Genomic DNA, 56565 nt, shown 5'->3' with positions numbered 1-56565 from the left:
CTACATCCACCGGCAGTGGGACGGGCTGCAGACCTTCCTTCACGACGGCCGCGTCGAGATCGACTCCAATGCTGTCGAGAACCTGATCCGCCCTATCGCCTTGACGAGAAAGAACGCGCTATTCGCTGGCCATGATGAAGGCGGCCGAGCCTGGGGCCGCATCGCTTCGCTCATTGCCACAGCTAAGATCAATGGCGTCGAGCCCTTCGCCTACCTCAAGGCCACCCTCGAAGCCATCGCTGCAGGTCACCCTGCCAGCCGGCTCGACGAACTACTCCCCTGGAACTTCCAGCCGTCAAGCTGAAAGCCCGGTGCCCTCCAGGTGCCGCTTACCCTGCTGATCGGGTTGGGTTTCTTCTTTTCGCAGCCAATAGGCCACGGCTGGCGGTCTGCCGCCAAGTGCGGAATGGGGGTGTTTGCGGTTGTAGAAGTCGGGTCATGATGAGCTCCTCTGTCCGATGGAATGGGCTTACAACAGCCGTCCCATTTTCGCGCAGATGTGGCTCCCATTGAATACATGACATCTCTGCAGCTCCGCCGTGGCGGAGCGGGTTAGCCCAACTCAATTTATCATCAGGTGGCCATAATGCGGAGGAAAGTGCGCAGACCTGCTGCTTACCGGCGTTTTCGCCCCACATTCCTCCGCACTATTTCAGAGCGTGTCGAGCCAGGCGAGCAGGCTCGCATCCCGTTTCCATGACGTAGGATGAACTGCCGTTGCCGGAAGACTGACCTGTTCCAGTGCCTTTCGCTTCGTTTCCAGGTTCGCCTTCGCGCAATGGTTGGTGGTGGCGTGGCTCACGTGGCCAAGCCTGCTGCGGATGACCGTGACGTCGACACCAGCCGAGACAAGATGCACCGTGGTGGCGTGGCGGAAGCTGTGCGGCGTCACATGTTTGGCGTGCAGCGATGGCTTGGTTCCGGCCGCCGCTTTCACATAGCCCGCAAGCTTGAACCGGACGCCCGAGGCGCTGAGCGGCTGGCCATAGCGGTTCACGAACAGCCGCTGGTCTGGTGCTCGCGGTTTTCGCTCCAACAGCTTTTTCAAAAGCAGCACGGTTTCCGGCCAAAGCGGACAAATGCGTTCCTTGCGTCCCTTGCCTATCAGCCGCACGCAACTTGGGCTATCAAACCGGATCATATTGGGGCACAGGTCGAGTGGACCTGTCACGTTTTTTTCCTCAGACGACCGAAGTAGCAGTCGTTGCCGTTCTATTCTTGCAGTTCATCATCCGGCATCGACGCTGCAACTCCGACGGGCAGCACATGACCCTTGCAACCGCCTTCCTGCCGAACATCTTCATACTGACCGCCAGTATAAACCGGTAACACCGTGTGATCCGCGGGCAAATGCAATCGGAAACACGGTCTTATATTTCATTTCAAAGGATCAGAACAAATGGCCAGTGGTTGGGCACCAGACAGCGCTGTTCAAGACCAGACCGACGCGACGATCTCGGATCCCGTTTCGGCAGTACGCTCCGGATTGCCTTCAGGGGAGGTAGAGGCCGAATGCGATTTTTGCGGAGAAGGGATCCCCAATGCCGCTAGAAAGGTAGGTGGCCTCATTCTCTATGGCAGCATAGCCTGCGACGCGCTAGCATCCATATGAAACTGGGAGAAACTGACATGTCGTCCGGCGTATTTATTCTGCATTCACGTAACACCCCGGCTGGTGATCAACCCGAGGCCATCGCTAGACTTGTCTCGGGCATCGAAACCGGTGCAACGCACCAGACACTCAAGGGCATCACGGGATCTGGCAAGACCTTCACCATGGCGAACATCATCCATCGCTTGAATCGCCCCACGCTGATCCTTGCACCAAACAAAACGCTGACAGCTCAACTTTATGATGAGATGAAACAGTTCTTTCCGGAAAATGCCGTCGAGTTTTTCGTTTCCTATTACGATTATTTTCAGCCGGAAATGTACCTGCCCGGCAGCGACCGCTTCATTCCGAAAGACTCCTCTATCAACGATCACCTGGAAAGATTGCGTCTTTCGACCACCAAATCCCTTATCGAACGCCGCGATACAATCGTAATCGCGTCGGTGTCTTCGATATATGGGCTTGGAGATCCGAACGATTATCGGGCTCTCCAGATTCCGCTCGCTCATGGTATAAAACTAGAAAAAGATGATCTTCTGCAACGGCTGGACCGCTTGCAATATAGCCAAACCGAGGGCAGCCTGAAACGGGGCACCTACAGAATCAACGATAATGTCATCGACATATTTCCTGCCGATTCCGAGCACGACGCCGTACAAGTCGTTTTGGCTTCTGGGAAGATCGGTTCGTTGCAGCTGATCGACTCCGCGACCGGCAATCATCATGGCGGCATCAGAGAATATTTGGTGTCGCCGAAGACACTCTTTGCACCATCGGACAATCAAGCAGAAGTCGCCGCTGACCAGATCATGAGAGAATTGGATGAACGCGTTGCCGAACTGAACCTTCAAAATCGACTTGTCGAGGCTGATCGCCTCTATGAGCGCGTCACCCATGACGTCGATATGCTACGAAGTGTCGGCTACTGCTCAGGGATGGAAAACTACGCTAGCTACTTCAGTGGGCGTGCCCCCGAGTTGCCCCCGACGACACTCCTTGATTATCTGCCAAAAGACGGACTCCTGTTCGTCGATGAATCGCACATCATGATCCCGCAAATATCGGCCATGTTCCGAGGCGATCAGTCCCGGAAGGACACGTTGATCGACTACGGGTTTCGACTACCCTCATCGAAGTATAACCACCCACTTAGCTTTGCCGAGTTCGAAGCAATCAAACCGCAGACGATCTTCGTGTCCGCTACACCTGGCAACTACGAATTGAAGGTCTCTGATGGCCGGGTTGTCGATCAGGTCGTGAGGCCCACGGGCTTACTGGACCCAATCGTCGAGGTGCGGCCGTCGGCCGGTTCCATGGTCGATCTTCTCGGCGAGATTCAGACCTGCGTGGACGCAAACAATCGTGTTCTGATTACCACACTCACGAAGGCAGCAGCCGAAAAGCTTCACGAATTCATCGCAGGCAAGGGCCTACGAGTGCGCTATCTGCACTCTGACATAAAGACCAACGACCGAATCGAAATACTAGATGGGTTGCGCGCAGGAGAATTCGATATTCTGATTGGCATCAGCCTGTTGCGGGAAGGACTGGACATTCCCGAAGCAGCATTAATCGCCGTTCTTGATGCGGATCATGCAGGGTTTCTTCGCTCTGCGAACGCGCTAACTCAGATGATCGGTCGCGTGGCCCGAAATGTCAACGGGAAGGCGATCATGTATGCGAACCGGATCACACCCGCGATGCAACATGCAATTGACGAAACCAGCAGCCGCAGACAGCGCCAGATCACCCATAATGCGGAGCATCACGTCACGCCGAAATCTTCTGCCCGCAAATTGAACTCAGAGGCGAAAAATGAAAATGAAGCGTTTGTGCATTCAAGTGATTTCTGCACAAACCTTGTCGAGCTATGCAATCGCATCACCGAAGAGGAGCATCTACTTCTGGCGGCTGCGGATGCCAACGACGAAAAACGCGTCGAGGAAATTCGCGAAAGGTTGGACGGCATGTACCGGCAGTTCATATACCTTTGATACTTAGATCATTCGCCTGCATCGTCGGGCTTGCTATCTCAGGTTTTCGTTTCGCGTTCAGGCCGCGTAAGGCTTGGACGGGCAATGCCAACTTGTTTGCCGAGCGGCGAATAGTTTAGGCGTCGGGTATGACTATTTTTTCCGCCATGCCGCGCTTGAAAAGGCTACCGTTTTCCTCGTGAGGTCGTCGTATATGCGGTCTGGGTCTACCACCGCTTCGCGTCCAGCACGGCAGACGTCGAGGAACTTCTCGCCGCTCGGGGTGTCACGGTCAGCCGGGAAACGATCCGGAAATAGGTGAACCGTTTTGGGGTCCACTTCGCCGATTGCATCAGGCTCGACAAACCGGTCGCGGTCGACAAATGGCACATGGATGAGGTCGTTATTCCGATCAACGGCAAGACATACTGGCTCTGGCGGGCGGTCGATGCGAGCGGCGACGTTCTGGACATTCTCGTTCAGCCACAGCGGAACGCCAAAGCTGCAAGGCGTTTTCTGGGAAGGCTGATCAACTTTTTCGGTGAAACTCGCGTCGCGATCACGGAAAATTACGCAGCTATTTCAAGCCGATCCGGGACCTTGCACCGCACGCAGATCATCGCGCGCATGAGGGCTTGAACAACAGGACCGAAGGTCGCACAGGCCAACACGACAGCGCGAGAATGTGATGGCGCGGTTCAAATGTAAGACCGCATGTCTTGGGAGCGACGTCACCTGTGGGCATTACCATTAACTTGATCGCAAGGCGGCACATGTCGCCTTTTGCGATGGAGAATTGGCGTGACTCACGAACTTTCGGTGACATACGTCGGTATCGACGTTTCCAAGGACAAGCTTGCAGTAGCGGTTGCAGATTGGGCCCCAGGCGGCGAGGTCGTGTCCTGGAGCACCTTTGAGAATGCACTGGTGTCCGTTCACATCCTGCTGAGAAAGATCGCCAAACGCGCGGCAACCGTGGCTGTTTGCTATGAAGCCGGGCCGACAGGGTACGGGCTCTATCGGCAGGTTCGGGCTTTCGGTTTCGAGTGCTCGGTGGTTGCGTACTCGCTGTTTCCAATGCGCGCCGACCCGCATGGCAAATGGCAGCCGAAGATCTCGCCGGTTGCCTTCCTCCAGCCCTTCCTGCCTAACTTAGAATGTGATCGCAGACGAGACCGCGATCGCTTGTACGGATGCCGGCCGCGTCTCCGCTTCGCCCTGCCCCGGTATTTTCCATTCGATTGGCGTGCCTGCCATCCGGCCGGCTGTCTGAACACGGGTTTCGGTGCCGTTACGCGTCAGCCTCCACGGAGAAACCCGCCCCGCCGCTGAACTCAACGGAACCGGACCTAAGTTTAACAGAGGTAACGTTCAACACGGACGCAGTGTGGCTCGAAGAACAACAACGAACCAATATCTACCATTGACACGTATTTAATATTCGTGTCACACATCGAATACGGGATGCCATGGCTTCTCGTCAAACAATCATCTTGCTAGGAAGTCGTCGCCAACAGGGGACGACACATGCCGATAGAACGTTACAAATCCTTGGTCACGATCGCTGGCGTTTGCAGCTGGAAGAAAGCGGGACAGGTTTTTCAAGTTCGGTATGACCTGGTAAAACCAGGGGTGAACAGCGGTGCTCCGGCGTACAATTGTATTTACATTGTGGACGGCCAGGAGCACGTTCTGGTCCCGTCCAATGCCAGACCGAGCGGCTTTGTCGAGGAACGTCAGATCAACCTCTGGCCCGGTATCCTCAAAAAGCACCACCTGGAATACGGCGACGGTTCAATGCTGGTCTTCAACCCGGAGGATCAAACCATTTCTACCTGGATGGTCGGCCCTGACGGCAAGGCTGAACTCAGCACAACCGGCGGAAACAGAACAGCGGCGGAAAGCTAGCCACGGCGCGGCGCGGCCGCTGCGTCCTGCATCTGACGCTGAAAAAAAGCACCAAATTAGCGCCGTAACCTCCCCGCCGGAAAAGTCTGCGCGGCGCATGGGCGTGTGCATGTCCAGGCATGCGCCGGGTTTCCCAAGTATCACGAACATTCTGAATTTCACCCGCAATGGGCGGGATCCCGCGGTGCCGGGACCGCGGGTATTTGCCGTGCATCTGAGACTATGAAAGGAACGAGCGATTTGACCCTGCGCAAAGCCGGGAACTGGCGCTGGCCAAAGGATTGGAGACCGCTGACTGCCGGAAATACTGCATCGGCCAGACGCACGCATAGCGGCGGAATTCAGGTCAGGCAGGCAGACTTTTTTAGCGTAAGCGGGCTGTTGGAAAACGACGAAACACTCAAAAGAACAGAAAGGAAGGCGGCATGAACACCATCTGCCAATGGTTCTATCTGGCTGGATACGGCGGATGGATCATGCCCCGCTGCCTGCGCAGGCTGACTGCGCGTTCTGAGTTTCATCGGGCGTGGGCGGCCGGCCGTCTTGGTTTCTTCGAGGAAGACGGCGTGAGGTTCAGTCCAGCCAGCCCCTACTATCCGCCCAGCTGACTACAGCGATTTTCTCAGTGAATGAAAACAGCGCGGCCCAGGAGACATCCGGGCCGCGGCACCCCGGCTATTGCCGTTCGAAAACAACAACTAGCGAAGTGCCGCGGGTGTCCCGAGCTGTTGTCGGACTGCTCGCGTTGCAAAAGGAACGAGGGATTCGTCATGGGCAACAAAGGACATACCCAGCTTGTCAGAGGCGGCCAGACGACACAACACTGGACCCGCATGGCAACTCAGGTGTTCAAGTACAGCACCTCGGTAGCTGCTGCGGCGTTCACCATCACGTTTCTGGTCCTGGTCGCTCAGAATTACGAAATGGATAAGGTGCGCCTCACCGGTATCTACTGGATCGCGGAATTCAACGTTGAACAGCGGGGCACCGAACTCCGCGAACTCAACTATATGGATCTCGACGGCAGGCGTGTGAAGCGTACCGCTGGACAGATCTATGCAGACCGCGGCATGCGCGCGACCTATAACCACTACACTGCCAATGCCTGGCGCTACCTCTATTTCTCCCTGCTGCCAGCCGCCGCAGCGTTCGCTTTCACCTTCGCGGTCTTCGCCATGGTTGGCCGGTCGCTGAAAGAGGAAGAACATATCCGGGGTGCGCGCCTGGTCACAGCCAAGGAACTGAAAGCCTGGTCAAAGCAGAAGTGGCGCGAATACGAGAAGCGCTTTGGTAAGGACACCAAGAAAGGCCCCCGCTACACGCTGGCCGGGATCGAGTTTCCGCCCAATGCCGTAGAGGCGCAGATCGGCATCACCGGCACCGTCGGCACCGGTAAGTCGAACCTCATGCACGAGCTGCTGAACACCATCCGGGCCGCTGACGGCAGGGCCATCATCTATGACAAGATGGGCGGCTTGCTGCGCGACCACTACGACCCGGTAAAAGACATCATCCTCAACCCCTTCGATGAACGCTCCGTGGGCTGGTCGCCTTTCAATGAGGTGGCTTCACTGGAAGGCTTCGCGCAGATCGCGGAGGTGATGATCCCGGATCAGCAAGGCTCCATGGACAGTTTCTGGACCCAATCCGCCCGGCTGGTCTTCCAGTACACCGCCCGCGAGCTCGCAAAGGCCGGAAAGACCACCAACGCAGATCTGCGCAAGGCTATCATGAACATCCCTTCCGAGGAGCTGGGCAAGCTGGTGGCCTCGACACCGGGTGCTCATTTCTTCGGGGAGCATGTTGCGAAAACCTCCGGCTCGATCCGCGCCAACATGATCACCGAGCTGCGGTTCCTGGAATACCTGCGCGATGATGCCGAACCTTTCTCGATCCGCGATTGGGTTGTGAATGACCGGCCCGGCTTCGTGTTCCTGACCGGAGACGCGGAAAAGTCGGCCGCGACGCGCAACATCATCTCGACTGTCTTTGAGGTGGCGGCCAACGCGCTAATGACAACCGAGGAAAGCCGCGACCCCAAGGTCTGGTTCTTCCTCGATGAGGTGCCAACCCTCAACAAGATGCCCTTCCTTCCCAAAAGCCTTGCGGAGATCCGGCAGTTCGGCGGCGCCTTTGTCGTCGCCTACCAGGTGTTTTCCCAGTTGGAAGACATCTACGGCGGCAAGGCCGCAGAGACGATTTCCGGCGTTTTGAACAACCGGGTTGTCTTCAACACGCCCGATTACAATACCGCGCAGCGCTCCTCCCGGTCTCTTGGCGAAGAGGACGTGATCGAGCAGCAGGAAAACATCACGCTGGGCGCGCATGACACCCGCGACGGCGTGGGCATTGTCGGCCGCCGCACTCAGCGCGCCATCGTCACCCCGGCGGAAATCCAGTCATTGCCGCAGTTCGTGGCCTACTTTCGCCCGGCCTATGACGCCCCGACCGCCAGGGTGCGTTTTGAGCCTGTGCCGACCACGGCCACTGCGGAGAAGTTCGTCCCATACAAGGGTAATGGCTTCGATGCGGGCGGAATGCAGGTTGCCGCCTTGAATGTGGAAATCGAGGAGGGCGAGACTACTGAAGAGGGGTTCGCGGCCCTGAAACCCGAAGAACAGAAAGCTGAGTTTTTTCGGTTCTTGGACCGCGTGCGCCCCGAAGGCGCGGTGGGAATTGAGGAACCCGCCAAAATCTCGGAACGGGACTGGTACTGGCAGCATTTCGCCACGGCCCGGGTACGCGGCCACGATGTGAAAGAGATTGCTCCGCCAGACCCCTATGCAGGCTTCGCAGGCAACGGCACTGCCAAGGCCCGCGAAACTGCCGCACTCCCCTACCCCGGCACCACGCCGGCACAGGCTGACCAGGAGACTGCAGCCGCCGCGCCAGCGAAAGAGCCTGCGCCTGAGGATCCGGCTCAAGTAGCAGAAAAGCCTGCGGACGGAGACGCGGCGGCCGAAATTGTCAGCCCTGCCCTGCCCCTCTCTGTTCGTGCCCATCCCGCCGTCGGCCGCGCCCAGCCGGACAGGAAATCACCCAACCGGCCGGAACACCCGCAGGAGCCTCCAGCCAAAAAATCCGCCGCTAGCGCACTGCTGGCGATGGAAACCACCATCCGGGGAGTGAAGTGACATGATGTCGATCTCAAACGTCTCGGCCGGGGCGGCTGCCAGCGGCTATTACAAGGAAGAAGGCTATTACAAAGCGGGTACAGAGGAGGGCGAACGGGCGGCCACCTGGTTCGGCAAGGCCGCGGACGAAAACGGCCTGAGCGGCTTTGTCGATGACAGGCACTTTGCACAGCTGCTCGATGGTGAAGCACCGGACGGCAAGCTGATGGGCCGCTATGTGGACGGCGAACGCCAGCACCGCCCTGGCCTCGACCTTACCTTTTCTGCGTCCAAATCGGCTTCAGTGGCCGCCCTGGTGATTGGCGACAAACGCATAATTGAAGCCCATGACGCCGCAGTGCGCGCGGCTATGACAGTGGTGGAAGAGCGGTTTATTAAAACGCGCTTCCAGCAAGACGGGGAAATCGTCACGAAAAACGGGGAAGGAATTATTGCCGGAATTTACCGACACGACACCTCCCGCGCGCTTGATCCGAATTTGCACAGCCACGCCGTCATCGCCAATATGGTGAAAAACGAAAATGGCGACTATTCAGCAATTCGGAATGAAGCCATATACAAAAACCAAAAACTAATTACAGAAATCTACCGCTCCGATTTTGAGAACCGGATGGCAGACCTAGGCATTGCCACGGAACGCGGGAAATTCGGAGAAGTGAATATTTCCGGTATTTCTCAGGAAGTGACCGAAACCTTTTCCAAGCGTCGGCAGGAAATTCTCAATGCCCTCGACAATAAGGGAATGGATGTTTCGCCGGCAACAGCGAGCAAAGCGGCATTAGCCACCCGCGCGGCCAAGCACAAAAATCTGGACCGGGACGCGCTGCGGGAAACCTGGCGCGCAGACGCACTCGCAGCCGGTCTTGGCCGGGATCAACTGGACCTTGGCCGGGTGGGTCACGCAGCCCCGCAGCCTGTGGTGCCACTCGATCAGCAGCGCCCGATCGACCCCCTTCGGGAAACCGGCCAGCCGTCCGGAATGTTCGAGAAGGCCAAGGCCATGCTGTTCAGCGCTGCAGCCGTGACACGCGTGGAGACTGACCCCAGGCAGGCCGTAAACCGCGCCGTCGAGCACATAAGCGAACGGGAGTCCGCCTACAGCAGGGCAGATCTCACGGTGGCGGCAATGCACTTCGCTTACCGTTCAGACTTCAAGGCGGTGGACGCAGAGATCAACCGGCAAATCAAAGCTGGCCGTCTCTTCGAAAGCGGCGAGGATGGACAGATCCTGACAGACAAGGCGTCTGTGGAACTGGAACGCTCCATCCTGGCTTCCTGGCGAAAATCAGAGAAATCTGAGGGGTTGGAGCTGCAAGGCACTTCCCGCAGGACTGGGGAAAGCACACTCACCAAAAAGCTGACTGAAACTAATTCTCTGACCGCCGGTCAGCGCGCTTCCATTGAAACCTCACTGACCGGTTCAGGCAGGTATGTCGGGATCCAGGGCTACGCAGGTTCAGGAAAAACCTTCATGATGGAGCGGATGGCTCACTACGCCGGACAAAGCGGTTACGAGGTCAAGGGCTTTGCTCCAAGCCACCAGGCCGTGCAGGAACTAGCCAGCGTCCTTGGCGGTGCGGAAACCCTTGCCAAGGTCACTACCGCTGAGCGGCATCATCCGCAGGACGTGGACAACAGCAGGACCATCCTTGTGGTCGATGAAGCCTCAATGGTGTCCGCCCAGGACATGCGCAGCTTCATGGATTACGCGGAGCGCACCGGCGCACCGAGGGTCGTCTTCGTGGGCGACACGCAGCAGCTCGATGCGGTTGCCGCCGGTCAGCCATTCGCCCAAATGCAGAAAGCCGGGATGCGAACGGCGGTCATGGATGAGATCCGCCGCCAACGGGACGATGATCTAAAAGCTGCGGTTTATCACTCCATCCGGGGCGAAATCACGGCAGCCTTCAACCGAATGGAAGACAACGTTCTGAAGGTCGATGACCCCCGGCAAGAGGCCGCAGAAAGGTTCCTTGCTCTCAACCCGGCGGTGCGGCAGGGAACCCGGATCCTCGCCCTCACCAATGCAGCACGCGCAGAAATCAATGAGGCTGTGCGCGATGGTCTCCGGCAGGAAGGCGGCATTGCCTCCGATGAGGTCAAGGTGAACGGACTGCTGAACCGCCAGCTCACCGAGGCAATGCTTGCCGACGCCCGCAGCTACGCCCCAGGAGATGTCGTCATGTCAGTGGCGACAAGCAAAGAGTACGGCCTCAAGAAGAACGGTCTCTATGTGGTTCGGGAAGCTGATCACAGGGGCAATAAGTTGACCGTTGAGCATGAGGAAACCGGTGTCCGGACCACCCTGCCCTTGGCTGCGAAGTTCAATCAACGGGAGCTTGGAAAGGCGCTGGTAGCCTATGAGCGCGAGGCCAGAGGCTATGCTGAAGGCGACCAGGTGCGGTTTCGGATCACAGACCCGGAAAGCGGCATCAAAAACGGTTTGCGGGCTGAAATCAAATCAACAAAGGAGGAAGTAATTGAGGCCGAAACGCAGGAAGGATCGCGCATCATAATTCCGGCCGACAGCCTCGCCGCCCGCGGCCTGGAACACGACTACGCAGCCACCGCTCATGCCGTTCAGGGCGAGTCCGTTGACAGGGTGATTGTAGCGATGCGCTCCACCGAACGGCTGGCGACCCAAAAGAGTTTCTACGTGGAGATCAGCCGGGCGCGGGATGAGGCGATGCTGCTGACCGAAGATCCGGACCGGCTGTCCAAGACCATCGAGAATGAAACCGGGATCCGCCAGACCGCGCTCGATGCCTGGCTGGACGGCCGCCTCGCTGGCGCCCGCGCCCGCCAGCCGGAAGAAGAACAAACCCGCGAGGAACCACCGGAGAAGCCTGAGGCGGTGAAGGAAAAAGAGGCCAAAGAGATCGAGCCGGACACCCCTGCCCTGCCCGGCCTCTTCGATGAGAAACTTAAAGAAGTTGAAAAGCAGGCTGAAATCGTCCTGCAGCGGGACAAGGACATTGAACGATGAGCGAGACACCTCAGAACGTCCGTATCGTGCTCGGCCCTGTGGCCCGGCAGCTGATCGACGGCGCAGGAGAGAACCGTCCCAAGGCATTGGATGATGCGATTACTGCCCTTCTGGAAGGGCAGAAAAGCGGGCAGGCAGAAGCCCCTGAACAGGCACCGCTGGACGCCCGTTTGGCGTCCCTGGAGGCTGCGATGGAGCGCCAGACCGAAGCGCTCCGGAACCTCTCCTATACCGCGACACTGGAGCTGAAAATGACCCGCATCCTGATTGCCTCGCTGATGAGTGAGGGCAATGAGGATCAGCAGACACTCCTTGCTTTGGCCTCCCAGGCCACCGGCGAGGTTCAATCAAAACTGCAGTTGCTTGAAGACTCCGAGATCGAGAAACTGCGGGAAAACGAGGCAACGGTTCAATCGGCGATCCTGCGCGACCTGGAGCGTGGCGGCATGGAAAACGAGCCGGCAGCAGAGGCGGAGATTGAGCGATGATGAACTTCCTGAAGCGGGCCGTACCCGGCCAGTACCGCGCTGCCATGCCGTGCCATTCGCGTGGCATGGCATGGCACAGCCGTGCCACAACCCCTGCCACGGGCCATTTTGGGGCCTCTGGATCCCTTAAAAATATGGCTTCACAAGGTTCCGACACACTTGAATTGACAAAATGCCAATTTTGGCAATTAAATCAGCGCCTTGCGCTGATTGCAGCTTTGCTGCGTGAGGTGTGGAACAAATCTGAGGCCCTCGGGCCGAAACCGGCGTTCCAAGGCACCCGGTAAGCCATTCAACTGACTGGCTTTCCCGCCTGCGGAACGGGCCGCGTCGGCGGTTTTCCTTCCTGAATTATGCTGCTTCCCCGCTTTTCCTGGCCGCTTCCCGGGAAACTGCGTGGAATTTTTCCTGAAGCAGAGAAGGAAGACAGCCATGCGTAAATCCGCTCTGAATCCCGCCAATACCCGTCCCGCTTCCCAACGGTCAGAGACCGTTCATTGTGACACTGAGGTCCCCAAGCTGGGCCTCCGGCAGCGCGGCACCAATAGCTCTTGGATCGTGCAGTGGCGTGCCGATGGCAGGACCCGGAAGCAGACACTCGGGCGGTCCGATGCGATCCCCCTGCCCCAGGCCCGCGAGCTGGCCCGCACGCTGCTCGACGGCGTAGCAAAAGGGGCAGCTCCGGACGCCGCCCCGACGGTGGCCGCCTTCAGCCGCCGCTACCTCAAGGATCTCGCCCCAAGCTGGAAACCGGCCACGCATCGCGCCCATGCACACGACGTCGAACACCTCATTATCCCCTATCTGGGCAGCAAACGGCTCAATCAGGTGACCCGGGCAGATTTGGTTTCCTGGAAAGACGGTCTGCCCGGCAGTGCCGCCAGCGGGAACCGCGCACTTGCCGTTCTGTCCGGCATGATGCGGCACGCGGAACTGCTTGGCCTGCAGCCGCCCGGCAGCAATCCCTGCAAGGGGTTGAGGCGCCGCAAGACAAGCTTCAAGGCTACCTATCTCTCCGAGGCACAATGGGCGCGTCTGGGAGCTGCATTGCGGCGGCTAGAGCAAACCCACCCTCGTGAGGCAGGCTGCTTCCGCTTTCTCGCCCTCACCGGCTGCCGCAAGGGGGAAGCGCTTGCGTTGCGGTGGGACATGATCGACGGCCCGCGCTGTGCTCTGCCCGATGCCAAGTCCGGACCGCGCGCGATCTGGCTCGGGCGTCCCGCAAAACGGGTCCTGGCCTCCTTTCCGCGCAGCAACCTGTACGTGTTCGGCGAGGGCAAGGACCCAATGCCAGACCACCGGATTGACAGGGTCTGGCGCAAACTCCGGCAAAGCGCAAAACTCAGCGGGGTCCGCCTGCATGATCTGCGCCACAGCTTTGCCTCAGTTGGCATCAATTCCGGGCTGGATCTGCGCGTGATCGGCGGGCTGCTGGGCCATTCCGATCTCGCAACAACCGAAGGTTACGCCCATCTCGAAGACCGCACCATCAAGGCCGCGAGCCAGCGCGTTGGCACCCATCTGGAAAAGATCGTCAAGGCTCCGGCCTCGGGCCGCGGAGCCAGCCGCTCTCTTTACCAGCGCTTCTGCAGATCGTCCCTCTCCATCGACGCCTTCTGTGCTGAAAACGGGATCGACCCTGCCACCTTCCGGAACGGGCTGGTCGCATGGAGGCGCACGAGCCAGAACCGGGGGGCGGGCGCATGAAGACCGTCACCCTTCTCACCCCGCTGATCCTGTCGTCCCTTAAGCCGCGCAAGAAGGAATACGTGCTGCATGACGCGCAATGCGAAGGCCTGGCCCTGCGTGTCCAGCCGGGCGGCGCCAAGTCCTGGGTCTGCTGGAAACGGGACGCCGGCAAGACCCGGCGCGTCACCCTAGGCCGTTTTGAGGACATGGATCTCGATGCGGTACGCGAAGCCTTCCACGGGCACATGGGTAACAGCCAACGCGCCCCGGCCCCGCTCCAGCGCAACACGCTCGCCTTTGGGACGCTCTGCACTGCCTTCCTGGATGCCAAGCGCGGGGTTTATGCCGCCTCCACGCTTTCCTCGCTGAGGTACTATCTGGATACACAGCTTCTGCCCGCTTTTGGCCGGAGTAAAATTGCGCGGATCACAACGCCCGAGATCGCCGATTGGTTCTATGCCTATTCCCATTCGCGGCCAGGCGGTGCCAACCAGGCGCTTGGGCACTTCACGACAATTCTGAATTGGGGCCAAGAAGCAGGCCATCTTCCGGCGGACTTGCCCAATCCGGCAGCGCCATTGCGTTTCAACCGGCGCTTGGCGTGCGGGCGCATGCTGAGCAGCGACCAGCTCCGGCGGCTGGCGGCCGTGCTGGACTCCGCAACCTCCAGACAGCGGGACGCTGCAGACGCAATTTGGCTGATGTTGCTGACGGGCTGCCGCTCCGGTGAGATCCTGCGGCTGAGGTGGGATGAGGTCCGGAAAGACAAGCTCGCCCTCCGGCGTACCAAGACAGGCCCGCGCGAGGTCAATCTGAGCGATGCTGCAATCCAGTACCTTGACCGGCTGCGCGAACAGCGCCGGTCCAGTTACGTGTTCCCCGCGCAGCGTACCAAAAAGCCGCATCGCACATCCATCGACCACGCCTGGCAAACCTTTAAACACTTGGCAGGTTTGCCCGACGGAATCCGGTTGCACGATCTCCGCCACACCTACGCCTCCCACGCCATTATGTCAGGGGAAACCCTGCACATGACCGGCAAGCTGCTCGGCCACAGGTCGCCGGCCAGCACCGAGCGTTACGCGCACCTCGATGCAAGTCACCTGGCCAAGGCTGCAGACAAAGTGGCCAGTAAAGTCGACGGGTTGTTAAGCGGTTAGAGGTTTAAAACAGTGTCGCACAGGCGTGTTGAGAAACGAACGCCTAGATTACATACTTCGCGGGTGCGGTATACGGGTCCAGCCCAATTCCAACACCGCGTTTGCCCGCTTGCGCGCTTCTCTGACACTAGGCAATGCAGCGCATCATTCAAACGTCGCGAGTGGCGTCTGAGAAACCTGCAGCATCAGCGACTTCCTATTAATTGGCGGTCCAGATATATCCGGTGACAAGTGATCTATTACAGGGAGATGCCGAGATGGGGCTTCCACGCACTTTCGTCGGGTTCAGCAGTACTGATATCCGCTATTATCGCTTGATGCTTGCATGGAAGCAACACGAGCGCATCGACTTCAATTTCGCGAACTGCCAACTTGCACAAGAGATTAATTCGGAGAACGAGGCGTATATTAAGCGCAAGTGCCGTGAGCGGATCGATTTGGCCGGTACGTTCGCTGTCCTGATTGGACAGGACACCAGATCCAAGCACAAGTACGTCCGCTGGGAGATGGAGGTCGCTCTGGAGAAGCGGTGCCGCATCATTGGCATCAATCTAAATGGATCGCGCGACATGGAAGAGGCTACATGCCCGCCTATTATCAAGGGTATTGGAGCTATCTTTGTTCCGTTCTCTCCGAAAATTGTGGCACATGCTCTCGCCAACTGGAAGATGGAGACCAAGGACAATTGGTACTATAAGGAACAGGTGTATCAACGGCTCGGTTACAAGTGACAGGGGGGTGCGTTCAAATGCACATAGCTGGAGGACTTTATCGAGAGATTTGCCTTCACCCGGCGTGGAACACCTTGCTCGGCTCAGGTGGACGCGCAGCCCAGGCGCTAGCCGCTCTTGGTGACCAAATAACCCTTCACAGTTATTTCGAAGATGGTCAGTCGAACGCCTTAGAGCCGTATCGGGACAGCGGAATCGCGTTGGAACTCAGGCTTCGGCAATCGCCGATAGCGTTCGCTTACTTCCACCCCCTCTCCCTCCCTCACCTAGAACCACGCGACATAGTGCAAGAATCCGTGCTCCATGTAGATGCGGAGACGGTATTAAGGTTTGGCTTGGTCGAGGGGGATGCCGTGGTGCGCGCAAGGCGTGCAATCTTTGATCCCCAAGGCAGGCGCGGCCCTATCCACTTTAGGGAGAATGGCTCAAATGCAGACGAGATCGCGCTCGTCCTAAATGCCCAGGAGCTCATCAGCGGAACTGGCATAACCAACATTGATGATGCCGCACACGGCCTAGTCAACTCAGGCCATGCCTCAGTCGTCATAGTCAAGCAAGGGGTGCGTGGAGCGATTGTCGTCGAAAGCGGCAAGCAGACATCGTTCGTGCCAGCGTTTCGCTCTTCAAGTGTGTTCAAAATCGGCACCGGTGATTTGTTTTCTGCGATCTTCGCGCATTACTGGGGGCTTGCAGGCGAGGATGCGACGACAGCGGCGCAACAGGCCTCGCTTGCAGTAGCAAACTATGTGCAGCATCGCGAATTTCCGACAGAGCGGCTCAATCCAATATCAGAACCGGTTGGAGGTAAGCCGCAAGGCCCCGTCGCAGTTTTGGCAGCGTCCGATACATTAGGACATAAATACGTGCTTGAAGAGGCGCTTCACCGCCTGAAGGAGTTGGGCATCGATGCCACGCATGTCCGTACGCCTCCCAATGAAAAACGACATGTCGCATTGTTGGTGCTGGCCGATGGCCTTTCCCGCGATTGCATCGCTGAAGTTGAAGCACATTCTATTTCTGGTCAGTCAGTTATCATGCTCGATGAAGCGCAATCTGTAGAGCTTGAAAGCCTACATCAGAAGGTCACTGTGACTAGTGATTTCACAAGTGCTCTTTACCAAGTGGCCTGGGCTGCCTTGAGACCAAAAACAATCTAAGGTTAAGCTTGCACCCATCCTTTGTCTGACGTTTTACTGACAGCGGATAGGTACGGAGATTAGTTTGGCGGATATTTATATAATTTACGGGCGCCACGACGAAGGCCGCACCGAAGATTTGGTCAAGTTATTGTCTCAATGCTGGGTTGTGTGGTGGGATAGGCTCGTTAAACAACGCTTTGTGGATGATATTCACAAAGAACTTTCAATCACAAGATGTGCTCTTGTGCTTTGGTCGGAAACATCACGAACAAAAGATACTGTGATTGACGAAGTTCGGCTCGCCCAGGAATATAAAGTGCCGATCATTTGTGTGAGTCTCGACGGAAGTAAGCCAGCATACGGATTTGGTGGGTACGCTACGACTGATCTCTCCTCTTGGGACGGGCAGAAGAATCACGCCGCCTTTTCTCGGCTATTTGACCGCTTGACGGCAAATTTGCCGCCTACCAAACGCGCGAAGCGACCTGTTGATATTGCAAACGGACGTCTTCCACTTCCCAGTGTGTTCCTTTCGGTCTCGTCGTTTGAAACACAGCTCGTTCCTCATGGTGCCGTCAAGGCGCTAGCGCTAGCGCGAGCACCGACAATACTTGTCTCTGCTTGGGACTTGGTCAAGCGGCGCAAACCAGATGCGCTTATCAATGCACTCTATGAGTATAGAGACACCGGAGGGTTCATACTGCTGGATTCTGGGAATTATGAGGCGAGCAGGCTTACAGCAAAGCGCTGGACAAGGAGTGATTTCGAAGAGGTTCTTGGTGCCGTCCCGTTCGACTGGGCGTTCTGCTTCGACAAAACTAAAACTAAACTCCCGAGTAGACCTTCGCGCTTGGCCGAGAACATCATCGAAAACACCAGGCGCGATCAAGCGCTGACGGATGCTTCGGTGTTGCCGGTCATCCACGTGCCACGCTTGAAATCCGGGGGGTACAAAACTGAGATGATACCAACGGTTACACGACTAGTGGCCGAAGCGCTCAATCCACCCATGATCGGAATTCCAGAGCGCGAACTTGGCGCCGGTATCAGCCAGCGTGTCGCCACAATGCGGGAAGTACGCCGTGAACTCAACCAGCTATCCGTCTATCAACCAATTCACTTACTCGGCACCGGCAATCCATGGACAGTGGGAGTATTGGCATCTGCTGGCGCTGACTGCTTTGATGGTCTCGAGTGGTGTCGCACCGTTGTTGACCATGAAACGGACAGATTGAACCACTTCCAACATTTTGACCTATTCACCGACCAGACGCGTTTCGCGGACTTGGCGATTGCGAGCCAAGCGCTTGACGACCCAGACGTCGATTTCGCTGGAAAAGTCGCCTTCCACAACATCGACTATTTCATGCGCTTCAATGTGAGGTTACGGGAAATGGCGAGAGAAGATCGAATAGAGAGCTTCGTGACTAGTCGGCTAGGCAAGGCAGCTACCGAGATGCTTCTTCGTCTGAACCCGGAGGTATTTAAGGCATGAGCGATGAAGGCCGACAATTGCAGTCCGCAGTGGCGAGCATCTGTCCCGATATCGAAAACCGAGTCTCACAACTTAGGAATACTGCAGACGAACGTGCGTTGTGGTGGGAATTGTCGGCCTGTGTGTTAAGTAGTCAGGTGCCTTATGCTTTAGCGACCGCCGCAGCAGACGCGATCGATAAATCAGGTATACTGTATCGCAGTCATCACTGTGGTGATGTCGGAAACACGGTCCACAACATACTGCGTACGCCCTTGAAGGTAGATGGCCGCGAACGGCTCTACCGTTTTCCATTTGTCAGAGCTGTCCAACTCGAGCGTATTCATTCCAGTGTATTGAACAACGCGGATAGTCTCTCGACGCTACTTACAGGGTTCGCAACAGCTAACCAGGCGCGTAGATGGCTCGTGGACAACGCACACGGCATTGGCCCAAAACAAGCAAGCATGTTCTTGCGCAATGTCGCGCTCACCTATGACCTGGCGATAATCGATCGGCACGTTCTCGATTATATGTCGCTGACCGGCCTTCATTCAAAGGGAGGCAGCGCAGTAAGTTCACTCAAGCACTATCTACCGCTTGAGGACACCCTGCGCGTTCACGCGGAAGACCTGAAATGTCCGGTGGGTATACTCGATTGGGCAATCTGGATTGTAATGCGCATCGCCAAGCAACAAAAGAGGTACGTGCAATGAGCATCGTCACACTGGTATCAGGAGGCCTGGATTCCACGCTAGTTGCCGTACTTGCCCGAGAGGAAGGTCTGGAACAATACCCATTATTCGTCGACTATGGACAACGATCAAAGGAGAAGGAGCTTGCCGCTTGTCGTGCAGTTCTCGCCCGACTGGGATTGCCAGATCCAAAGGTGGCTGAACTTGGTGGTTTTGGGAGCTTGGTCCGCTCAGGTTTGACCGATCCATCTTTGCGGGTGTTAGAGGATGCTTTCACCCCTGGGCGCAACCTATTATTTCTTCTGTTGGCGTCCTCTTACGCAATACAGCGTGGAGCTGATGCCGTTTCCATTGGCTTACTGCACGAAGATGCCAGCCTCTTTCCCGACCAGACCAGCGCCTTCCTAGTCGAAGCAGAAGCATTGCTTTCTGGAAGCATGGGGAGACAGATTCGCGTGATCGCTCCACTTGCAAAGTTCCATAAAATTGACGTCGTTGCACTGGCGCAGGAGAAAGGTATCGTCGGAACTTATTCCTGTCACCTTGGCAATGACGAGGCATGCGGCGCATGTATCGCTTGCAATGAATTTAACTTTCGGGAGGCGTAACATGGGCGGTAGCGGAGGCGGTGGCTGGAACCAATTGGGTAACATTAGCGCCTTGGAGCAAAAGGCGCGCGAAGCTCTTACCAGCGGGAAGCGGAACGTCTTTATAAGTTTTGCAACGGAAGACATTAACGAGGTCAATCTGTTGCGCGCCCAGGCAAAAAACGAGAACAGCGACATTGAGTTCAATGACCACTCGGTGCGTGCCCCCTATAACAGCGAACGCGCCGAGTACATTCGCCAGAAGATTACCGAACGGATCAATCGCTCATCGGTGACGGTTGTTTATGTCTCAGATAAAACCGCAGAAAGTCGTTGGGTAGGTTGGGAAGTATCAAAGAGCCTCGAGTTGGGGAAAAAGGTGGTCGCCGTTCACGCAGGCAACCGCTTTACCGGGCGCCAGCCGAGCTGGCTGAAGAAGAACGGAATAAAGATGGTACCTTGGTCGAAGCTGGCACCGGAGATTAAATGACTATGACAGCGATTGCCTGTCTCGCCGGCCGCCGGATCGACACTGCCGGTCGTGAAACACCGAGTTTTCCGCTACACCGTGCATCTGCGGTAGGAGAGGCGATTGCGGCAGTGTTGACGGAGCGAAAAATTGCCCGACTTGTGTGTGCAGCCGCCTGTGGCTCCGATATTTTGGCACTCGAGGCTTGCGAAACGCTAGGCATACCCGCCACAATCATTCTGCCGTTTCCGGTGGCCGTATTTCGTGAAGTTTCAGTCACCGACCGTCCAGGCGACTGGGGGTCACGTTTCGACAAAGTGATCGCTCGCGCTCGCGCACAGTCAGATCTCGTCGAGCTTGGTTATGAAAGAACAGACGAGAACGCATTCCTAGAAGCCAATCATGAGATCGTATCACGCGTAGCTGGGGCAAAAGCCCGAGAGAAATTCGCCATTGTAGTTTGGAATGGCACTGCGCGTGGAAAAGACGACTTTACTGCTGATCTGGCTGAACATGCCGGGGCCGAAGGGCTCAAAGTCATCGAGGTTCTTACCGTGGACCACCCCCGATGATAAGGCTGAGGCGACTGCTGAGCAGGTTCTCGCAAAAAGGTAACTCGATACCCAATCCGAGTATACTGGAGCTGCGCAACAATAGCAGCCGAACGGCCCTAATCTTCTTGCACGGTTTTTCGGGCACGGCCAACGGAACGTGGACAGACTTCTCCAGATTGTTCCTAGATGACCCTGATTTTTCTGATTGGGATGTGTTCAGCATTGGATATCCGTCACGGCTGTCGCTAGACTTTCCGTTGTGGGAAGCAGATCCTGGCGTCCGGCTATGCGCTCGCAGCCTTGCGACCAAACTGAGTTCGCGGGAACTAGCAGGATATGATTGCATTGCACTAGTTGCCCACAGCATGGGTGGCCTTGTCGCACAGCGCGCAGTACTAGATTCAGCGCGTTTTGACAGTCGCCTGTCACACCTTGTCCTCTTTGGGACACCGAGCGCGGGTCTAGTTAAGGCAGGCCTCGCACGACTTCTCAAATTTCAGCTTCGCGACATGGATAGCGGGGGAGAGTTTATCTCCCAGCTTCGCTCTGATTGGACACGGGAATTCGGAGACAAAAGTCCGTTTGCGTTTACTACAGTTGCTGGCGAGGTTGATGCCTTCGTTCCTTCGACCTCGTCACTCGATCCGTTCCCAATCAGCCAGCAGGCAGCGATCCCAGGGAACCACCTCGAGATTGTCCGCCCGGCCACGCGTGATGATTTGGCTTACGATATTCTGAGACGGTTACTACGCGGCGATGCACCTCCGCATGCAGTAACCGATACAGCACGACTTGCCGTCGAGCGCCGGGATTTCCAACACGCTATCGACCTACTTGAGCCCAGAGTTGCTGAACTTGACGACAATGCCGTCGTCACCTTGTCTCTCGCTCTCGAAAGCCTCGGTCGATCACAAACAGCCCTCAAGGTTATCGAGACTTGGGCTGACGGCCGGGATCAACTTGATCCGCGTGGGGTTCTCGCTGGGCGGCTGAAGCGGCGATGGCTGCTCGAGCGTCGTCAGGCGGATTTTGATCGGGCACTGCTACTTTACACTGAAAGCCGTGCAGCAGCCATTGCGTCCGGGAATTTCGCCCAAGCATATTATCAGGGTATTAACGTCGCATTTTTGCACCTAGCATCAAGCGCGGACCATGAACCAATCCCACAGGCAGCGCTTGATGCAGCACGCCTTGCACTTGAGCATGTAGAGTTGGCTCCACCCAGCCCTTGGGGAGTAGCTACACGCGGCGAGGCCTTGCTTGTACTGGGCCAGTTTAAAGATGCGATAGAGGCCTATCGAGACGCAAGTGCTGCTGCCACTTCGGTACGTGCCCAAAATTCGATGTATGTCCAAGCAGCAGCGGTGACTGTGCGCATCTACGGCATAGATGCGCGCGATCATATCGATCGGGCATTTGGCATCCAGCCATCAGAACAGCACGTGAAGACAAACGACACAGGCCCAATTAAATGAAAATGTCTGACGACCGTAAAGTTTGTTTTGTTGTCATGGGATTTGGGAAGAAGACTGACTACGAAAGCGGTCGTACGCTCGACCTAGATGCGACATATGAGGCAATCATACGCCCAGCAGTGGAAGACGCTGGTCTCCGCTGCATACGGGCCGACGAAGTTACCCATTCGGGGGTCATCGACCTCGAAATGTATGAAATGCTACTGCGATCAGACCTTGTAGTAGCGGACATCTCAACCGGAAACCCCAATGCCATTTACGAACTCGGCGTCCGACACGCGCTTTGCCCGAATTCAACTATTGTTATGAAAGAGGATGCCGGCCGCCTCTATTTTGACCTCGACCACATAAGCACTTTCCAGTACCGCCACCTTGGAGAAGATATTGGTTCGCGAGAAGCTGGCCGTGCCGCTCGTGAGCTTCGGATACTCATCGAAGCAGCGCTAGCCTCAGGTAAACCCGACAGCCCCGTTTACACTTTTCTTCCGCGATTGCGTCGCCCAATGCTAACTGAAGAAGAATTTGACGAGTTGGTCGACGAGATGGAAGCTGACCAAAAGCGACTAGCGGATCTGATCCACCAAGCCGAGAAGCTAACGGAGGAAAGCGATCACGTAGGAGCTGCAGCGGCTTTCCATGCAGCAAATAAGCTCAAGCCTAACGATCCCTTCATCGTGCAGCAACTGGCGTTAGCTACCTACAAGGCAGCGCGACCAGATAACATCTCCGCACTATTCAAGGGCATCGAGATAATTTCTGCGCTCGATCCCGAGCATTCTAATGATCCAGAAACACGCGGAATCACAGGTGCAATGTTTAAGCGGCTTTGGCTTGCGACCAAACAACCCGAACAGCTGGATATGGCGATCCGTCATTATCGTCGAGGGTTTGAAGTACGAGGCGATTATTATAACGGTGAAAACCTAGCTACCTGCTACGATATGCGAGGAGAGCTGCAATCTGATCCAGACGAAGCGCTATTCGACCGGATGAGCGCATGCAAGACACGCGAAAATGTCGTTGCCAACCTTGAGCGCATCTTAGTAGACCCTGCCTCTGCTGAGCGCAGTGATATGAAATGGATCCACGCCACGCTGGCCAACTGCCTTTTCGCTCTAGGCGACAACGATGCGGCCTCCGTTCACGAAGAGCGTTTTCGTTCACTCGATCCTGCGCTTTGGGAGATCGCCACCTTTGAGGAGGGGCGAAAACATGCGTTGGCTACTGGTGTTGCGCACAAAAGTAAAAAAGAAACGAATAGTCGGCGAACGTCATAGTGCATTCGACTAGCATTGAACATCCATCGGCACCGATGAAATAGCAGCGTTAGAGCGATGCCACACTACTTCAGCTAGAAAGGCAACGCTATGAGCCCAACAGACTGGCGCGCGTCAAAAACGTGACAAAGGCGGCTTGGTGCCAAAACCAACTGAGGGTCAAATCTGACACATCAGCCTATATGCGCGCTGTAGACAACAGCTGTGTCCGACTTCACTCGATCAGCTTACGGATTTCAGCTGCAAGCGGGTCTTTGCTGCCAGAAAAGCTTTCTATCATGGCTTCCATCCAAGCCTTGGGGTCCAGCTTGTCCTGGTCCAGCGTGAATCCCACATTCTCAGTCAAAATCACAAGAAGGGCTAACTGGCATCGGCCATTTCCTTCGCGAAAGGGATGCACCGCGTTTATCTCTGCGATGTAGTGCGCCGCCCGGTCCGCAAAGGCATCCGGATCGACAAAATCTCCAAGGTGCCCCTCCTGTGCCAATTGACTAAGGAGCTGGTTCATTTGGGCTTCAATGTTCTCGGGATAGCAAAACGGGCTGTTTCCCTTCGAGGTTCGTATTTGTCTAGTCTCTCCGGCCCAGTCGTACACGTCTTGAAAAAAATGGCGATGTATTGCCCTATAATGAGCATAGTCAAGCTCCCCCAGCGGAAGGTCTTCTTGGGCACGGATCTCAAACATCGCTTCCTCGAACTCCTCCAGTGCCTCAGCATCCTGATAGCCGCCTTTGTTCCTCAGAACCTGAGTACCGGGATAGCAGAGAGGATCTTCAACGGCATTGTACCGTTTAATCATGCTTTTTTCTTGAAATGTTCGCTGTTGAGGGCGTCGCGAAGGGCGTCACCGTTCAGACCCTGAGACCGGAAGCGCTCAATTGCGCGAGAAGTCTTCTCGCTTAGAACTATGCCTTCAACTAGTGCAAATTTCTTCGCTTTGGCGAGTCCGATGGGTCTGCCGCCAAACTGTCCCGTCTTTGCCTTCCGCACCGCGTTGGTCCCGCCCGAACTTAAGGAGCGAGTGCTACATACCGAACCGGAGGCTGACTGTTTGATGGTGCTGTTCTTTTTCATGAAACAATTCTATCAAATTTAGGGCCGAGGGAAAATGACTTTGCGGGTTTCTAGTGCCGCCAATTGTCCCGGCTGTACTTCCGACCGTTGACGCTCAGGCGGTCACGGCCGTCTATCGGCACATCCTCGTGAACTAGCCTACCGTCCCGAGCGATCCTGTAAATGCTGCCAGTCACGTCATCGAGCCGAAGCCATAGATAACGAATTCCCAAGCCCTCCTGCCCTGCTCCCGGACCTGGTTGTGCCCAGAAGAATCGGCAGCCGGTGGCTGTCCAAGCAACTTTGCAAAGCCCGCTTCCTGCGCAGTGCGACTGCCCAAGGTCGTTCTTGCTGCACGTGCAGCGAACGGCAGGAAATGCAGACCGCGACGCAGAATTTTGAAGGCAGTTTGCGTGGGCGCCAATGACCAAGGCTGACTTCTGTCATGGGCAAGACCTGTCGAGCGCCTTTCTAACCGCCCCTGCACGGCGCGGTGAAGAGCTAAAAACCGATGTTTTGTATTACCCCCGCTGGCTAAACAGGCGGGAGAATTTAGGAGAAAGTGTGGACAGCCGCAGGGGCTGGCATATTGCCCCTGTCTACGCTAGAAATTTTCCTGAGGTCAGCGACTTCAGGAAAAACCAGCCGCTCGGCTATCCACATTTCGGAGCTGTTTTCATAGGAATACTGGGTCATGTGACCGGACATATGAAAACGCGCTCCGGCAGCTTGCTGCGTGCCGAGTGGACCTTCCATGAGGTCCAAGGGGCCGAATTGGGCGTTGCGGGCCCGATCCCTTCGAGAGGGCTGAGCCAAGAGCCCGGCTGTGGAGCGGTGCTTAGCGCCTCAATTTCCCGCCGCGGCCAGAGGGCGAGGGCTGCCCTTACGGTCTTTCTGGTCGCGCTTCTGGCTCCTGTGGCGGCACCCGCGGGCGACTGGTCCAGCTCCGGCAGCTTCGACCTGAAAGAGACCACCGAAATCCGCGAAAGCCTGGCCTCGGCTCCGGCTTCATACCCCGGCGGCTGGAACTTCGCCGCGCGGAAAAGTGAGTGGGTTGCCCTCGATGCCTTTGAGCGCTCGCGGCCGGGGAAGCAGCCCCCTGCCCCGGCCTCCTTCCGTCTGCCTTCCGGCTCCAGTGTCGAAAAGCTGTTTGCCCTCATCGCCTTTGCTGAAGCTCCCGGCGGCCGCTATGACGCAATCCACCACGGCGCCAAGGTGAGGCCAGGCAAGAAACCCTCGCAGATGACCCTTGCGGAAATCTATACCTGGATCGACCGCACGCCGGGCCAGCCCCATGCCATCGGAAACTTCCAGATCATACCTTCAACCTTGCTTAATCTGCAGAAGCGTCTCGGCTTGCCTGACGGAGCCCGCTTCAGCCGTGCGACACAAAACCGGATGGCAGCTCTCCTGATCTCTGACGCCGGGTATCAGAAATTTGCGGCTGGCCGGATTTCACGAGCCGCGTTCATGGACAACCTGGCGCGCATCTGGGCTGGCCTGCCGCTGGCATCGGGCAAGTCTGCTTATCATGGATATGCCGGGAACCGCGCGACAATTACTCGGACTTTCTACGGTGACCAGATGAAAAGGATATTTGACTCCGGAACAGCGCGGATCACTGAAGACTCTCTGGCGGCTCAGGCACCACCTATGAGCACAGACTGGACACAGCTGGGGCAATGATCCGGACCGCCGCCTACCCACCCGTGATTAGTGCACGGGCATCGCGGAAGCGGGGTTCAGATATTCCAGTTCAATGTCGGCTGGAGACAGGCAAATGGGAAGCCTTCATGGCGCAAAAGGCAGCTATCCGAGCTTCTGAAGGATGGCGCTGAATGCGACATACAGGCGGCCTGTCTAGTACCCGCCCCCGGCGATGAACAATTAGAGCGGCGGTTTCTGAACTTGTTAGCCTCGCCTCCAGACTGAGAGCTGATCAAGACTTCGGAAAAAACCGCCCGATCTTACGCCGCACAAAAAGAGGAAATAAACGGCCGCAAAAAGCCCTGAACAGACCCCGAAGATTGAGGCCCAGGATACGGTCAGAAAAAAGAGTGCGCCATGTACAGTCAAGTGCCCCTCCAAACCTTGGGATGCCCTGGACACATGCCGGGGTGGCTCTGACTGTAACAGGCTTCCGGTTAACAAATCCGGCCGGGACTGCAGCCGCCTGCGATCCTCCCGGTTGAGGCTCTGGCGCCGGGAACTGCTGTTTCCAGTTGCCCTCATTTTGGAGCAGATATCAAAGCTGCGGGGATACTCCCCGCCCTACCGCGTTTTGGCGATGATACCATCTTTGCCAACAGCTGCGATGCTATCGGAAGTGCGGCGTGCCAGATCCACTCCGTCGGCAGAGATGCTGGCTTCCGCGAACTCTGTTTTCTTCAGCACAGATCCGTCGGCCTCCACCCAGGTGGTCTCGCTGCTGCTTTCGCGGGTGATAGATCCATCATGGCTGATCCGGATCGAAATGCCCGCCACCGCGACTGTTACTGACTCTTCCGTCACAAGAACCCCGTTCCAGGCATCCGGGAAATCGCGGCGCAGGACAATCTTGTCTTGGCGCAGCTTGATTTGCACGTCCTGGTCCGTGTCTCCTTCCGCGCTTCTGACCACCACAAAGGCTTCCTGCTCGCTTGGATCGTTGTGAATACTCGCACTGGCATTCTTCGGCGACCACACTTTCGGGGCTGCGCGCCGCGCGCCTTTCTGGTCCCGGTGGAAACCAATATACAGCTGAGCAGAGCGCCAGGTTTGGCGCAGAGAATTCACAAGTTCAGACATTGGGCTTAATCCTCAACAGAATGTGCGCGCACCGGACCAATTCGGGTCCTCCTGGCGCCGCCAGTATTTCTTAAATTCATTGCTGCGGGCGTGCCGACTGGCCTAAACCAGTCGGCACGCCCCAAAGTTCATAGGGTATTGGCAGCACGGTAAGGACGGGCCCTTACCCCATGCAAGCCAAGGTTCGGTCTACGCCTGGATGGCACCGTGAAGACGTGCCTCCCGTGCGCAGTCCACAAGCGGTTTTGACGGTGTCCAGTATAGGTCGCGTTCGATCCTCAAGCCAAAGGGACCGCGGACTGCCACCAGTTCCGGAATGTAAATACTGCCCAGTTCCGGGCAGCCCATACCCAGATCACACAGGCCGAAGGCGAGATTCCTGTCTTCAGGATCAATCTCGCTGATTAACCACGTTGCGGCGCCCCAGGGCGTGAATAGCTTGACCACTGGCTGCCGCGACATGTCCTCAGCAATCTCTCCTGTCCTCTCCCGTGCAGCAATTGCCCCATTCTGCAGCAGTTTCTCAAATTGGTCTTTTGTAAACAGGTTCATACCCAACGTCTCCTTTGTGTGATGGCCATCGGGAGGTCCCCTTTGGCTCTGGTTTTGAGCAGAGCCCTGCAAGGGCGCCGTCTCTAAAACCTGACCCGCTGGCGAAGCGTGGGGGGTAGCAACTGCAATTGGAAACCGATGGGAGTGGTGCGGCCCGCAGGCGCAGCCGAGGACACGGTCCCGTCGGTTTCCGGTTGCGGGCGCGTGGGGGCAAAGCCCCCTCAATGCCTCTTGTCAGAGTATTTGCGCATGGCAATGCGCACCGCTCTTTTTTCGGTGGTTCGGCCACCTTTGGATTGGGCATTGGCAGTTCGGGGAAAGAACCGCTACCCCGACAGTCATTCAGCCCTCAAAGCGCGGATTTCCCCACGCCTGCACCGGACATCCCGGATCTTCTGGACACAGACGAGGCTGGAGTACAGGTTCCAGATGCCGCGCGCACATTACGGAAATACGACGGTCCTGCAATTACCCTGCCATCAGGACACCGCCAAACCTCTTGCTCACAGAATGTCACGCCAATAAGTGCTCTACCGGTCGGCCATGAAGTCAGGTCCCGGGCGTCCGCAGACTTGGTTCCAGCTCCAGATTGCACATCGCAAGCCGGTTTTCCTCTTGGCAGCCGAACCAGTTTTCATGAAGCATACCCGGTTTCTCTGCTAGTGATACCAAATCAAAATTCACCACCGCACGACGCAATAATTATGCTAAGATGCAGGTAACGATAATCGAAGATTCCCCTGATCTCGGTTAACACTTTTCCGCGACTGAAGCCTACCAGGCCGAAATAAATAGCTGTTCACAACGGTTATGGCTCTTTTCATTTATGCCCGGCTACATCCAAGCACTTGCCTCTGAACGCGATATCTGCTTTGACCGGGTGCAATAAAGAACACAGGTGAAACATGACAATAGATATAAACGGCCTGAATGCAGCTGAACTGGATGCGCTCGCTAAAGAAATTGAATCCCGCAAAGTGGAGGTGGAGAAAGAGGCCAAGCAAAACGCCTATTCCGAAATGCTGGCCATCGCAGACAAACACGGTGTGTCCTTCGAAGATGTGATTGCACTTCATGGCGCCAAGGGCCGAAAGTCCGGCACAAAGGCACCCGCCAAATACGCCAATCCAAATGACGCATCCCAGACATGGACTGGCCGCGGGCGTAAACCGGCTTGGGTTCACGAAGCGTTGAAAGCTGGCAAGTCTATTGAGGACCTTGAGATCTGAAGATCCTTATCCTTGGGTGCGCCGCCCATCAATACCATAAAGTTCCTGAAAAGGAACGTGCGGTGGCGGCGTTCAGCCACCGCGCAACATATTGGCCACGCAAGGGAAACCAGCCCTGAGTTACCTTTCAGTGATAAGCCGACTTGCTGCGGCGCAGCCCGTCACTCCGGCATTCGCTGCAGGTGTGATGCCTAAAGGGTGGTGTGACCACCCCGTGTGGACATAATGGAATAACAGCGCGGTCTATGGCAGCATCCCGGCATGATCAAATTCCGCACTATTCCCGATAACCATCCCGACCTTGCGCATTCTCCCTTGCTTCAGGGCGCTCTGCTGACCCTGCAATATACGCAGGAACACGGATCAATCGGTCTGACCAAAACGAAGGCGTTCAAGCGCGCCTTCGTCCATTGGGCCGTCGAGCATTTCGACTGGCCCGGGAAGAATGCAGAGGAGATGCTTCGCTACAACAAGGTGATCAATGAATATGATTTTCCACCGCTCGAGATTCTTCATTTCCTTCTTATTTCCCTGCGCCTGGGGCGTCACTTCAAGGGTGAGTTTCGACTGACCAAGCGTGGAACAGATCTCGCTCAAGCCCCTGGCCGCTTGTTTGCCGAACTGATTCCATACTTTGTGCTCCAGGTCGATCACGCTTCATATGCACGCTTCCACGACCGCCCTTTTGGAAAATGGGACGTCTGGTTAAACGTGATAAACGTGGAGGCCGATCATGGCACTACCGAGGCTGCCCTGTTCAAAACCTTCTACGGTGAGTCACAAGACTGGCACACCGCGGGCTGGCGAGAAATGGCCGCGTTCTCTTCTTGTGTGCTACGGCCGCTCGGATGGTCGGGATTACTGAACGAGATCCGCGAAGACGGCCCCGGCACGAAAGCATGTCACGTGTTCAAGACCAGGCTCTGGCGCAGCGTGCTTAGCCTTGACACCGACGACATACTGCGACCGATGCCGATTCAATGAAGGTGTTTTTCAGTGCTATCAAACGGGGCGCTTACGCAAGATCGGCCCTAGGACGAAGCCGCTCACGCGGCAATGGCGCCCGTGGCAGGCGTTCCGGACTGATCGCCATCCTGTGCATTTGGGAATGTGGGCAGCTGCCTGACGATTGAGGCCTCTCAATCGACAGACAGGAGGTTCCCATGACCGACGAGAGGATTTCACCGCTGCGGGCGCGGATGATCGAAGACATGCGCATCCGGGGGATGGGCGAGAAGGCGCAGAAGTCCCACATCCGTGCCATCAAGGATTTCGCCCGGTTCCTTGGGCATTCGCCGGATACCGCCACCCCGGAGGAGTTGCGCGCCTACCAGCTGCACATGACCGACGCCGGGGTCACGGCCAGCACGTTCAACGTGCGGATCGTGGCGCTGCGGTTCTTCTTCGGGATGACCTGCGGGCGCGAGGACATGAAGCGCTACATGCAGTTCCGCACGCAGCCGCGGAAGTTGCCCGTGGTGTTCAGCGTCGAGGAGGTGTCCGACATCCTGATGGCGGCACCCGGGCCCGGCCTGAAGTATCGCGCGGCGCTCAGCATCTCTTACGGTGCGGGGCTCCGGGCCGCCGAGGTCTGCAATCTCAAGATCGGCGACATTGACAGCGACCGGATGCTGATCCATGTCGAGCAGGGCAAGGGACGGAAGGACCGCAAGGTGATGCTGTCCCCCGGCTTATTAAACTTGCTGCGTGCTTGGTGGCATGAGGCTCGGCCCGAGGGCTGGCTGTTCCCGGGCAAGCCGAAGATCAATCCGATCTCGCCTCGGCAGTTGAACCGAGCGTTCACCTCGGCCAAGCACATGGCCGGGATCAGCAAACCGGCGACGCTGCACACGCTCAGGCACAGCTTTGCGACCCATCTGCTGGAGGCCAATACGGATGTGCGGGTGATCCAGGTCCTTCTCGGCCATGCCAAGCTCACGACGACAGCGCAATACACCCATGTCGCCACAAAGACGATCCGCGACACGGTCAGCCCCTACGAGATGCTGGCCAAGCTGCAGGATCAGACGGTGAAGCGAAGTCTGGAGTAACCAGGCGCCGGGGTGCCCCGGCCAAAGCTGGAGATCGCCGACATCTTTCGTGCCCATGCCCCTGCGTGGCGGCAGGCGAATGCCGGGCATGTCAGCCTGACCCAGCTCAAGGTGATGTCAGCGATAGAAGCCTGCCGAACAGAGGCGCTCGGCGGGCATGTGGCGGGATGCGCCAAGTGTGGCCACCACCACATCGCCTACAATTCCTGCAAGAACCGACACTGCCCGAAGTGTCAGGGGCCGGCGGCGCGGGACTGGATGGCCACCCGCGCCGAGGACCTTCTGCCCGTGGAGTATTTCCACGTGGTCTTCACCCTGCCAGCCGAGATCGCGCAGATCGCCTTCTGGAACAAAAGGGCGATCTATGGCCTGCTGTTCAGGGCGTCCGCGGAAACGGTGATGACCATCGCGGCCGATCCCAAGCGGCTCGGGGCACGGATCGGGATGACCAGTGTGCTGCACACCTGGGGGTCGGCGCTGACGCATCACCCTCACATCCACATGATCGTGCCGGGCGGAGGGCTCTCTTCGGACGGCACCCGGTGGGTCGCCTGCAAACCGGGGTTCTTCCTGCACGTGCGGGTGTTGTCGCGCCTCTTCCGGCGCTTGTTCCTCGACGGGCTGCTCGCCCTGCATCGCGCCGGGGAACTGGCCTTCTACGGCGATCTCGAACGGCTGGTACATGCGGATGCCTTTGCCGCCTGGCTCAAGCCATTCCGCAAATCCGAATGGGTCGTCTACGCCAAACCGCCCTTTGGCGGCCCCGAGGCGGTGTTGGCCTACCTGAGCCGATATACCCACCGCGTCGCGATCTCGAACCATCGCCTGATCAGCGCCGACGCCGAGACCGTCGCGTTCCGCTGGAAGGACTACCGCATAAAGTCCGGCGACAGACAGAAGGTCATGCGCCTGGCCACGACGGAGTTCATCCGCCGCTTCCTGATGCACGTCCTCCCCGACGGCTTCCACCGCATCCGGCACTACGGCCTGCTGGCTGGCGCGACACGCAAGGCCACCATCACCCGTATCCGCGACCTGCTCGGTCAGGAGCCGACCGAACTGGAAGCACATGAACCAGCCGAGCCGGCCCCGCTCACCCTGCGCGAGCCGTGCCCATGCTGCGGTGGCCCAATGCGCATCGTCGAGATCTTCCGCCGCGGCCAGAAACCGATGTCGCGCGCCCCACCACGGGAGCAGGCCGCATGACGAAACGCCCGTCACTGCAACAAACACCACTCCGGTTCTCACGCCCGTTCCGGACTGGCTCAGCCTTGCCTTACGCGGTGCCTCGACCGCGAGCAGCCGATGAAATGCGCCACCCGAGACCGAACATCATCACTTTGGCAGATCAAGACGCCTTTGGAGGCCGGCGAAATCCTTCGAGCCGTCGGCCACGCCCCGCCGTCGCTGGAAAACTCAGCCCACTTTCCCCATAGACAGCGCCTGACCACCGCGGCTTCCACCTTGGGAGGATTTCCAACGCGGGCCGACGAAGCACCACAAGAAAACGTTGCACTACGGCCCGCATCGAAAATCCTTCACCTATGCAGACTTTGGACAGAAACGTCGAGTGCTGCAGCTGCAAACCCCATTGCTGATATTCGCCGCAAACGCGAAATTTAAAAGCTCCAAGGACTGAAGCCCGTTCGTGTTCAGCCCACGGCGCCTTACTTATTGCCGAACAGGATGTCACCTGATTGGGTAAGGATACCAGCGTCTTCCGAGAAGTTCAGAATTCTATTGAGGGGCACATAAGGAGTTCGGGAGCTCGGGGTTATAAGATGCCAATCAGTATCACCTTCAACATCGGCTATCCCGAGATCAGAGTAGAACTCATCCAGCGTAAGGTCCTTATCCCTGTCCACAAAAATGTAGCGCAGACCATATTCATCGAAAAACTCAAACCATTGGTCGTCGTCGGACACAAACTCAGTCAACTCGTATTCGACCAATTCGACTGATAATGCGGCCCCGCCAGAACGGAGTGCAGTGATGAACTCATCAGCCGTACCGGCGAAGAACTGGATAGACCTAGAGAGACTTGTATTAGTTTCATCTAGTGCTGGAGCAGACTTACTATTCTCAAGATCAAAGGAAACTGTTGACTCGGCATCGATAGATTGAACTGCCGATAACACTTCCGTGTCGATTTCCACTAATAGAACACCAGTTTCGTCCGGGATCCCGTCAGCAGTGACCGTGAATTCAATTGGAAACTTTCCAAGCTCACCCAGCTTAGAGCTTGTGAAGTCGATCCAGAGTGGCTTGATTACCGGCACGTTGTCTTCCAGCATTGGCACTCCAACGCGCTCTCGTAAACGAAATTCAAGTTCCAAATTCTGGTCGAGCCAGTCATATGATTGGGAAGCGGAAATGCGATCGATTTCTAAGGATCGAACTTGCTCGTAACCTGTTACATCCAAGAGGGCTGAAACATGGACTGGGGCGGCAACCTCACCGCTATTGTTGGTAATCGATAGGCTCGGGCCAAAAACTAGGTTAACCCTAACGTTATCGGCTGGCAGTTCACCTATGTTTCTAATGACTAAAGGAAGCTGTAGTGCTTCTGAAAATCCGCTGTATCCAAAGTCACTCCATCGAGGAAAAATCTGTAGCGTAGTCTCTGCGGCCGCTTCGCCGGCAAACCTTACTTCAAGTTTGGGTGGATGCTTGGGAAACAAATAGTTAGTTATTTTATCGATGTTGCCCAATGCAGTAGCGATAACGGCCAAAGCCGCAATCAAAAAGGCGCCAGCCGCCGACAGCCAGGAAAATCGACCTTTGGGTTTTTCTTCCTTCTGTTCTTCCATGCTCATACCAAGCTATTTTTTTGTCAGCAGGTCAGTCCACACGGGCGGGTTGTTTGACATCGTCACTCATCCTTTTGTTTGTACTCTCTAATCAGTCGGAATAGCTCTGCCTGATATCTCGCGTCGGCCAAGGCGGTATGATCCCCGGAGAGAGTCGGTTTCAAACGAGATGCCATTGCGCTGGACTTCGTTGCGTCCCAACTCCCACCAAATTTCCCGTAATAGAAAGCCTTAATATCAAGTGCCGTGAAGCCAAACGGATTCTCGCCAACATATCTGTGAAAATAATAGTTGATGAACGACCAGTCGAACGGAGCGTTCAGACCAACAAAAACAGGATCGCCATTCAGGTGCGATATCCAATCGGCGAAACGAGACATTGCATCTGGTGGTTCAAGCCCAGTCTTTGACAGGCTTTCCAGCGACATGCCGGTCACAGCCATCGCCTCTGGTATACAGTTCGTATTGAGTGGTCTTAACTCGCACTCGAACCCATTTTCGGGATTGAATATATCACAGGCTCCAATCGACAAGAGACTATACTCGCCCGGAATTGGTCCAGCCGTTTCAACGTCAACGGACACGAAACATTCTTTTTGGTTGGTCACGAGATAAGCGGCTCCGTGGGGACAAGTGGGGGACGATTCCGGATCGCGTTATAGTGGTCACGAAAGGCCTGTTTTTTGTCCTTTAGTGTCCCTTCAGTTTTCCACGACAGTCCGCCGAGCGTCGTGATGTCGAAGGGGCGCCCGCTGTCACCCTCCCGTGAAGTCACCATTGTAGGCAGGCTCCGCCCGAGTGCATAACCAAGTTCAAGGAAGCAGTTCGGCCTGGTGCCGGTGATATCTGCAATCACCAAGCTGCTTCGATGCAGCTTGGCAAATATCTCCTGATCAATACGGGCATGCTCAAACGCCTGCTGGCCATCGACGACAGTAAACCGGTACCCCATCTCATCTTCGACAATGGGTCGAACGATCGTCTCGAAGAAATCATCAACAGCAGCGAATTCAGGGTGCTCCGGATTGAGCAGGCGCACTGCAAACGCTTTGGGCGGTTCAAGATCCTCCAGAAGGTCAATGAGCGTTGAAGCTCGTTCATCCACAGATGTGCGGTTTGAGAAGTTGATTTGATTGATCCAGTGATGCGGCGTCCTTGTTTCCGTTCGGAGCAATTGACCGGCTCGATTGCTGGATAGCCCTATGTCGAACAACTTTCTGGCCCCTTGGCCGGACGGAGTGAGAGCAGCCTTCAAAGGGATCACGTGCTTTCCCGCATCGTGATAAAGATTGGCTAGGTAAGTGACACCTTCAGCGCCGCCAATGGCGACAAGAATGTCGCCCCACTTTGCCTGCAGTTCCATTCGCTTGCCGTTCATGTTCCAATGCGAAGCATTCTCAATCTCAACGAGATCGGTCCCACGCAACTCATCCCAAAGTTGGTGCATTTCCGGCGGAATCTGATCTTCAGACTTGTGATGCTGAACGGCGATCGCAAGCGGGTTCGGAGCTCCGGTGGGACGTTTCGCAATATGGTCTTTGATCGTCTGCCAAACCAGCCAGTCAAAACAAAAGGGGCGATCATCTTGATCCCGTTTCTTTTCTGCATCAACGGGGATTACAAATGTAGCACCTGCTCTCACCAACTTCTCGACCAGATTCACGATAAGCTGCCTTGACGCATCAACCTCGTCTGTTGAAGCGATAGTCAAATCCGCTGAAATGCTTCCGCTGATGTGAATTCTGCGTCCAAACAATGGTGACTTGGCCATTATACATCCTCGAGAACAGGTGAGGGACGCATTGAGTTAGCGGTTTCAAACAGGTCGTCAAGAGTCATGGCGCGCTCAGGAAATGCGAGGGAAAGCGCCGATGGATATAGGCGCGTTCGGATGTCAGAGTATGTCCATGAGGGTTGCCCGTCCCTGGCGCCTGTCATTGAAGCGAGGCGCTTCAACTCTTCTGGACGAAGTTGTAGCGCGGCCAGGTCCATCGAAAGCAATTCGATACGCTCTGCCTCGCTTGGCCGAAGAAATTCCTCGATGATGGCCGCTCGCCTAACCAACGCTGGATCTAGAGTGCTCAAGCGATTGGTGCACAAGATCGTTACAACCCTGCCACCAAGTTTGCGGAGTTCGTCGATCGACTGAATCAGCGTGTTGACCGCAACCTTGTCCTCGTGATGGCTATGCGCCTGTGACCGTGCCGCGGCGAGAGAATCTCCTTCATCAATGATCAAAATTGCGCGACGGTTTTTTCCCGCTGACTGCGTCACTCTCTCAAACGCCTCAATCATCAACGTGCCCATTTCGCCGACCTTGCCGCCTCCGCGGACGCGATTACTCATTTTGAACAGGATCGAGTCTTCCGTTCGCGACTCAGCGACAAGCTTGTTGGCTATGCATTCTGCCATTGCCGTCTTACCAGTTCCCACGTCTCCGTGAAAGATGACGAGCGGGTACTGATCAGCCACAAGACTGCCAAGAACCAGTTTCCCGCCATGGTATTTCCGGTTCCATACTTCGATCTGATCCATATGCAAGAGCAAACGAAGTTGGTTTTTGACCCGCTGATATCGCGGCTCAAATCCAAGCAGTGTGCCAGCTCGTTCATCAAGTAGAGCGTCTGGCAGAATTGTCTCGCTATCAAAAATGCTCGCGTTACTCATGCCGCAAAATCCTTTCGCTGCATGCCCCAACCGTTCTTGGCGTAGTCCCTGCTTCCGCTGCTCTTAAGCGATGAATGACTGGTATCTTCGTTCGTGGGCGTCCAATTTATCTTCAGTTTCTTCTTCATCGACTCTTTTTCGGAAGAACCATAGTCGCTCGTGTAACTCAGGATGATCCGCAGATATGGATCACTGACTTGCGGCCACCTGACACCGCCAGGTCTGTTCATCGTGAGATCTCCAGACGAACTATTGACCGTGTACTGGGTTGCGCGGACTTCGCTACCCCCCGTGAACAATGTCAGGTCGACCTTTTTCAAATACCCATTCTTGGCCAACTCTTCGACATCGTGAGCATACTCCCGCGCTTTCTTCTCGGTTATCGCGCCAGAGCTTTGAGCGATCATCACAATGTCGGCCGTAAAGCGACGTATCACTGTTGCAATATCTGTCGTAGTGTAGGTCTCGGAAGCCGAGTAGGTCGATGTTGTAGTCACTATGCGTCCTCCACTTTGAACCGTGGCCCAAAGATTTCTTTCCAGATTTCAGTGTCATCCTCGGCCGAGGCGAAATTTGCGGTTTCCCAAGCGTCGTCTGCAGCCTTAACAATTTCCTGCCGTTCTGCTTCGCTAATTCTTGAAACGGTGTTGTTGGTGCTGCAAACGGGATCGATGATCACGACGGGGTCGCTGAAGCTGGCCAGAGGCAAAGTGTTTTCCGGAAAAGAAATAGTATCCTTCAGCTCAGACTGGGCAATGTAGAGCAGGAACTTGCGAAAGCGTTGCTCTATCGAGCCCTCAAAGCCTTCCTGATCAAGAATAAAGGCCAAGATAAGCTCGATATGGAAAGACTTGAGATGCGTAAGCTCAGCGTAGTTTCTCCAACGCTTGGCCATCCGCACCAAAGTACGAAAATCACTATCCTTGTCCTTGCGGTCTCTGACGAACTTGATCTGGCAAGGCGCACAGGTTTCTGTTTTAGAACCATCTTGTAGATCGTATTGCCAACCGTAGCCATCGCGATTGTCATCGGCGATGACGGGGACGATATCCACATCCAGTCCGGTACCAAGGAATGAAACTTTTGCAGCCTTTCGCTGAATCTCGAAGTCCTCAACAGACTTGGTTGGGTAGACATCAATCAGCAGTTCATAGATCTTGTCGTTCAGGGTTTGGAGCGTCTCTCCGTCCACCGAACCGGCATCGATGTAGAAGACTACATCTACGTCAACAGGATCTGATGCTGTTTTCCGTAAAATTGTGAACTTTGCGAAGGAACCCGCCTTAACCACTTTCTTGATCTTGATTTCAGTTTTCTCGCGAATGCTTTTGCTCAGCTCTGAGATCAAGCGATCGACCTGCTTGTGGTACTCTGTGCGCTTGTCGTCTGGCAGTCTGAGGACATTGCTGTCGTAGTATTTCAGTTGTGTGTTCGTAAGCGGCATCAACAGCCTCCTCGCTGACTTGGCCGCCGCCAAGCCGGTTTACAATTTTTCCTCCCAAACACGCTTTAACACACTAGTTACTTAAAAATCCGAGGAAATCAAGCGTCCCAGTTTACATCTTTTGATTTTTGCAGATTGCTGTAAACTAAAACCTCTGGAGGGAACAACATGATCGGTCACAGGCTTAAGATTGCTCGTGCGGCGGCAGGGTTTTCGCTACGTGATTTGGCAGCCGAGATAGATGGCTTGGTAACGGCTCAGGCAATCGGGAAGTACGAGCGTGACGAAGATATGCCTCGTTCAAGCGTACTGCTTGCCTTGTCTGATGCGTTGCGTGTCTCTGAGGAATATCTGCTCAGCGACGATGATTTGGCTCTTGAGGGCGTGGAATTTCGCAAAAAGCCAAACACATCGGCCCGTGAAGAAGCGGCCATCGAAGCCAACTCCATCCATCTATTGGAGCGGTATCTTGCGATAGAAGACATGCTTCAATTGAAAAGCGTTGACTGGGAGAAGCCACGAAGTGCGCCTCACCCTGTCTTGGATATCAGAGATGCGGAGGATGCTGCACGGTCTGTTCGCGAAGACTGGGGATTAGGCAACGACCCAATTCCCCAGCTGGCTGAACTTCTCGAAGAGCGCGGCATAAAGGTGCTGTCGCTGGCACTGGAGAACATCGACGGGCTCGCAGCAAAGGTTCGGCGTAAGGATCACATGGCCGCACGGGTGGTGGTTGTGAAGTGTGATGCCTGGTCTGAGCGCAAGCGGTTCACACTGGCGCATGAGCTTGGTCATATGGTGATGGAGCCATCAGCCAATCTGAGTGAACAGGATGTAGAGAAAGCAGCACACAGGTTTGCTGGCGCATTCCTTATACCAGCCGATACGTTGAGAGCAGAAATGGGTTCGAATCGCTCCTCGGTATCGCTTGGAGAATTGGTTGCTCTAAAGGTTCGGTTCGGGGTGAGCATTCAGGCCATTGCGTATCGATGTAAGGACTTGGGAATTCTCAATCAGAGCGCATTCGTCAAGCTTTTCAAACTATTCAATCAACGGGGATGGCGAAAACCGCCCTACGCTGAACCGCGTGCGATACCCTCAACTTGGGAGGAACCGAAACGGTTCGAGCGTCTTTGCTACAGAGCTCTTGCCGAAAACCTCATCGGCGAACCAAGGGCGGCGGAATTGCTCGGGATATCCGTCCGGGAGTTGGATGCACGGCTCGACAATCCGGCCAACTAACATTGCCAGTTCTTGTCTCAGACACTTCAGTCCTCATTGACTTAGATCGTGGAAACTTGCTGGAATACCTGTTCCGGCTTCCTTATGACTTCTGCGTGCCTGACCTTCTGTTCAAGCGCGAACTAGCTGGCGACCTCGGTGATCGACTTCGCGAGCTTGGGTTAGGCGTCGTGGAACTGTCTTCTGAGGAGCTTGCTCGAGCAACCTCGGTGCGAAGGGCAGTGAAAGTTCTGTCGACACCGGATACGTTTGCCTTTTCCATTGCGGAGTCACGGAGATGGACTCTGCTCACAGGCGACCTCGCGCTTCGAAGGCTTGCAGAACAACACGGTGTGAAGATGCATGGGGTCTTGTGGGTTATTGACGAACTAGACCGCGAAAGTGTGCTGGACGCTGCAGGTCTGCATCGGGCGTTGAGCACGATACATTCGCACCCGCGATGCCGGTTGCCAGCCGTCGAGGTCCGGCGCATCTTGGCGAGGCTGCTAGCATGAATAGCTTTCCCCAAGAAACAGTCAAAAGGAGGACACTAATGACCAATTTGCGTAAGTTCACTCTGACGAAGGACAAGCAAATGGATGACTGGGTACTGTCTGAAGAAGGTTCAGATCGTGCTCGAAAGCGTTTCAAAACCAAAGCAGAGGCGACGAAGGGCGGAACTCTCGAAAAGGCTCTCGGGGCACAAGGTGGATCGGTCCGTATTCGAAAGGAGGACGGCAAGATACAAGAGGAGCGAACCTTTCCTCGCAGTCGCGACCCCAAAAACACACCGGGATAACTAGGGTTGTTTAGTTCCTCCGCTTCCGGTTTTCTTAGCTATGTGGACATCTGGCTACTCAAAAGAATCTGCGACTGAACGTCGGCTTTATGATTCGCTTCACTTGATTGATGAAACTGCAGCGAAGGGCTGCTTTCCTGAAGGTTTTTCGATGCGGGCCGCTGCGTGACAGCGAGGCGTCTGCGGGCGTCGGCCCGCGTTGACAAACCTCGGAAGGAGGAAGCCGCGGGACCCGGGCGCTGTCTATGGGGAAAGCGTGCTGCGGGTGATTGCGAGGGTGGGGTCTGGCCACCGACCGGACATGGCGTGCCTATCGCTGGAGGTCGCTCGGACGGCTGGGGGCGTGAGTTTCGGATGCCGGCGGAACAGTTGATTGCATTTTCCTGAGCAAAGCGCGGTAAAGGGCAGGCCAGGAGCGGTCCAGCCTGCGGGCGGCAGCTGGTGAGTTTCGCGCGTTTGAGGCGGGTGTTGCGTCATGCGGCCTGCTCCCGGGGCGGTGCTCGAGATGGCGGCTTCTGACCGCGGCGGAAGATCTCGATGATGCGCATCGCCCCGCCACAGCAGGGGCACGGTTCGCGCAGTGTGAGTGGGATGACCTCAGCACTCTCCTGCGGGTCCGGGTCCTGCGGCGCCTCGCCGAGCAATCTGCGGATGCGGGCGATGGTGGCCTTGCGAGCCGCGCTGGCCAGCAGCCCGTAGTGCCGGATGCGGTGGAATCCATCGGGCAGGACGTGGATCAGGAACCGGCGGATGAACTCGCCGGTCTCGAGGCGCATCACCTTTTGCCGGTCGCCGTGCTTGATGCGGTAGTCCTTCCAGCGGAACGCCACGGCCGCAGCATCGGCGCTGTTCAGGCGGTGGTTCGAGATCGCCACGCGGTGCGTGTATCGGCTGAGATAGGCGAGCACGGCCTCGGGGCCGCCGAAGGGCGGTTTGGCGTAGATGACCCACTCGGTCTTGCGTAGCGGGGCGAGGTAGGTGGCAAAAGCGCCGGTCTGAGCCAGGTTTTTGAGGTCGCCGAAGAACTGAAGCGCGCCCACCTTGTGCAGGACCGCCAGTCCTTCGAGGAAGAGTTGCCGGAACAACCGGGAGAGGACGCGCACCGGCAGGAAGAACCCGGGGCGGCAGGCGATCCATTTTATGCCGTCCGGCGACAGGCCGCCGCCAGGCACGATCATGTGGACATGCGGATGGTGGGTCAGCGCCGAGCCCCAGGTGTGGAGCACGCTGGTCATGCCGACCCGGGCGCCGAGATGCCGGGGATCCGCGGCGATGGTCGTCACGGTCTCAGCCGAGGCGCGGAACAGCAGGCTGTAGACTGCCTTCTTGTTCCAGTAAGCGATTTGCGCGATCTCGGCCGGCAGGGTGAAGACCACGTGGAAGTACTCGACCGGCAGCAAGTCCTCGGACCGTGCGGCCAGCCAGTCACGTGCGGCTGGTCCCTGGCACTTCGGGCAGTGCCGGTTCTTGCAGGAATTGTAGGCGATGTGCCGGTGGCCGCATTTTCCGCACGCAGCGACATGCCCGCCGAGCACCTCGGTCCGGCAGGCCTCGATCGCCGACATCACCTTGAGCTGGGTTAGGCTGACATGCCCGGCATTGGCCCGCCGCCACGCGGGTCCGTGTCTTCGGAAGATGTCAGCAAGCTCCAGTCCCGGCCGCCCGGGCACCCCTGGCGTCCGGTCACTCCAGTCCGCGCCGGAGAGTGTGGTCCTGCAGCTCCTTCAGACGTTCGTACGGGCTGACGGTGGAGCGGATCGTCTTGGTGGCCACATGCGCGTAGCGGGCGGTGGTGCTGAGCTTGGCGTGGCCCAGCAAAACCTGGATGATCCGCACATCCGTCCCCGCCTCCAGCAGATGCGTCGCGAAGCTATGGCGGAGCGTGTGCAGGGTTGCGGGCTTGTTGATCCCTGCCATGTGTTTTGCGGACGTGAACGCCCGGTTCAGTTGCCGCGGTGACAGCGGGTTGATCTCCGGCTTGCCCGGGAACAGCCAGCCCTCCGGCCGCGCCTCGCGCCAATAGTCGCGCAAAAGCTCCAGCAGCCCCGGCGACAGCATCGCCTTGCGGTTCCGGCTGCCCTTGCCGTCCTCGACGTGGATCAGCATCCGGTCACTGTCGATATCCGTGACCTTGAGATTGCAGACCTCGGAGGCCCGCAGACCTGCACCGTAGCTGATACCCAGGGCCGCACGGTACTTCAGCCCGGGTCCGGGCACCGCGGCCATCAGGTCGCCCACTTCTTCGACGCTGAGGACGATCGGCAACTTCCGGGGTTTGCTTCGGAACTGCATGTACCGCTTCATCTCCTCGCGGCCGCATGTGATGCTGAAGAAGAACCGCAGCGATGAGATCCGCACGTTGAACGTCGAGGCCGAGACGCCGGTATCGGTCATGTGCAGCTGGTAGGCCCGAAGCTCTTCCGGCGTTGCTGTATCGGGCGCATGCCCGAGGTATCCCGCGAAATCCTTGATCGCCCGAATATGGGCTTTCTGGGCGCTCTCGCCCATGCCACGGATGCGCATGTCCTCGATCATCCGCGCGCGCAGCGGCGTGGTTCTATGATCCTTCATGGGACCCTCCTGTCTGTGGATTGAGAAGGCCCCAATCATCAGACAGATCCGGTCATTCCCAAATGCACAGGGGGGTCAGATCAGCGTGGTGCGCCCGCCACAGCCGCCCCTGCCGCGCGAGCGGCTTCGTCCTCCCGCCCTTCGCCCAGACGGCAGGGCCCGTGCTTCGGCTGACGTGAGCGATGGCTGCAAGCAATTGTTGCATCGGGAAGCGCATTTCAAAGCTCTCCCTCGTTTCGTTAGATTCGACACTTTGAGACGCTGAAAGTCACGCCTGATCAGAGCGCGGCTACCCCTGTGCTGCCAAAAAGTCAGACACAAGACCCAGCCCCTGCTTCAGGACTTCCGGCCCATTGGCATAGCCGATGCGCACATAGCCCTCCATGCCCAGGGCCGACCCCGGCGTGAACATCACCCCTGTCTCCTTCAGCAGCGCCACGCAGAACTCCCGCGAGCTCATCGGCAAATCGTATTTCAGTAGCGCCGTGGTGCCGGATCGCGGCTTCACCCAGGAGATCCGCGGTTCCTGTTCCACCCAGTCGGACAGGATCGCCAAATTGCCGCGGGTGATCCGCTGGCTGCGCGCCAGCACCGCTGCGCGGTTCTCCAGTGCCAGCGCCGCAAAATGGTCGTCGATCATGCCCACCGAGATGGTATCGTAATCGCGGTGAATGGCCACTGCCTCGATCACCTCCCTTGGCCCGGAGATCCAGCCCAGCCGCAACCCGGCCAAGGAATAGGCCTTGGACATGCCGGCGGTGGAGATGCCCTTTTCATAGATATTCGCGATCGAGGCGGTCATGCCGCCCCCCTCTTGATCGGTGCCGCGGTAAACCTCGTCGCACAGGATCCAGGCGCCTGCTCCTCGGGCAATGGCGGCGATCTCCTCCAGCATCGCCCGGTCCATCAGCGCGCCGGTCGGGTTGTTGGGGTTGTTGATGGCAATCAGCTTCGTCTCCGGCGTCACCAGCGCCCGCAGCTCGTCCAGATCCGGCAGGAAACCGTTCTCCTCGCGCAAGCGCAGCTGATACACATCCGCACCGATGCTGGCCGGGATCGAGTAATGCTGCTGGTAAGTCGGCACCACCGCCACCACGCGGTCACCGCGCTCGACCAGCGCTTTATGCACCAGCATGTTGGCTCCGATGGTGCCATGGGTGACGATCACATTCTCCGGGCTTTGCCCCCTGTAGAGAGCCGCAATGGTATGCCGCAGTCGGTCCGAGCCCTCGATCGCGCCATAGGTCATCTTCATCGCAAGAAGCTCTGACAGATCAGCAGAGTTTTTTCCCGCCAGCTGCAGCAGCTCCTCAATGGTCAGGCTTTCAACACAGGTCTCGGCGAGGTTCCATTCACATTTGGTCTCCCACTCGTTCATCCAGATTTCGACACCGAAAGGTTCGATATGCATGTGGGCTCTCCTTTTCCTCAGGCGGTTGCAGCGCGGTAGATGGCATTGGCGACGGCGATATCCTCCAGCCCCAGCCCGATGGAGCGAAAGAACACCACCCGCCCGGTTTCAGGCCCTTCGCAGGTCCCGGCAGAAAGCTCCGCCAGATCACCCCGGAGCTGATCCGCGCTCCAGCCATGATCCCGCGCGGCCAGCACCATTTCCCCGGCGCTTGCCGGCGTGGTCTCGCGGTAGTCGCAATAGACCTGCGCCGAGGCCAGGAAGGCAGGCGTAATCTCATACGCCTCAGCCGCATTGGTGCTGATCGAGGTGACCAGAGCCCCCGGCGCAACCGCCGCCGCATCCAGAACCGGTGTCCCCGAAGAAGTGCAGAGCATCACCACATCCGCGCCCCGCGCGGCCTCTTCCGCACTGGCGGCAAACTCTGCCTCCGGGCAGATCCCGCGCCATGCGGCCTGCTTGCCCGCATCCGCACCCAAGCCGGGCGAATAGACCCGCACCTCCTGCCAATCGCGCAGACCCTGGACATGCCGCCAATGTGCCTGCGCCACGGCGCCGGAGCCGATCACGGACACCCGCGCAGCCCCCTCACCCGCCAGCAGATCCACCGCCAGCGCCGTAGTGGCCGCGGTGCGTTCGGTGGTCAGCCGCCCGGAATCGCACAGCATCAGCGGCTGGCCCGTCTCCATCGACATCAGCACCGTCCAGGCGGTGATCACCGGCCCGCCCTCGCGCGGCAGATAAGGCGACAGCTTGGCGCCAAAGGTGCCCGCCCCGGCCGCCGCCCCCAGATAGGTGATGAAATCCCCCTGCCCTTCCGGAAACAGCGTCAAAGTCTGCGCAGGCTGCACCGCCTGACCGCGGCCCAAGTCTGCAAACAGCGCCCGCATTTCCTGCAGCACATCGACCTGCGGCAGCAGCTGCGCCACGGCTTCGGCATCCAACACAATCGGGGTTTTCGTCATCGGCAAATTCCTTCTTTGCCCGAAGGGTAGCGGCCCCCCTGCCCTGCCGCCATCATCCCCGAGGATGATGCATGCCACCCCGCCGCGTGTTATGGCAGGCAGACCGGGAGGATAACGTGGAGTTTCAAGGCACTGACATTGCGGCTGCGAACAGCGCGCTGGCCAGCGTCATCAGCGGCCAGCGCGGCGCGGCCGGGCTGATCGCCGCCGCCCGTCCTTTGCTGCCCTTCACCGCCGCCTTCTGCGTTGTTAACCGCCCCGGCCAGCGCCCGCACTACCTGGATGACAGCTACCCGCAAGGCGCCGCCAAGGACGCAGTGCAGCTCTATGTGAAATGCACCTACTTGCTGAACCCGGTCTACAACGCGCTGCTCGACGGGCTGCAGCCGGGGCTCTACCGGATGGCGGACCTGGCACCCAACAATTGGAACCCGGCGCCGGAGACCCCGGGCATTCTGGTCGAGGACGCCGAGGAAATCGGCTACCGCACCCCCGGCTGGCCCGCGGGGCTGGTAGAACTCACCCTGCTGATAGAACTGCCCGGCGGTGCCATGGGCGAGGTCAGCTTTGCCCGTCCTGCGGCAAACGGCGGTTTTTCCGATGATCTGCTGGACCGGCTGCGCCCCTTTCTGCCGCTGTTCGGGGCAGCTTTCACCCGGCTCTGGTCCCGGCAGGCCCCGGACCTCAGCGCAGCCAAACCAGAGCGGACGCTACAGGACTTTGGCCGCAGCACCCTCTCCCCGCGGGAGGCGGAGATCGTGCAGATGATCCTCAAGGGCCATTCCAGCCTGTCGATCTGTCTGACCCTCGGGATTGCCCTGCCGACGGTCAAGACCCACCGCAAGAACGCCTATGCCAAACTGGGCATCAGCACCCAGCAGCAACTGTTCAACGCCTTCCTGGAATGGCAGAGCAAGGCGCGCTAGCAGCGGCATTCTTCCCAAGTTCTGAAACACCAGCTTACACCGTGATGGCAGTGACGATGATTTTGAGTGTTTTGCCTAGGTGTTTGATCCCATGGTTTGATGGTGCGATCTGTTCTTTGGAATGGAAGGAAGCACTATGGGACAAGTTCGTCACGGGAGCGCCACGACCACGCACGCCGTCAGAGCAGCAATACAGCGATCGCAAGCTTCGATCGCGGCACTGAGCAAGGAGCTGGGTATCAATCCCAAGACCGTCGCGAAGTGGCGCAAGCGTGCGACGGTGGAGGATTTGAAGACCGGGCCGAAGGAGCCGCGTTCAACCGTTCTCTCCGAAGCGGAGGAGGCAATGATTGTCGCATTCCGGCGGCATACGCTACTGCCGCTGGATGATTGCCTTTATACTCTCCAGCCGTCGATCCCGCATCTGACGCGGTCGGCGCTACATCGGTGCCTTCAGCGGCATGGCATCTCGCGCTTGCCGGATATCGAGGGTGACAAGCCAAAGCGGCAGCGGTTCAAGCGATACCCCATCGGCTTCTTTCACATCGACATCGCCGAGGTTCAGATGGTGCAGGGCAAGCTTTATCTCTTCGTGGGCATTGACCGGACCAGCAAGTTCGCCATCACCCAACTCGTGGACAAGGCAGATCGCAAGACAGCCTGGGAGTTCCTCGAACACCTGCTCAAGGCCGTTCCTTATCGGATACATACGATCCTGACCGATAACGGCATCCAGTTCGCCGAGCAGCCCCGAAACCGGAACAGAGCATATTCCCGGCAGATGCGCTTCGACATGATCTGTGAGGCCAACGAGATCGAGCATCGCCTGACCAAACCGAACCATCCGTGGACCAATGGCCAGGTCGAGCGGATGAACCGCACAATCAAAGAGGCGACAGTGAAGCGATACCACTACGACAGCCACGATCAGTTGCGAACACATCTCGGCGACTTCATGGCTGCCTACAACTTTGGGCGCAGACTCAAAACTCTCAGCGGCCTCACGCCCTACGAGTACATCTGCAAAATCTGGACTTCAGAGCCAGATCGATTCATCATCGATCCGATCCACCAGATGCCGGGACTGAACACCTAACAGTCTTACGCTACGCGCGATCTCTTCAGACCGGGCAAAATGGCAAAGTGCCCTTAGCGGGCAAGAAGTCCAATGAGTGCACTGACCCGCTAGCACGCCAATTGAGTGCAGTCTTTTCGGGCGTTGCCTCAAGCTTACGCCAAGGCCCCATTCGAAAGTGACTTCCCCTAACTTGAGAATGACAAGCCGTGCATCCGCTTCCACATAGCACCGAGCCCAGCTGGATTGCAGTTGATCGATAGCATTGACCCCTATAGATCAAAATGCGACATTTTTTGAGCTATAGAAGGGATCTCTATACCCCATGCCATGGAATTGGAAAATGCCCGGGTGGCCAGGCTTTCGGTATGATGCCTCGGCTCTCGAGTCACTGGAACGGCAATTTCTGCTGTCTTCCGGCGAGATTCTCGGAGCCGTGCATCACGTCAGCCAATCTGAACGCGAGCAACTCCGCATCGAGCTACTCAGCGATGAGGCAATGCAAACCAGTGCCATCGAAGGTGAGATCCTGGATCGGCTCAGCGTTCAATCTTCGCTGCGCCGCCATCTGGGGCTGGCGCCTGACAGCTATCCAGCAAAACCGCGGGAGCAAGGTGTCGCCGAGATGATGGTGGACGTCTATTCCAGCTTTGCAAGCCCGCTTTCTCACGAAACACTGTATCGCTGGCACCATATGCTCCTGTCCCATGACCGCCGTCTTGAAGCCATCGGCGGCTACAGGCGGCACGCGGAAGCAATGCAAATCGTCTCCGGCCGCCTTGACCGGCCGACAGTACACTTCGAAGCTCCGCCTTCGGGTCAGGTCCTGCGCGAGATGGAACGCTATGTTGGCTGGTTCAATACCACCGGGCCGGGTGCTCCTGAGCCGCTCCCTGCCTTGACCCGGGCCGGGCTGAGCCATCTTTACTTCGAGAGCATTCACCCCTTCGAAGACGGGAACGGCCGTTTGGGCCGCGCCCTGGCCGAAAAATCTTTGGCGCAGAACCTCGGTCAACCAAGCCTCATTGCCCTTGCCTTCACCATAGAAAGGGAAAGGAGAGCCTATTACGACCAGCTCGAAGTGCACCAAAAAACGCTTGATGTAACAGCTTGGCTTGTCTGGTTCGCTGAGATTGTGCTGAAGGCTCAGCAGGTCACACTTGACCGGGTCGGTTTCTTCATCGGTAAGGCGCGCTTCTATGACAGGCACCGGGACCGATTGAACGAGCGGCAAGCCAAGGCAATTGCGCGGATGTTCAGAGAAGGCCCCCAAGGTTTCAAAGGCGGGCTGAGCGCTGAGAAGTACCTCAAGATCACCGGCACATCGCGGGCGACAGCAACCCGGGATCTGCAGGATCTCGTTGAAAAGGGCGTGCTCAGCCGTACCGGAGAACGCCGTTATACGCGATATTGGTTGAATCTGGACGAAGAGGCACAGTAACACCAACCGGTTCCGCGGCCTCTGCCAGTCCGCTGTATCTCTCAGGTGACCAGTGAAAGAAACGTCCAGTCCGGCTTTCGTTTCAGATAGTTCAGTATTCTACTGGTCAGACCGCTACCTTGTTTTCGTCAAGTTTCGCTCTGTTTGCCCTGCCAGTGGTTGATTGAGATGGACTCATGTACGGGCATCCTAGAGCGGCTAGTAGCGGCCAGACAAAGGCGCTTAGATCAATAGAATAGGTGATGTAGTCGGAGAGCGGTGGAAGCTCTTAGGTGCGGTCACGTGGTTTGAACGCGTTATGGAAGCGTTCATCCAGTATGCGTTTAGTAGCGGTAGCTTATGGCACTTACTGCGGTCTCCAGGAGAATCGCTTAAGGAGTGTTTTCTAGGCAAGCGGCCCGCGCCAACGCTGTGCCCCGCTATATCGTACTCGTCAGTTTTCAAGTGGAGGCAGCCTCCACCCCGCCTAAAGAGGTAAAAACGCTATTATCTTTCAATACGTTAACAATACTCGGCTGCGCGACAGTACTAGATATAGCGGTAGGCGCTTACATGACTACAATCATCACTACATGGAAATCTCTTGCAAGGAGCGGGTATTTGGTGGCATCACGGAAACTGTAACGCACAAAGCTGCTTAGCGGCCGTTCGGCGTTACGGAAGAGCCGCGATAAAGACGGCCGGACAAGGAGCAGTGAATGACGGCACAAATCGAACCCGCTATCGGGATGCCGCCAGGGGCAGATGTCTTTGACGATCTGCTTAAGGATGAAGCTCGGCTGCGCCAGTCCTTGGACAAGCATATGCGCAACGTCTTCGCGCCGGAAGCGAAGAAAGAGCTTAGACCGTTCACTTCGGGTGAAGTGGCCACGCTGCTCGGTCTGAGCCAGTCGCATCTGCGCAAGCTGCATTTCGACGGCAAGATTCCCGATGTGAATACAGACGGGCGCGGGCACAGGCTCTATACCGGCAAAAACATTCAGGACATCCGCCTAGCGATGGCGCGGACAGCAAAGGACCCGCTGCAGTTCCTGCCCGGCCGGGTAGGCAGCGACCATTTGCAAGTGATTGCGGTTTCGACCTTCAAAGGCGGCTCGGCTAAGACAACCAGCGCCGTTCACCTTGCACAGCGCTTCGCGCTAAAGGGGTATAGGGTCCTGGCAGTTGACATGGACCCGCAGGCGTCGCTTACCACCATGCTGGGTCTGCACCCCGAACTCGATCTGACAGATTCCGGCACAATCTATGACGCCGTGCGGTACCAGGATCCGGCCCCGATGGAAGATGTGGTCCGAAAGACCTACTTCCAAAACCTCGATCTGGCGCCTGGCGGACTGATCCTGTCGGAATACGAGACAGAGACCCCACATGCAATTCGTAAGGGCATACAGCCGCCCTTCTACCTTCGGCTGAAGGCGGCGATCGACCAGGTCGAGGACCGCTATGACGTGGTGTTCATCGACTGTCCGCCGCAGCTGGGCTTTCTCACCATGTCAGCGCTAGTGGCCGCCACCGGCCTTTTGATCACCGTGATCCCGAATATGATCGACGTGGCCAGCCTCAGCCAGTATCTCACAATGGCCACCTCACTTCTAAAAGTGGTGCAGCGCAACGATCAGCGGCTGGACTATGATTTCCAGCGTTATCTCCTGTGCCGCTACGAACCTTCGGACATGCCGCAATCACAGATGGCATCATTCCTCCGGATGCATTTCGGGCAGCGGCTGATGACGGAACCGTTCCTGAAGTCCACTGCAGTTTCCGATGCAGGCCTGTCACAAAAAACACTCTACGAAGCCAATAGAGCCGAAATGAACCGCGCCACGCTGGAGCGAGCAATGGAATCAGTAAACCACGTGGCGGATGAATTCGAAACCGCTGTGCAGGCGGCCTGGGGGAGAAGCTAATGGCGCGCAAAAACGTCTTTGAAGGGCTGATGGCCGAATTCGGCGCCGAGGCTGAGGAAGCGGCCGCCCCGGCTGAACGCGATCCTGTCGAAGCCGCCCGCGAGGCGCCCATTCCCCAAGCCTTCCGCCGCGGTCCCGTAGCAGCCCTGGAAAATGACATCCGATCAACCGCGCAGCGCAGCGTGCAGGAGATCGATCCGGAGCAGATCGAGGATACCGGCATGCGCGACCGTTTCCAGCTGGACGGTAACGATCTAGAGGAGCTGAAGCAAAGCATCGGCCAGCACGGCCAGCAAGTGCCGATCCTGCTCAGGCCGCATCCGCGGCTGAGCGGGCGCTACCAGGTCGTCTATGGCCGCCGCCGCCTCGCCGCGATCAAGCAGCTGGGTATCCCGGTCAAAGCACTGGTGCGCACCCTGTCGGATGAGGAAGCGATCCTTGCCCAGGGCCAGGAGAACAACCACCGTAAGGATCCTTCCTTCATCGAAAAGGCCGTGTTTGCGGGTGACCTAGAAGAAGCCGGTTACGCCCCCGCGGTGATCCGCGAAGCGCTAGCGGCAAGCAAGAGCCACCTGTCGCACATGCGCAAGGTGCGCCAGGCGATCCCGCGCAATGTGATCGAGTGGATTGGCGAAGCACCGGGTGTTGGCTGGAAACGTTGGCACGCGCTGGCGGAGAAAGTACTGGAGCATGAAATCGACCCGGCCACTGTGCCGGTGACCGAGGCAGATGCCAAGCTGGAGTCGGCCAAGCGGTTCGACGCTTTTGCCCGGCGAGTGGAGGCGCAACTGGCGCCGAAGAAACCAGAAGCCCCTGCCCCAAAACCGGCACGGACCGTGCGCGCACCGGAAGGCGGCGCCAAGATTGGGGAGGTTCTTACGACCGGAGGACGCACCATTCTGCGGACACACCCGAAACAACAGGAATTCTCTGAATGGCTTGACCGGCACGGAGAAGAAGCCCTGCTGCGCCTGCATGCGCAGTGGCAAGAGGAACAGGCGTCCTGAAAAGAGCGCCCGAGGCATAACAGGCAACACCAGCAAGGAGGCACAATACAGGAGACCAAAAAAGAGAAGCTCCCCAAGACCGTAATCCCAGAGAGCCCCATCTATGTTTGCACCTAAGATGTACCCCGCTCTCTTCTGAACTGTCAACAACAACCCATCCGGTTGACAGGTAACTTGTGCCAAAAATTGCCGTTAGGCAGGGTACAGGAAGGATAAGGTGTGGCTTCCTGGTCCCTCGTGAAGAGCAGATGGCATTCAAACAGCTTATTCCGGCAACCGGGGTCCCTTCCCCGGCCGATCTCCCTTGCCTGGACGGCAGCGATCCACGGCAAATGTTTTGGGACGTGATCACTAATCTCAAAGCAGCCAAGGACACCTTCAACCTCAAGGACCGGCATTTCAGCCTGCTGCAAGCGCTGGTCTCTTTCGTCCGCGAGCGCGGGGCAACCGGCACCTGGGTGGTGTTTGCCTCGAACGAAAAGCTTTGCGAGCGAGCCAATTGCATGGGAGAACGCACAATGCGACGCCAGATTGCCCGGTTGCTCGAGGTCGGCCTTCTGCGCAGAACTCAATCCCCCAACGGCAAACGCTATGTACACCGCGCCCGCGACGGCAGCATTTTGCAGGCCTATGGCTTTGATCTGGGTCCGCTTCTAGAACGCGCTAGGGAGATCGCAGCGCTTGCGGCAGAGGCCGAAGAAGAGGCCGTGCGCGTCCGCCTGCTGCGCGACCGCCTTTCCACGCTGCGGCGACAGTGGCCCATTGGTTCGGAAGAAGATAACATCATCCGCCTCGCACTTCGCCGCCGCCTAAACCGTGTTGAACTGGAAGCCCTCATTGGGCGGTTCACACCCTCGGATGATACCCCTCCCCCGCCCTGCTCCGAGTCCGTGTCTGGTGGCGAAGACCTGCTTGAGGCTGAAGTTTTGTCCCCCGATGACAGTCAAAATGTCCGCCACCATCAGAGATCAATACAGAAAAAAATTGAATCTGAAGAGTCCAAGGTCGAAGGTGAAACACTTGGTAAAGCAAAAAAAACTAGGGCAGGCCACAAGGATGTACCTTCGCTCACTATGGCAGACGTCTTAGCAGCTTGTCCCGAGGCTTTAAGTTTCGCACAGTCGCCAGTACGGAACTGGGTAGATTTGCATCAGTTGTCGCGATTTCTCGCACCAATGCTTGGGTTGAGCCGAAACGTATTGGACAGCGCCGAGCGGGAATTGGGTCAGGGAGGCTTGACTTTGACTCTTTTGGCTATGACACAAATGCACAAGAACATTCGATCTCCTGGTGCCTATCTGCGAAGCCTTACTAACGGTTCTGCAACTGGCCGCTTCGATCCAGTTCGCTTGATCCAGAACCTTACCAAGAAAGTAGGCAACTGTTCATCCATTGATGGTTTACCCGGGTAAACCATCAATAGCGTTCCGGTTTAGCTTACCTACAAAATTGAGTGAACGGGGTTTCTTCGAAGACACTCCCTCAGACCTGTTCAGGTCGGTTGTCTCTCAGGCTAGAAACACCTTAGCGAGGTAGATTGATGCCTTCCGCAATCTAGTCAAACGGCATTCCACTACTCGACTTTCAGATTTTGTCGCTTCAGAGCTTAGGAACTAAAAACCGCAAAGACACTCTGTCTCAGGTACGGTAAGTCCACAAAAGGGTTTACCCGGGTAAACCGGAAACGCGGTGTGACGTAAGTTCAGTCGATATCTACACACTCACGTGAAAGCATTCAGGTCGCTTGAAAGCGACATTGTTTAGCTAGGTGTTTAATCCCACAGATTGAAGGTGCGATCCATTCTTTGGAAAAGAAGGAAACACTATGGGACAAGTTCGTCACAGCGGCGCCACGACTAAGCACGCCTATCCGAGTTGCAATAAAACGATCGCAAACTTCGGCGGCGGCATTGAGCCGAGTACTCGGTATCAACCCGAAGACAGTCTCGAATTGGCACAAGTGCGAGACGGTCGAGGATCGCAAGACCGATCCGAAGAAACCTCGCTCGACCGTTCTCAACGAGGCTTAGGAGGCTTTGGTGGTAGATTTCCGTCGGCGCACGCTCCTTCCTATGGATGATTGTCTATACGCCTTCCAGCCCTCGATCCCGCAACTAACCCGGTCAGCGCTACACCACTGCCTTCAGCAGAATGGCATCTCACGGCTACCGGATGTCGAAGGGGAAAAACCAAAGCGTCAGAGCATTAATCTTTACGCCATCGGCCTCTTTCACATGGACATCGCAGATATTACAGACCGCCGAGGATAAGCTCCATCTCTTCATTGCTATCAACAAGACCAACAAGTTAACGGCCGCCCAACTGGTCGAGAAAGCCGTCAAGCGGACGAAATGTGAAATCTTGGAAAACCTGTTGGAGGTAATCCCATACCGGATCCACGCGATCCTGACCGACAACGGAGTTTAGTTCGCCGACCAGACCGTAGCCACAACACGATCAATTCCCGGCATATGCGCTTTGACATAGTGTGTGAAGTGAACGGGAGCGAGTACTGGCAGACCAAACCCAACCATCCGTGGACAAATGGTCAAGTCGAGCGGATGAACCGAACAATCAAGGACGCCACCGTCAAACGCTTCCACTGCGACAGCCACGATCAACTTCTCACCTTCTTCGCCGATTTCATGGCCGCTTTAAACTTCGCCCAAAGGCTCAAGAGCCTAGCGGGCTCAAGCCCTACGAATACTACTGCAAAGTCTGGACTTCAGAACCAGACAGTTTCATGGCCGATACGATCCACCAGGTACCCGGGCTGAACACCTAGTTGCCAACACAACCGAATTGCCGCATACGACTACAGTTATAAAGCCAAAACTTTCGGCAAGATCTCTTTTGGAACAAATTCGACAGGACAGGTTCCAAAGGTCTAGGGCAGGGGGGCATCCTGTGTTTCCGGCTCATCCTGCTTGGGCCGCTCGACCGGAATCAGGCCCCGGGTCTTGGCGCGGTCCAGCAGCATCTTGACGGAAGACACAGACCATTTTGCCCGCCCACGCGGTGTCCGCTCGCGCATGGCCTCCAGCCGGTCTGCAATCTGCTGAAGCGTGATGTCCGGAGCCGAGCCTGCAATGGCGGCAACAATCGTCATCAGCCGATCATCGGGCTCCCTGCGCCGGGCGCGCTCAAGGACATGGCTTTCCAAGAAACCTTCGCGGACATAGCGTTTCGCCGCTCGGATCAGCCTATCCCGCGACCATTGCCGCGAGCCGGATGGAAGCCGGACATTGATGATCCCAACCACGTCCTCCCACGGCAGATCGGGCCGCAGGCGGCGCACTTCAGGAACCCAGTCCTGCGCGCTGTCCTCCAGCCGCCGGAACAGGGCCTCATCGCGGGCAGCCTGTACTTTGCGGAGGGCGCCGGGGTCCTTGCTGCGCAGTCCGGGATTGCCACCGATCCGGCCCTTCGCCCGCGCCGATTTCAGACCGACCAAGGTGCGCTCCCGGATCAGCGCGCGTTCCAGTTCTGCCGCGGCGCCCAGCACCTGGAGGGTGAATTTTCCCTGTGGGCTGGAGGTGTCGACCGGGTCGCGCAGGGACTTGAAGTGGACGCCTTTGGCCTCCAGCCCCTCGATCACCTCCAGCAAGTGGGAGAGCGAGCGGGCAAGCCGGTCCAGACGAACGACTACCAACGTATCACCTGGGCGGAGCGTTTCAAAAAGTCGGTTCAGGACCGGTCGCGTCCGGTCGCCGCCGGACGCCTGTTCCTGATGCACCCGTGCGCAACCTGCAGCCCGGAGATCTTCAGCCTGGGCGGCGGTGGACTGGTCATCGGTAGAGACACGGGCATAGCCGATGAAGGGCATGGTGGATTCTTGAAGCTGTCTATTGGCGATCGTTCACAAGTTTGCCTGATCCGGAGTAATTTTCAATTTAATATGTCACTATTAAACGGAGGTTTGAAAACAGGTGTGATGGACAGCCTATGGCCACGGCAGCCGGCAGATCTCGCGTTCAACTGCGAATTCCAATTGAAGCTGTGATCAGGAACATTGCCGCACGCGTTTTGCCTAAGCGCTTCGCTGCAGTGCCGTTGTCGTTCAAGTTCAGAGCCCAGCGGCCTTTGTCAGATTGATGCGGAAGCGGTCCCGGCGGCTCTGGTAGCGGCGGGTCATTTCTGCTGAGGCATGTCCAAGCTGCTTCTGGACATAGCGTTCGCCGGCCTCTGCTGAGCTGGCCAGCCCTGCGCGCAGGGAATGCCCGGAAAACATCGCCAGCCTCTCCTTGTCAGGCAGGTCCGCCCGGATGCCCGCGTCCAGCACGGTCTTCTTGATCAGGCGCGCAACGTGTTTGCCGTTGAGACGGGTGTCCAACGCCTGTTTGCCGTCGCGCGAGACGCGCACGAAGACCGGGCCGAAACCGATCTTTGCAAAATGCAGCCACTGTTCCAGCGCCTGCACGGGACAGGTCCGGGCGGACGACCCGCGGCCCACCTCGACCTCGCGCCACCCGGTTTCCGCGTTGAGTGTGAGCAGGGCCCCCTTGTCCATGATCTCGATCCAGCCGCCGGAGTCCGGGGTGTCGTCCTTGCGCACATCGAGGCTGACGATTTCGGACCGGCGCAAACCGCCGGCGTAGCCCAGAAGCAGGATCGCCCGGTCCCGCAGACCCCGCAGGTCGTAGGGCAGGGTGTCGGCCATCGCGAGGAGATCTTCGGCCAGGATGGCTTCCTTCTGCACGGGTGGGCGCGCATGCTTGCGCTTGATCCCAGCCAACACTGTGGCGATGTGCCGGTTCTTGCGATCGAGAGTGAAGCCGCGCTGCGCATAATTCCAGGTAAGGCCGGAGAGCCGCCGGTCTATGGTCGAGACCGAAAGGGCAGGGGTCTTGCCTGATGGGGATGCCAGGTCCGCCAGGTAGAGGCCGATCATCTCAGGCGAGGGCGGCAAGGGCTCCGTCCCCTTCAGCCGGCACCAGCGGGAAAAATGTTTCCAGTCCTTCGCGTAGGCTTTCAGCGTGTTGTCGGAGGCCGCGGCCCTGGCATAGCCGCGGGCGGTATCGACCAGCCGATCGAACGTGCCGGAGCCGGCGACGTGCGAAGGCAGAGCGATGTCGCCAAGCTCATCTTGTTTGGAGGAGGTGTGAGCCTTATACTCCTGTGTCATACGCATACTCCGAGAGGTTTCGATGGGACGTGTCAAGGTCAATCTCACGCTGGACGCAGATGTGGCGGAAACGGCCCGGTCTCTGGGTTTGAATATGTCGCGCCTTGCAGAGGCGGCGATTGCCGAGGCCGCCAAGGTTGAACGGAACCGGCGCTGGCGTGAAGAGAACAGTG

At 57.3% G+C, this 56565-nt stretch carries 52 protein-coding genes and 2 pseudogenes (1 of these 54 only partly in view); 37 read left to right on the top strand and 17 right to left on the bottom strand.

What is annotated here, in order from left to right:
* The coding region (locus tag ACXAED_RS23405) for a transposase domain-containing protein (protein ID WP_475054069.1) at positions 1-304 on the top strand (304 nt) is incomplete at its 5' end.
* A 348-nt stretch (positions 305-652) separates the two neighbouring features.
* On the opposite strand, the gene ACXAED_RS23400 is transcribed toward ACXAED_RS23405, so the two are convergent.
* Positions 653-1171, bottom strand: a complete 519-nt coding sequence (locus tag ACXAED_RS23400; protein WP_475054066.1) for a tyrosine-type recombinase/integrase — start codon at positions 1169-1171, stop codon at positions 653-655.
* Positions 1172-1629: 458 nt separating this feature from the next.
* On the opposite strand from ACXAED_RS23400, the gene uvrB reads away from it, so the two are divergent.
* The 20 genes and pseudogenes from uvrB to ACXAED_RS23300 all read left to right on the top strand — a co-directional run bounded on the left by uvrB (position 1630) and on the right by ACXAED_RS23300 (position 23351).
* Positions 1630-3606 (top strand): excinuclease ABC subunit UvrB, encoded by a 1977-nt coding sequence (gene uvrB, locus ACXAED_RS23395; protein WP_475054063.1) that lies wholly within the window; start codon positions 1630-1632, stop codon positions 3604-3606.
* A gap of 128 nt (positions 3607-3734) precedes the next feature.
* Positions 3735-4288 (top strand): annotated as a pseudogene (locus ACXAED_RS23390) (IS6 family transposase); the annotation flags it as partial.
* Between the two features lie 98 nt (positions 4289-4386).
* Positions 4387-4917 (top strand): hypothetical protein, encoded by a 531-nt coding sequence (locus ACXAED_RS23385; RefSeq protein ID WP_475054061.1) that lies wholly within the window; start codon positions 4387-4389, stop codon positions 4915-4917.
* A 195-nt stretch (positions 4918-5112) separates the two neighbouring features.
* Complete coding sequence (locus ACXAED_RS23380; RefSeq protein ID WP_141117917.1) at positions 5113-5493, top strand: hypothetical protein; 381 nt, start codon at positions 5113-5115, stop codon at positions 5491-5493.
* Positions 5494-5918: 425 nt separating this feature from the next.
* A complete protein-coding gene (locus ACXAED_RS23375; RefSeq protein ID WP_475054058.1) occupies positions 5919-6101 on the top strand; it encodes a hypothetical protein in 183 nt (60 codons plus the stop codon).
* 162 nt (positions 6102-6263) lie between these two features.
* Positions 6264-8627: a type IV secretion system DNA-binding domain-containing protein gene (locus ACXAED_RS23370; protein WP_475054055.1), complete on the top strand. Its 2364-nt coding sequence runs from the start codon at positions 6264-6266 to the stop codon at positions 8625-8627.
* Between the two features lies 1 nt (position 8628).
* Positions 8629-11613: a MobF family relaxase gene (gene mobF, locus ACXAED_RS23365; protein ID WP_475054053.1), complete on the top strand. Its 2985-nt coding sequence runs from the start codon at positions 8629-8631 to the stop codon at positions 11611-11613.
* Positions 11610-12101, top strand: coding sequence for a hypothetical protein (locus ACXAED_RS23360; protein WP_475054050.1), 492 nt, complete (start codon positions 11610-11612; stop codon positions 12099-12101). The genes mobF and ACXAED_RS23360 overlap by 4 nt, the downstream gene beginning before the upstream one ends.
* Positions 12098-12388 carry a hypothetical protein gene (locus ACXAED_RS23355; protein ID WP_475054047.1) on the top strand — a complete coding sequence of 97 codons (291 nt, stop codon included), beginning with the start codon at positions 12098-12100 and terminating at the stop codon, positions 12386-12388. Before ACXAED_RS23360 ends, ACXAED_RS23355 begins: the two co-directional genes overlap by 4 nt.
* A gap of 109 nt (positions 12389-12497) precedes the next feature.
* Complete coding sequence (locus ACXAED_RS23350) at positions 12498-13808, top strand: tyrosine-type recombinase/integrase (protein WP_475054044.1); 1311 nt, start codon at positions 12498-12500, stop codon at positions 13806-13808.
* Positions 13805-14950, top strand: coding sequence for a tyrosine-type recombinase/integrase (locus ACXAED_RS23345; RefSeq protein WP_475054043.1), 1146 nt, complete (start codon positions 13805-13807; stop codon positions 14948-14950). The genes ACXAED_RS23350 and ACXAED_RS23345 overlap by 4 nt, the downstream gene beginning before the upstream one ends.
* A 257-nt stretch (positions 14951-15207) precedes the next feature.
* The gene (locus tag ACXAED_RS23340; RefSeq protein ID WP_475054041.1) at positions 15208-15681 is read left to right on the top strand and encodes a TIR domain-containing protein; all 474 of its coding nucleotides are present in this window, start codon (positions 15208-15210) and stop codon (positions 15679-15681) included.
* 296 nt (positions 15682-15977) lie between these two features.
* Positions 15978-16838 (top strand): PfkB family carbohydrate kinase, encoded by an 861-nt coding sequence (locus ACXAED_RS23335; protein WP_475054038.1) that lies wholly within the window; start codon positions 15978-15980, stop codon positions 16836-16838.
* Between the two features lie 64 nt (positions 16839-16902).
* Entirely contained in the window at positions 16903-18315 is a 1413-nt protein-coding gene (locus ACXAED_RS23330; RefSeq protein WP_475054037.1) for a toll/interleukin-1 receptor domain-containing protein, read from the top strand.
* Positions 18312-19010: an 8-oxoguanine DNA glycosylase gene (locus ACXAED_RS23325; protein WP_475054035.1), complete on the top strand. Its 699-nt coding sequence runs from the start codon at positions 18312-18314 to the stop codon at positions 19008-19010. Before ACXAED_RS23330 ends, ACXAED_RS23325 begins: the two co-directional genes overlap by 4 nt.
* The gene (locus tag ACXAED_RS23320) at positions 19007-19597 is read left to right on the top strand and encodes a 7-cyano-7-deazaguanine synthase (RefSeq protein ID WP_475054033.1); all 591 of its coding nucleotides are present in this window, start codon (positions 19007-19009) and stop codon (positions 19595-19597) included. Before ACXAED_RS23325 ends, ACXAED_RS23320 begins: the two co-directional genes overlap by 4 nt.
* A 1-nt stretch (position 19598) precedes the next feature.
* Positions 19599-20066: a TIR domain-containing protein gene (locus ACXAED_RS23315; protein WP_475054031.1), complete on the top strand. Its 468-nt coding sequence runs from the start codon at positions 19599-19601 to the stop codon at positions 20064-20066.
* Positions 20063-20617 (top strand): hypothetical protein, encoded by a 555-nt coding sequence (locus ACXAED_RS23310; RefSeq protein ID WP_475054030.1) that lies wholly within the window; start codon positions 20063-20065, stop codon positions 20615-20617. The genes ACXAED_RS23315 and ACXAED_RS23310 overlap by 4 nt, the downstream gene beginning before the upstream one ends.
* 158 nt (positions 20618-20775) lie before the next feature.
* On the top strand, positions 20776-22074 hold the full coding sequence (locus ACXAED_RS23305) for a tetratricopeptide repeat-containing protein (protein WP_475054029.1): 1299 nt from the start codon (positions 20776-20778) through the stop codon (positions 22072-22074).
* A 2-nt stretch (positions 22075-22076) separates the two neighbouring features.
* Positions 22077-23351 carry a tetratricopeptide repeat-containing protein gene (locus ACXAED_RS23300; RefSeq protein ID WP_475054027.1) on the top strand — a complete coding sequence of 425 codons (1275 nt, stop codon included), beginning with the start codon at positions 22077-22079 and terminating at the stop codon, positions 23349-23351.
* A 214-nt stretch (positions 23352-23565) separates the two neighbouring features.
* Here ACXAED_RS23300 and ACXAED_RS23295 read toward each other — a convergent pair whose 3' ends face one another.
* Positions 23566-24150, bottom strand: a complete 585-nt coding sequence (locus ACXAED_RS23295) for a Fic/DOC family protein (RefSeq protein WP_475054024.1) — start codon at positions 24148-24150, stop codon at positions 23566-23568.
* Positions 24147-24425, bottom strand: a complete 279-nt coding sequence (locus ACXAED_RS23290) for a hypothetical protein (protein ID WP_475054022.1) — start codon at positions 24423-24425, stop codon at positions 24147-24149. Before ACXAED_RS23290 ends, ACXAED_RS23295 begins: the two co-directional genes overlap by 4 nt.
* A 402-nt stretch (positions 24426-24827) precedes the next feature.
* Here ACXAED_RS23290 and ACXAED_RS23285 point away from each other — a divergent pair, with 402 nt between their 5' ends.
* On the top strand, positions 24828-26090 hold the full coding sequence (locus tag ACXAED_RS23285; RefSeq protein WP_475054021.1) for a lysozyme family protein: 1263 nt from the start codon (positions 24828-24830) through the stop codon (positions 26088-26090).
* Positions 26091-26675: 585 nt separating this feature from the next.
* On the opposite strand, the gene ACXAED_RS23280 is transcribed toward ACXAED_RS23285, so the two are convergent.
* Entirely contained in the window at positions 26676-27191 is a 516-nt protein-coding gene (locus ACXAED_RS23280) for a hypothetical protein (protein WP_475054018.1), read from the bottom strand.
* A gap of 189 nt (positions 27192-27380) precedes the next feature.
* Positions 27381-27743, bottom strand: coding sequence for a DUF2958 domain-containing protein (locus ACXAED_RS23275; protein WP_475054015.1), 363 nt, complete (start codon positions 27741-27743; stop codon positions 27381-27383).
* Positions 27744-28648: 905 nt separating this feature from the next.
* Between ACXAED_RS23275 and ACXAED_RS23270 the strand changes: the two genes are divergently transcribed.
* The 4 genes from ACXAED_RS23270 (at position 28649) to ACXAED_RS23255 (ending at position 32229) form a co-directional block, all read left to right on the top strand.
* Entirely contained in the window at positions 28649-28972 is a 324-nt protein-coding gene (locus tag ACXAED_RS23270) for an H-NS histone family protein (RefSeq protein ID WP_475054014.1), read from the top strand.
* 261 nt (positions 28973-29233) lie between these two features.
* Entirely contained in the window at positions 29234-29956 is a 723-nt protein-coding gene (locus tag ACXAED_RS23265; protein ID WP_475054013.1) for a hypothetical protein, read from the top strand.
* 179 nt (positions 29957-30135) lie between these two features.
* On the top strand, positions 30136-31023 hold the full coding sequence (locus ACXAED_RS23260; RefSeq protein WP_475054011.1) for a tyrosine-type recombinase/integrase: 888 nt from the start codon (positions 30136-30138) through the stop codon (positions 31021-31023).
* Between the two features lie 12 nt (positions 31024-31035).
* A complete protein-coding gene (locus tag ACXAED_RS23255; protein ID WP_475054009.1) occupies positions 31036-32229 on the top strand; it encodes an IS91 family transposase in 1194 nt (397 codons plus the stop codon).
* A gap of 461 nt (positions 32230-32690) precedes the next feature.
* Here the strand turns inward: ACXAED_RS23255 and ACXAED_RS23250 are convergent, their stop codons facing one another.
* From ACXAED_RS23250 to ACXAED_RS23225, 6 genes are read right to left on the bottom strand one after another with little or no spacing between them, the layout of a single operon-like run.
* Entirely contained in the window at positions 32691-33839 is a 1149-nt protein-coding gene (locus ACXAED_RS23250; protein ID WP_475054006.1) for a hypothetical protein, read from the bottom strand.
* A 56-nt stretch (positions 33840-33895) separates the two neighbouring features.
* On the bottom strand, positions 33896-34441 hold the full coding sequence (locus tag ACXAED_RS23245; RefSeq protein WP_475054005.1) for a 3'-5' exonuclease: 546 nt from the start codon (positions 34439-34441) through the stop codon (positions 33896-33898).
* Positions 34438-35604, bottom strand: a complete 1167-nt coding sequence (locus tag ACXAED_RS23240) for a hypothetical protein (protein ID WP_475054004.1) — start codon at positions 35602-35604, stop codon at positions 34438-34440. The genes ACXAED_RS23245 and ACXAED_RS23240 overlap by 4 nt, the downstream gene beginning before the upstream one ends.
* A complete protein-coding gene (locus ACXAED_RS23235; protein WP_475054002.1) occupies positions 35604-36500 on the bottom strand; it encodes an AAA family ATPase in 897 nt (298 codons plus the stop codon). Before ACXAED_RS23235 ends, ACXAED_RS23240 begins: the two co-directional genes overlap by 1 nt.
* Positions 36497-36997, bottom strand: a complete 501-nt coding sequence (locus tag ACXAED_RS23230; protein WP_475054000.1) for an HORMA-1 domain-containing protein — start codon at positions 36995-36997, stop codon at positions 36497-36499. Before ACXAED_RS23230 ends, ACXAED_RS23235 begins: the two co-directional genes overlap by 4 nt.
* Positions 36997-37944, bottom strand: a complete 948-nt coding sequence (locus tag ACXAED_RS23225) for a CBASS oligonucleotide cyclase (protein ID WP_475053999.1) — start codon at positions 37942-37944, stop codon at positions 36997-36999. Before ACXAED_RS23225 ends, ACXAED_RS23230 begins: the two co-directional genes overlap by 1 nt.
* Positions 37945-38112: 168 nt before the next feature.
* On the opposite strand from ACXAED_RS23225, the gene ACXAED_RS23220 reads away from it, so the two are divergent.
* Genes ACXAED_RS23220 through ACXAED_RS23210 form a run of 3 tightly spaced genes read left to right on the top strand, consistent with a single transcriptional unit; the run spans position 38113 to position 39964 of the window.
* Positions 38113-39186: a helix-turn-helix domain-containing protein gene (locus tag ACXAED_RS23220; RefSeq protein WP_475053996.1), complete on the top strand. Its 1074-nt coding sequence runs from the start codon at positions 38113-38115 to the stop codon at positions 39184-39186.
* Positions 39078-39680, top strand: coding sequence for a PIN domain-containing protein (locus ACXAED_RS23215; protein ID WP_475053995.1), 603 nt, complete (start codon positions 39078-39080; stop codon positions 39678-39680). Before ACXAED_RS23220 ends, ACXAED_RS23215 begins: the two co-directional genes overlap by 109 nt.
* A gap of 38 nt (positions 39681-39718) precedes the next feature.
* Positions 39719-39964 carry a DUF2188 domain-containing protein gene (locus ACXAED_RS23210; RefSeq protein WP_475053993.1) on the top strand — a complete coding sequence of 82 codons (246 nt, stop codon included), beginning with the start codon at positions 39719-39721 and terminating at the stop codon, positions 39962-39964.
* Between the two features lie 473 nt (positions 39965-40437).
* Here the strand turns inward: ACXAED_RS23210 and ACXAED_RS23205 are convergent, their stop codons facing one another.
* From ACXAED_RS23205 to ACXAED_RS23190, 4 genes are all read right to left on the bottom strand, one after another.
* Positions 40438-41634, bottom strand: a complete 1197-nt coding sequence (locus ACXAED_RS23205; RefSeq protein ID WP_475053991.1) for an IS91 family transposase — start codon at positions 41632-41634, stop codon at positions 40438-40440.
* A 13-nt stretch (positions 41635-41647) separates the two neighbouring features.
* Positions 41648-42535: a tyrosine-type recombinase/integrase gene (locus ACXAED_RS23200; RefSeq protein ID WP_475053989.1), complete on the bottom strand. Its 888-nt coding sequence runs from the start codon at positions 42533-42535 to the stop codon at positions 41648-41650.
* Between the two features lie 289 nt (positions 42536-42824).
* Positions 42825-43946: an aminotransferase gene (locus ACXAED_RS23195; protein ID WP_475053987.1), complete on the bottom strand. Its 1122-nt coding sequence runs from the start codon at positions 43944-43946 to the stop codon at positions 42825-42827.
* Between the two features lie 17 nt (positions 43947-43963).
* Positions 43964-44911: an ornithine cyclodeaminase family protein gene (locus ACXAED_RS23190; protein ID WP_475053984.1), complete on the bottom strand. Its 948-nt coding sequence runs from the start codon at positions 44909-44911 to the stop codon at positions 43964-43966.
* A gap of 71 nt (positions 44912-44982) precedes the next feature.
* On the opposite strand from ACXAED_RS23190, the gene ACXAED_RS23185 reads away from it, so the two are divergent.
* From ACXAED_RS23185 to ACXAED_RS23155, 7 genes and pseudogenes are all read left to right on the top strand, one after another.
* The gene (locus tag ACXAED_RS23185; protein ID WP_475053982.1) at positions 44983-45837 is read left to right on the top strand and encodes a helix-turn-helix transcriptional regulator; all 855 of its coding nucleotides are present in this window, start codon (positions 44983-44985) and stop codon (positions 45835-45837) included.
* A 136-nt stretch (positions 45838-45973) separates the two neighbouring features.
* Entirely contained in the window at positions 45974-46933 is a 960-nt protein-coding gene (locus ACXAED_RS23180) for an IS481 family transposase (RefSeq protein WP_475053981.1), read from the top strand.
* Positions 46934-47237: 304 nt separating this feature from the next.
* The gene (locus tag ACXAED_RS23175; RefSeq protein WP_475053980.1) at positions 47238-48353 is read left to right on the top strand and encodes a DUF4172 domain-containing protein; all 1116 of its coding nucleotides are present in this window, start codon (positions 47238-47240) and stop codon (positions 48351-48353) included.
* A gap of 698 nt (positions 48354-49051) precedes the next feature.
* Positions 49052-50260 carry a plasmid partitioning protein RepA gene (gene repA, locus ACXAED_RS23170; protein ID WP_245597312.1) on the top strand — a complete coding sequence of 403 codons (1209 nt, stop codon included), beginning with the start codon at positions 49052-49054 and terminating at the stop codon, positions 50258-50260.
* Positions 50260-51267, top strand: coding sequence for a plasmid partitioning protein RepB (gene repB / locus ACXAED_RS23165; RefSeq protein WP_475053977.1), 1008 nt, complete (start codon positions 50260-50262; stop codon positions 51265-51267). Before repA ends, repB begins: the two co-directional genes overlap by 1 nt.
* Positions 51268-51515: 248 nt before the next feature.
* Complete coding sequence (repC, locus tag ACXAED_RS23160) at positions 51516-52679, top strand: plasmid replication protein RepC (RefSeq protein ID WP_475053974.1); 1164 nt, start codon at positions 51516-51518, stop codon at positions 52677-52679.
* Between the two features lie 413 nt (positions 52680-53092).
* Positions 53093-54052, top strand: a pseudogene (locus ACXAED_RS23155) (transposase family protein).
* A 102-nt stretch (positions 54053-54154) separates the two neighbouring features.
* On the opposite strand, the gene ACXAED_RS23150 reads toward ACXAED_RS23155, so the two are convergent.
* Positions 54155-55093 (bottom strand): recombinase family protein, encoded by a 939-nt coding sequence (locus tag ACXAED_RS23150; RefSeq protein ID WP_475053972.1) that lies wholly within the window; start codon positions 55091-55093, stop codon positions 54155-54157.
* 240 nt (positions 55094-55333) lie between these two features.
* Entirely contained in the window at positions 55334-56392 is a 1059-nt protein-coding gene (locus ACXAED_RS23145) for a tyrosine-type recombinase/integrase (protein ID WP_475053971.1), read from the bottom strand.
* Positions 56393-56414: 22 nt separating this feature from the next.
* On the opposite strand from ACXAED_RS23145, the gene ACXAED_RS23140 reads away from it, so the two are divergent.
* Positions 56415-56565: the 5' portion of a type II toxin-antitoxin system CcdA family antitoxin gene (locus tag ACXAED_RS23140; protein ID WP_222482133.1), read on the top strand. The gene runs 71 nt beyond the window's last position; the window shows 151 of its 222 coding nt (coding positions 1-151); the start codon lies at positions 56415-56417; its stop codon lies off the right edge, out of view.

The organism is Leisingera sp. ABM4_103 (assembly GCF_056158685.1).
Note: the sequence above shows the minus strand (reverse complement) of the source record. Positions and strands in the feature narration are given on the sequence as shown.

Excerpts from the sequence above, each read along its gene's own strand:
- uvrB (WP_475054063.1), top strand. The coding sequence starts at position 1,630 with ATGTCGTCCGGCGTATTTATTCTGCATTCACGTAACACCCCGGCTGGT.
- ACXAED_RS23380 (WP_141117917.1), top strand. The coding sequence starts at position 5,113 with ATGCCGATAGAACGTTACAAATCCTTGGTCACGATCGCTGGCGTTTGC.
- ACXAED_RS23375 (WP_475054058.1), top strand. The coding sequence starts at position 5,919 with ATGAACACCATCTGCCAATGGTTCTATCTGGCTGGATACGGCGGATGG.
- ACXAED_RS23370 (WP_475054055.1), top strand. The coding sequence starts at position 6,264 with ATGGGCAACAAAGGACATACCCAGCTTGTCAGAGGCGGCCAGACGACA.
- mobF (WP_475054053.1), top strand. The coding sequence starts at position 8,629 with ATGATGTCGATCTCAAACGTCTCGGCCGGGGCGGCTGCCAGCGGCTAT.
- ACXAED_RS23360 (WP_475054050.1), top strand. The coding sequence starts at position 11,610 with ATGAGCGAGACACCTCAGAACGTCCGTATCGTGCTCGGCCCTGTGGCC.
- ACXAED_RS23355 (WP_475054047.1), top strand. The coding sequence starts at position 12,098 with ATGATGAACTTCCTGAAGCGGGCCGTACCCGGCCAGTACCGCGCTGCC.
- ACXAED_RS23345 (WP_475054043.1), top strand. The coding sequence starts at position 13,805 with ATGAAGACCGTCACCCTTCTCACCCCGCTGATCCTGTCGTCCCTTAAG.
- ACXAED_RS23340 (WP_475054041.1), top strand. The coding sequence starts at position 15,208 with ATGGGGCTTCCACGCACTTTCGTCGGGTTCAGCAGTACTGATATCCGC.
- ACXAED_RS23325 (WP_475054035.1), top strand. The coding sequence starts at position 18,312 with ATGAGCGATGAAGGCCGACAATTGCAGTCCGCAGTGGCGAGCATCTGT.
- ACXAED_RS23320 (WP_475054033.1), top strand. The coding sequence starts at position 19,007 with ATGAGCATCGTCACACTGGTATCAGGAGGCCTGGATTCCACGCTAGTT.
- ACXAED_RS23315 (WP_475054031.1), top strand. The coding sequence starts at position 19,599 with ATGGGCGGTAGCGGAGGCGGTGGCTGGAACCAATTGGGTAACATTAGC.
- ACXAED_RS23310 (WP_475054030.1), top strand. The coding sequence starts at position 20,063 with ATGACTATGACAGCGATTGCCTGTCTCGCCGGCCGCCGGATCGACACT.
- ACXAED_RS23300 (WP_475054027.1), top strand. The coding sequence starts at position 22,077 with ATGTCTGACGACCGTAAAGTTTGTTTTGTTGTCATGGGATTTGGGAAG.
- ACXAED_RS23295 (WP_475054024.1), bottom strand. The coding sequence starts at position 24,150 with ATGATTAAACGGTACAATGCCGTTGAAGATCCTCTCTGCTATCCCGGT.
- ACXAED_RS23290 (WP_475054022.1), bottom strand. The coding sequence starts at position 24,425 with ATGAAAAAGAACAGCACCATCAAACAGTCAGCCTCCGGTTCGGTATGT.
- ACXAED_RS23285 (WP_475054021.1), top strand. The coding sequence starts at position 24,828 with ATGACCAAGGCTGACTTCTGTCATGGGCAAGACCTGTCGAGCGCCTTT.
- ACXAED_RS23280 (WP_475054018.1), bottom strand. The coding sequence starts at position 27,191 with ATGTCTGAACTTGTGAATTCTCTGCGCCAAACCTGGCGCTCTGCTCAG.
- ACXAED_RS23275 (WP_475054015.1), bottom strand. The coding sequence starts at position 27,743 with ATGAACCTGTTTACAAAAGACCAATTTGAGAAACTGCTGCAGAATGGG.
- ACXAED_RS23270 (WP_475054014.1), top strand. The coding sequence starts at position 28,649 with ATGACAATAGATATAAACGGCCTGAATGCAGCTGAACTGGATGCGCTC.
- ACXAED_RS23265 (WP_475054013.1), top strand. The coding sequence starts at position 29,234 with ATGATCAAATTCCGCACTATTCCCGATAACCATCCCGACCTTGCGCAT.
- ACXAED_RS23260 (WP_475054011.1), top strand. The coding sequence starts at position 30,136 with ATGACCGACGAGAGGATTTCACCGCTGCGGGCGCGGATGATCGAAGAC.
- ACXAED_RS23250 (WP_475054006.1), bottom strand. The coding sequence starts at position 33,839 with ATGAGCATGGAAGAACAGAAGGAAGAAAAACCCAAAGGTCGATTTTCC.
- ACXAED_RS23240 (WP_475054004.1), bottom strand. The coding sequence starts at position 35,604 with ATGGCCAAGTCACCATTGTTTGGACGCAGAATTCACATCAGCGGAAGC.
- ACXAED_RS23235 (WP_475054002.1), bottom strand. The coding sequence starts at position 36,500 with ATGAGTAACGCGAGCATTTTTGATAGCGAGACAATTCTGCCAGACGCT.
- ACXAED_RS23225 (WP_475053999.1), bottom strand. The coding sequence starts at position 37,944 with ATGCCGCTTACGAACACACAACTGAAATACTACGACAGCAATGTCCTC.
- ACXAED_RS23220 (WP_475053996.1), top strand. The coding sequence starts at position 38,113 with ATGATCGGTCACAGGCTTAAGATTGCTCGTGCGGCGGCAGGGTTTTCG.
- ACXAED_RS23210 (WP_475053993.1), top strand. The coding sequence starts at position 39,719 with ATGACCAATTTGCGTAAGTTCACTCTGACGAAGGACAAGCAAATGGAT.
- ACXAED_RS23200 (WP_475053989.1), bottom strand. The coding sequence starts at position 42,535 with ATGAAGGATCATAGAACCACGCCGCTGCGCGCGCGGATGATCGAGGAC.
- ACXAED_RS23195 (WP_475053987.1), bottom strand. The coding sequence starts at position 43,946 with ATGCATATCGAACCTTTCGGTGTCGAAATCTGGATGAACGAGTGGGAG.
- ACXAED_RS23190 (WP_475053984.1), bottom strand. The coding sequence starts at position 44,911 with ATGACGAAAACCCCGATTGTGTTGGATGCCGAAGCCGTGGCGCAGCTG.
- ACXAED_RS23185 (WP_475053982.1), top strand. The coding sequence starts at position 44,983 with ATGCCACCCCGCCGCGTGTTATGGCAGGCAGACCGGGAGGATAACGTG.
- ACXAED_RS23180 (WP_475053981.1), top strand. The coding sequence starts at position 45,974 with ATGGGACAAGTTCGTCACGGGAGCGCCACGACCACGCACGCCGTCAGA.
- ACXAED_RS23175 (WP_475053980.1), top strand. The coding sequence starts at position 47,238 with ATGCCATGGAATTGGAAAATGCCCGGGTGGCCAGGCTTTCGGTATGAT.
- repA (WP_245597312.1), top strand. The coding sequence starts at position 49,052 with ATGACGGCACAAATCGAACCCGCTATCGGGATGCCGCCAGGGGCAGAT.
- repB (WP_475053977.1), top strand. The coding sequence starts at position 50,260 with ATGGCGCGCAAAAACGTCTTTGAAGGGCTGATGGCCGAATTCGGCGCC.
- repC (WP_475053974.1), top strand. The coding sequence starts at position 51,516 with ATGGCATTCAAACAGCTTATTCCGGCAACCGGGGTCCCTTCCCCGGCC.
- ACXAED_RS23150 (WP_475053972.1), bottom strand. The coding sequence starts at position 55,093 with ATGCCCTTCATCGGCTATGCCCGTGTCTCTACCGATGACCAGTCCACC.
- ACXAED_RS23145 (WP_475053971.1), bottom strand. The coding sequence starts at position 56,392 with ATGACACAGGAGTATAAGGCTCACACCTCCTCCAAACAAGATGAGCTT.